We start from the raw sequence: 53352 nt of genomic DNA on the forward strand, positions 1-53352 counted from the left end.
TTCCGGAAGGCCCTGAGCGTCTGGTTTTTGGCGACCGTCGCTGGAACCGTGTGGCTCACCGCGTCGGTGAAGTGGCTTCTATGCTCGGTCCGAGATTCGGTCAACACAAAAAATGCAACAATTCGAACTTTCTTGCGATCCGCCGCAACTTTCCTGCTTTTGGGGCGTGCGATCCTCGATGGCCCGGATGCACGAAGGGGAGCGCAGTCGCCTGCACTCCCCCTCCTATCCCTTCTATAATCCTGCGCTTAGTCGAACAGGCTGGAAACCGAGCTTTCGTCCGCGATACGGCGGATGGCCTCGGCGAGCAGCGGGGCGATCGTCAGGTGACGGACCTTGGCGGACTGGGCGATCGTCTCATGGTTGCCGATCGAATCGGTGATGACGAGCTCGCTGAGTGCCGACCCATCGACACGCGCCACCGCGCCACCGGAGAGGACGCCGTGGGTCACATAGGCGACGACATCCTCTGCCCCGGCCGCCTTCAGTGCAGCGGCGGCGTTGCAGAGCGTGCCTGCCGAATCGACGATGTCGTCGATCAGGATGCAGAATCGCCCTTCGACCTCGCCGATGATGTTCATCACTTCCGATTCGCCGGCGCGCTCGCGGCGCTTATCGACGATGGCGAGCGGGGCGTTGTCGAGGCGCTTCGAGAGCGCGCGGGCACGGACGACGCCGCCGACGTCGGGCGACACCACCATCCAGTTCGCATCCGGATGCCGACTGCGGATATCGGCCGACATCACGGGCGCGGCGAACAGATTGTCGGTCGGGATGTCGAAGAAGCCCTGGATCTGCCCGGCGTGCAGATCGACGGACAGCACACGGTCGGCGCCTGCGGTGGTGATGAGGTTCGCGACCAGCTTGGCGGAAATGGGCGTACGCGGTCCAGGCTTCCGGTCCTGGCGGGCATAGCCGAAATAGGGGAGCACCGCGGTGATCCGCTTCGCCGACGCGCGCTTCAGCGCATCGATGATGATCAGCGTCTCCATGAGATTGTCGTTCGCCGGATAGGACGTCGACTGGAGGACGAAGACATCCTCGCCGCGGACGTTCTCGAGGATCTCGACGAAAATCTCCTCGTCGGCAAAGCGGCGGACGTTCGCCTTGGTCAGCGGTATCTCGCAATAGTCGGCGATCGCCTGGGCGAGAGGGGTGTTCGAATTGCCGGCGATCAGTTTCATGGATCAAGCGCTCCCCGCGTCAGATGCGCGCTCCCTTACTGTGACGGTCCCGTGACGGCTAGTCCCGACGCGCTCACGCGCGTAAACGCGCGCCCATGATCGTCACCCGTTTTGCCCCCTCGCCCACCGGCCATCTCCACGTCGGTAATCTGCGGACTGCGCTCCACAACTGGATGTGGGCGAAGAAGCATGGTGGGCGGTTCCTGCTGCGGATCGATGATACCGATGGCGAGCGTAGCGAAGAGCGGTTCGTCGATGCGGTCCGCGCCGACCTCGCCTGGCTGGGGCTGGAGCCCGATGGCGAGGAGCGTCAGTCTTCGCGATTCGCGCTCTACGAATCGCGGTTTGCCGAACTGGTCGCGAGCGGACGGGTATATCCCGCCTATGAGACGCCGCAGGAACTCGACCTCAAGCGCAAGATCCAGCTCGGACGCGGGCTGCCGCCGATCTATGACCGTGCCGCCCTTGCTCTGAGTGACGCGGATCGGGCGAAGTTGGAGGCGGATGGCGTCCGCCCGCACTGGCGCTTCCGCCTCTCGCCCGACCCAATCGCCTGGGACGATCTGATCCGCGGTCCCCAGCGGTTCGATTCGGCGACGATGAGCGATCCCGTCGTCCGCCGTGCCGATGGGTCGTGGCTCTATCTGTTGCCGAGTGTCATCGACGATATCGACATGGGCATCAGCCATGTCGTCCGCGGCGAGGACCATGTGTCGAACACCGCGGCACAGGTGCAGATGTTCGAGGCACTGGGGGCCGCTCCGCCTGCCTTTGCGCATGAGGCGCTGCTCACGGGAAGCGAGGGCAAGCTGTCGAAGCGACTCGGCTCGCTGGGCGTCGCGCATTTCCGCGACGAAGGCATCGAGCCACAGGCGATCGTCTCGTTGCTCGCGCGGATCGGGACCAGCGCGCCGGTCGAGCCGGTGGTCGATCCCGCCCCACTGATCGCCGCGTTCGACTTCGCGCACTTCGGCCGCGCCCCGGCGCGCTTCGACGAGGGGGAATTGGCCGGGGTCAATGCCAAGGTCATCCACCAACTGCCGTTCGCTCAGGTCGCCGACCGGGTGCCGGCGGGCATGGGTGAAGCAGCTTGGGACGCGATCCGCCCGAACCTGACACGTGTTGCCGAAGCGGCCGACTGGTGGCGGGTGATCGAAGGTCCGGTCGCGAGCGACACGGCTGAGGACGATCGCGCGTTTCTTGCGCAGGCGGCCGAAGTGGCGCGTGATATCGCCTGGAACTCCGACCCATGGCACGCGCTGACCGGTGCGCTAAAGGCGGCGAGCGAGCGCAAGGGCAAGCCACTGTTCCTGCCGTTGCGCCGGGCGCTGACGGGTCATGACCAGGGACCGGATATGGCTGCGCTGCTGCCCCTCATCGGTCGCGAGCGGACGATCGCGCGATTGGACGCCGCCGCGGCCTGATTTCCACACCGCTTGATAGCACGGTTCACCGCGCAGCGATTTCGCTTGAGCGCGTTTTGTTATGGTGTAACATCACGCAACAGCCGATGGTTCGGCCGGGAGAGTAGCCAAGGAGACGCGTGATGTATTCCAATAGGTACGAGCGTTCGAAACCCAACCCCGTCAGCCTGACCGCTGCGATCGGCATCAATGCTGTGCTGGTCGGCGCGCTGCTGTTCTCCGCGCCCGATATCGCGACGCATATCGAGAAGAGCTTTACCGGATACGACGTCCCGATCACGCCGCCGCCCGAACCGGTGAAGCCCGAACCGGTCAAGGAGATGAAGGCCACGACGAGCCCGCGCGAGCCGCTGATCGTCACTCCGATCCCCGAGGTGCCGACCCTGCCCCCGGTCAACCCGACCGTCGGCACCGTCGAGATTCCCAACGTGCCGCCCGTCGACCTGGGGTCGTCGTCCACCGGCGCCGGGACCGGACCGGTCGTCACCCCCGATCCGCCCAAGCCCGCTCCCATCGTGATCGGCGCCGAGCCCGATCCGCGCGCGACCTTCCAACCCGATTATCCGCCCGCCGAACGCCGGTTGGGCAATGAAGGCACGGTGACCGTTCGCGTGCTGGTCGGCACCGACGGCCGGGTGAAGGCGGTCGAGCGCGTCCGGGCCGAGAACGACGCCTTCTACGACGCGACCCGGCGCCAGGCGCTCAGCCGCTGGCGCTTCCGTCCCGCGACGCGCGACGGCGTGCCCTATGAGACGTGGCGCACGATGACGGTGCGCTTCGTGCTGCAGGACGGCTGATCACAGGGCGCGGGGGTGGTGCGACACCGCCCCCGCGCTTATGTATGGAAGCGCAATGCGATATCTCGCCCGCTTCTCGCCCTTCCGCGCCATCCAGGACCTGCGCCTGTATCTGGCGTCGCGCCAGAAATACGAGCTGGTTTTCCTGTTCGTGTCGATCGTGCTCACGACCCTGTTGATCGCCGGCTTCGTCAAGGATTCGCGGGTCGAGAAGGTGTACAAGCGCGACATCGTGTACGTCGAGAACTGGCGCGCCGACCGCAGCGATGCGGAGATCAAGGCCGGTCAGCTGCGCGACATGGCGACCCGCACCAAGCTCGACGCGATGCAGGAAAAGGCGATGGCCGACCGCAAGGCGAGCTTCAAGCGGGTCGACGACAAGCTTTCCTCGTGGGGCCTGTAAGCGCGGACGACGCCCGCTGGATGAGTGCCGCGATCGCTCTGTCGGAGCGGTCGCGCGGGCGGACGGCGCCCAATCCCAATGTCGGCTGTATAATAGTGCGCGCGGGCTGCGTGGTCGGGCGTGGCTGGACCCAGCCGGGCGGACGGCCGCATGCCGAGGCGATGGCGCTGGCCGAAGCGGGCGAGCGGGCGCGGGGCGCGACCGCCTATGTGACGCTGGAGCCCTGTGCACATCGCTCCGAACGCGGCCCGGCCTGTGCGCCATCGCTGGCCGAGGCCGGCATCGCGCGCGTCGTCGCGGCGCTGGTCGATCCCGACCCGCGGACGGCGGGGCGTGGGCTGGCTTTGTTGCGCGAGGCCGGGATTGCCGTAGCCGAAGGCATCGGCGCGGACGACGCGCGGCGGGCGATGGCCGGCTTCTTTATACGGCGGTCGGCGGGGCGGCCGTTCGTGACGCTGAAGCTCGCGACCTCGCTCGACGGGTGCATCGCGCTGGCGTCGGGCGAGAGCCGCTGGATCACGGGTCCGCAGGCACGGGCGCATGCGCATCTGGAGCGGGCGCGGCATGAGGCGATTCTTGTGGGGCGGGGTACGTGGGACGTCGATGCGCCGAAGTTGGACGTGCGGTTGGCGGGTCTGGAAGGGCGATCGCCGATGCGGGTGGTTCTGACATCTCGCCCTCACCCTTCCGGCGCTTCGCGCCTCCCTCCCTCTCCCGACGGGAGAGGGAAGAGGCCCGCTCGCGAAGCGAGTGGGAAGGGTGAGGGCGACGTCATCCGAATCGCCCGCCCCGAGGACATCGCCCAAATCCCCGCCGACCACCTCCTCATCGAAGGCGGCGCGCAGACCGCCACCGCCTTCCTCCGCGCGAACCTGGTCGACCGACTCCTCCTCTACCGCGCGCCGATCCTGATCGGCGGCGGCAAGCATGCCCTCGCCGACATCGGCCTCCCCGATCTCGCCACCGCCCATGCCCGGTGGTGCCGCATCGACACCCGCCGGCTTGGCAGCGATACGCTGGAGGTCTACGAGCGCGCCCCATGTTCACCGGAATAGTCAGCGACGTCGGCGAAATCGTCTCGATCGAGGATCGCGGCGACCTGCGCGTGCGCATCCGCACCGCCTATGACCCGGCGACGATCGATCTGGGCGCCTCGATCGCCTGTTCGGGCGTCTGCCTGACCGTCGTCGGCACGGGCGCCGACTGGTTCGACGTGGACGTCTCGGCCGAAAGCGTTCGCCGCACCGCTGCCGGGATGTGGGTCGCCGGTCGCCGCCTGAACCTGGAGCGCGCGCTGAAGCTCGGCGACGAATTGGGCGGCCATATCGTCACCGGCCATGTCGACGGCGTCGCGACCGTGATGGGCATCTGCCCCGAAGGCGACTCGCACCGGGTCGACTTCAGCGTCGATGCCGCCCTTGCCCCCTTTCTCGCGCCCAAGGGTTCCGTCACCGTCGATGGCGTGTCGCTGACCGTCAACGAGGTCACCGACCAAGCCGACGCCTCGACCCACTTCGCCATCAACATCATTCCGCATACGCAGAGCGTGACGACGCTGGGCGGCCTTGCCCCCGACCAGTCGGTCAATATCGAGATCGACGTGCTCGCCCGCTATCTGCAGCGCATGGAGGCCTATCGTGGCAAAACCCGCTGAACTCACCCGTCTCGCTCACGCCTTTCTCTCCAGCCCGGAAGAGATCATCGACGAGGCGCGTAACGGCCGGATGTTCATCCTGGTCGATGACGAGGATCGCGAGAATGAGGGCGACCTCGTCATTCCCGCCCAGATGGCGACGCCCGACGCGATCAACTTCATGGCGAAATACGGCCGTGGCCTGATCTGCCTCGCGCTGACCAAGGACCGCGTCGACCAGCTCGGCCTGGAATTGATGAGCCGCAACAACGGCACGCGGCACGAAACCGCCTTCACCGTCTCGATCGAGGCGCGCGAGGGCGTGACGACCGGCATCTCCGCCGCCGACCGCGCGCGCACCGTCGCGGTCGCGATCGACGCGTCGAAGGGCGCATCGGAGATCGTGACGCCGGGCCATGTCTTCCCGCTGGTCGCGCGCGACGGCGGCGTGCTGGTTCGCACCGGCCATACCGAAGCCGCAGTCGACGTTTCGCGCCTTGCCGGGCTCAACCCCTCTGGCGTGATCTGCGAGATCATGAACGAGGACGGCACGATGGCGCGGATGGACGACTTGGTCGCCTTTGCGCAGTACCACAATCTTAAGATCGGGACGATCCGCGACCTGATCGCCTATCGCCGCCGCTACGACCATCTGGTCGAGAAGAAGGCCGAGGTCCGCTTCCAGTCCGAATGGGGCGGCGAGTGGACCGCGCTGACCTATTGGAACAAGGCGACCGAAACCGAGCAGCTGGTGCTGACCAAGGGGCGTGTCTCGCCGGACAAGCCCACGCTGGTGCGCATGCACGCACTGTCGCCGTTCGAAGACCTGCTCGGCGAGACGACGAAGCGCGCGGGGCTGCTCCAGCGCTCGATGGAATTGATCGGGGCGGAGGGCGCGGGCGTCATCGTCGTGCTGACCCGCCCGCGCGCCGACGCCTTTACCGCCGCACTGCGCATCAAGTCGGGTGAAGCCCGCCCCGAGGACATGGAGGAACTGCGCGACTATGGTGTCGGCGCGACCATCCTGACCGAACTCGGCGTGCGCGACATGGTGCTGCTGACCAATACCCACCACACGCTCGTCGGCTTGGAAGGCTATGGCCTGAAGATCGTCGGCGAGCGCCCGATCCCCGAGGACCATTGATGGCCAAGTTCCTGATCGTCGAGGCACGCTTCTACGACCACCTCAACGACCTGCTGCTCGAAGGCGCGCGCGCCGCGATCGAGGAGGCCGGCCACACGCATGAGACGGTGACCGTCCCCGGCGCGCTAGAAATCCCCGGCGCTGTCGCGCTCGCTAGCGAGAGCGGCCGCTACGACGCCTATGTTGCGCTGGGCGTCGTCATTCGCGGCGAGACCTATCATTTCGAGATCGTCGCGGGCGAAAGCGCGCGCGGGCTGATGGCGCTCAGCATGGACGGGCTTGCCATCGGCAACGGCATCCTGACGACCGAGAACGAGGCGCAGGCCCTGACCCGCGCTAAGCGTTCCGAGAAAGACAAGGGCGGCGAGGCGGCGAAGGCGGCGATCGCGATGCTCAACTTGCGCGGGCGGTTCGGCTGAGCGGGCCGGTCCTTTTCACGCCGCGGCTGATGCTGCGGTTGCCCGAACCCGGCGACTTCGACGCCTGGGCGGATTTTTGCGCCGATGCCGACCAGATGCGCTTTCTGGGCGGTGCGATGCCGCGGTCGGTCGCCTGGCGTGACATGGCGATGCGCGCGGGCGCATGGGCGAGCCACGGCTTCTCGATGTTCTCGGTCATCGAACGCGCGACCGGCGCCTGGGTGGGGCGGATCGGGCCGTGGCAACCCGAAGGCTGGCCGGGCACCGAGGTCGGCTGGGGCGTCGCGCGCGCCTTTGCCGGGCGCGGCTATGCCTATGAGGCGGCAGCGGCGGCGATGGACTATGCGGTCGACGTGCTCGGCTGGCGCCAGGTCATCCATACGATCGATCCGGATAACGCGGCGTCGATCCGCCTCGCCGAACGCCTCGGGTCGACCAACCGCGGCCCCGTCAGCTTGCCCCCGCCGCTCGCCCACTTCCGCGTCGACGCCTGGGGCCAGAGCGCCGACCAGTGGCGCGCGCGCCGGGTCGCCGCCAAATGACCAGTCAGCCGCCGCCGTCCCGCTACCGCGTGGTCGAGGAAGGCCGGCGGCTGGTGGTGATCGACACGCGCACCGGCGAGTCGGCGACCCGCGGCCGTGACGCGCTTCCGGAACGAGTGCCGCTCGGGCCTGAACGCATCGCCTTCGACGGGCGCGCCGTGCTGGTCACGCGCCCGTTCTATGACGATAAAGGCCCGCGCCGTCTGGTGCTGGACGAAGGCACGGCGGCATGGCTGGAGAATGCGCGCAGCCTGGCGATCGGCGGTGTCGTGCTCGCGGTGGTGCTGACGATCTTCATACCGTCGCTCATGGCGCTGTTCGTGATCGGCGCGGTTGCGCTCGCCAACGGACGGACGCGGGCCACCCTTCGGTCCTATGCCACGTCCTGGCTTGACCGCTATGAGACGGACCCGACGTAGCCACTCCCCTTCAGGAGTTGCAGGTCGGTCAGGCCCCCGGCCCGACCTAAACGATGCGGGGCATCGTTTACCTGCGACTGGGTTGGGGTGGGGCGGTGCCGCATACCGATCGCCCGCGGACAGGCCCCACCCCCGGCCCCTCCCCTGAAGGGGAGGGGAGCCAAGGGCCGGTCACCCCGCCAGCGTCGGATAGTCCGTGTAACCCTCCGGACCTGGCGTATAAAACGTCCGCTTGTCCGGCGCATTCAGCGACGCACCCTTGCGCACCCGCTCGACCAGATCGGGGTTAGCGAGGAACGGCCGGCCGAAGCTGATCGCATCCGCCACGCCGCTATCCAGGTCAGCCTGCGCCTTCGCCGGATCATAATCCTGGTTCAGGATCAGCGGATTGGTGAACACCGCGCGGATCTTCGGGCTCAGCTTCGGCACGTCGGTCCGCGTGAAGGTGTCATCCGGCCCGGATTCGCGAAGTTCCAGAAACGCGATGCCGAGCGACTGAAGGTGCGCGGCAGCCGGAACGAACACCGCCTCCGGATTGGAATCGTCGCAACCCTGGACTTCGCCGTTAGGCGAGAAGCGGACGCCGACACGGTCCGCGCCGACTTCGGCGACCAGCCGCTCCATGACCTCGCGCAGCAGGCGCAGGCGGTTGTCGACCGACCCGCCATAGTCGTCGTCGCGGAAGTTCGTGCCGTCACGCATGAACTGGTCGATCAGATAGCCGTTGGCCGCGTGCAGCGCGACGCCGTCGAACCCGGCGCGCACCGCATTGCGCGCCGCGAGCGAATAATCGTCGAGCGTCCTTGCGATATCGTCGAGCGTCATCGCGCGCGCCTCGACATTGACGTTCTCCTCCGCCCCCGGCCGCGCCGGCGCGGTGGTCGCCGAAGACGAGAAGGGCGCGTCGCCCGTCACGTCCTTGCGCGCCAGCCGGCCCAGATGCCACAGCTGCGGCACGATCCGCCCGCCGGCTTCGTGTACCGCGGCGACGACCGGCTTCCACGCCTCGACCTGTTCGTCGGACCACAGGCCCGGCGCATTCGGCCAGCCCAGCCCCTCGCGGCTGATACCGGTCCCTTCAGTGACGATCAGCCCGGCGCTGCTGCGCTGGCGGTAATATTCGATCATCAGCGGCGTCGGAACATGCTCCGCGGTCGCGCGGCCACGGGTCAGCGGCGCCATGACGAAGCGGTTGGGCGCGGCGATCGCGCCATAGGTGATCGGATCGAACAGGGTGGGCATGAAGATTTTCTCTCGTCCAAAGATGGCGACGCGGCGCAGATAGGAAGTTAGACGGCCGCATGCATCGCACAGCCGACGAAACAATCGCTACGCCGCACCCAAGCAAGGCCTTACCGCTCGCGGCGCTGTTCGCGGCGAACCTCGCGCTCGCCTTTGGTCCGTGGTTCGTGCGGTTGACCGATGTCGGCCCGGTCGCGGCGGGCTTCTGGCGGATCGCGCTGGCAACCCCGGTGCTGCTCGCCGCCGCGACGATGCTCGGCCAGCGACCGTTCGCCCAGGCGCGCGGCCTGTGGGGTGCGCTGACGCTCGGCGGCCTTGCCTTCGCCGCCGATCTGGCAAGCTGGCATGCCGGCATTCACCATACCGTGCTCGCCAATGCGACGCTGTTCGGCAATGCCGCGACGCTGATCTTTCCGATCTATGGCTTCATCGTCGCGCGGACGTGGCCGACGCGGGTGCAGGGGCTGGCGCTCGGCATGGCGGCGGTCGGTGCGGCGCTGCTGATGGGACGCTCGGCCCAGCTCAGTCCGCAGAACCTGGTCGGCGACCTCCTGTGCCTGACCGCGGGCGTGCTCTATGCCGTCTATTTCGTGACGATGGCCCGCGCGCGCGAAACGATGCAGCCGCTGCCCGCGCTCGCGCTCGTCTCGCTGCTCGGCACCCTGCCGCTGCTGGTCGCGGCGCTGCTGCTGGGGGAGCGGGTCTTACCCGGCGACTGGACGCCGCTCATCGCGCTGGCGGTCGTCAGCCAGCTCGTGGGCCAGGGATTGATGATCTACGCGCTCGGCCACCTCAGTCCGCTCGTCGTCGGCGTCGCGCTGCTGACCCAGCCGGTCGTCGCCGGCGCGATCGGCTGGATCGCCTATGATGAGCGGCTCGGCCTGCCCGACTTTGCGGGTGCGCTACTGGTCGGCCTAGCCCTGGTCCTGGTGCGAAAGGGTGGCCCGCAGGCGTCGTCGACGCTTGAACCCGGCGCCCATGAGGACCACAAAGACCAGTGATGGCTTACGAAGACGCGACCCTCGACGAAATCCGCGACGCCCTGGCCCCGGAGGTCGCCGCCAATGCCGCCTTCGACGGCTGGACACCGCGCGCGGTCGAGGCCGCTGCGTCGGCCTTGGGCATCGATGCCGATGTCGCCCGCCTGGCCTTTCCCGGCGGCGCGGTCGACATGATCGATGCCTGGTTCGCGCACGTCGATGCCGAGGTGCGCGCGCGCCTGCCCGACGACCGGCTGGCCGCGATGAAGATTCGCGAGCGCATCACGACTTTGGTCGAAACCCGGCTGGAGATTGTCGCCCCCAACCGCGAGGCGCTGCGCCGCGCGCTCGCGATCCTGGCGCTGCCGCAGAATGTCGTGCGCGCCGCCAAGCTCGGCTGGCGTTCCGCCGACGTGATGTGGCGCGCTGCCGGCGACACCGCGACTGACTACAACCACTATACCAAGCGCATGACGCTCGGCGCCGTCTATGCCGCGACGATCGCGGTGTTCCTCGACGACGAGAGCGAAGACTTCGCCAACACCCGCGCCTTCCTCGCCCGGCGGATCGAGAACATCATGCAGATCGAAAAGGCGAAGGCAGGGATGCTCGGCCGCGGCGATCGGATGCCGAGTCTGAGCCGCTTCATCGGCCGGCTGCGCTATCCGGCGGTGTAAGCCTCTACGAAAAACGACCGTTCGTGCTGAGCTTGTCGAAGCACCGTACTTCGATACGCTCGCATTGACTGCGCGGCACGAAGTACGGTGCTTCGACAAGCTCAGCACGAACGGATTAGGGCGTCAGACGGCCGCCCCGATACACCTCAGCTTACCCCTCGATCCCCTGCGAGAAGCTGAGGCTCAGCATCTTCGAATTCGCCGGCACGTCGGTCCGCCCGCTAGCAAAGCCGATCGAAGCGTTCGGCCCCAGCGTCCGCTGCTTGGGCGTCACCGTCCAGTTGTAGACGACCCGCCCCTGCGCATCGAGCAGCGCGACGCGCACGTCCGGCACGCGCTGTGCAGCGCCGGTCGGGTTCACGATCGTACCGCTGACCGCAAACAGCTCGCTGCCCGTGCCCATGTCGCGGCGCTCGATCGACTCGCCGGTGAACTTCAGCGGCGTCTCCGCCGATCCGACCGGGAGGCCGAGCTGCGCGGCGATGCCCGGCGCGCCCGAATAGAGGATCGCACCGACACCCAGCAGCATCGAGCAGCCCGCGACCAGCGCCGCGGCAGTCCAGCGGCGCGCCGGATTAACACGCGGCCGGAACGGCGGGCGGTGGGCGAACGCATCATATTGCGGCCGCGGCTCGGTCAGCGTGTCGTCGAAACTGCGGGTCACCGGGCGCGGCGTGGGCGTCGCTTCCATCGGCTCGGCCACGGGCTGTGCGGCCGGAGCCACCTGCGGCGCGACCGGCACGGACTGCGCTGCCACCGGCGCGGGCTGCGGCGCGACGGGCGCGACCGCGGCGCGCGCGGCCGACATGTCCATCAGTGCGGGCGGCTGGAACCAGCTGTGCCGGCAGTTGGCGCAACGCACGGTCCGCCCATCGGCGCCGATCGCGGTGTCCGGCACCAGATACCGCGAACCGCACTGGGTGCATTCGAGGATCATGCAGCGAGGTCCCTTATTCTCCAGGCCTTGCAGAAAGCGCCCTGCCCGATTGATCGAATCTAAAGCATTTCCACGAGTCGCGGGCAAGAGCTGCGAGTCGCCTTATCCACAGCTTGAGCCGGCCCGGTCGCTGTGCGATGGCATTGCCCTCAGTTATTCCACGGGGAATCCGGCCGCCGGCATGGCGAACATCGTCCAGTTCGAGAATGTCGGCCTGCGCTACGGAACCGGCCCCGAGACGCTGGTCGACGTCAGCTTCGCGCTGACCGCGGGCGGTTTCTATTTCCTGACCGGCGCCAGCGGTGCGGGCAAGACCTCGCTGTTGAAGCTGCTCTATCTCGCCCAGCGTCCGACGCGCGGCATCATTCGGCTGTTCGGCGAGGATGCGGTGACGCTGCCGCGCGCGCGCCTGCCGGGCTTTCGTCGCCGCATCGGCGTCGTGCTTCAGGACTTTCGCCTCATTCCGCACCTGTCGGCAGCCGACAATATCGCGCTTCCGCTCCGCGTGTCCGGCGTGCCGGAAGCGGACATCGAGACGCCGGTGCGCGAGATGCTCGCCTGGGTCGGCCTGGCCGATCGCGCCAATTCGCGGCCGGCGACCCTGTCGGGCGGGGAGCAGCAGCGCGTCGCCATCGCCCGCGCGGTGATCGGCCGCCCCGAGGTGCTGGTCGCCGACGAACCGACCGGGAACGTCGACCCGACGATGGCCGCGCGGCTGATCCACCTGTTCGACGGCCTCAACCGGCTGGGCACGACCGTTGTCGTCGCCACCCACGACATGGGGTTGTTGAGCGGCGTGGACGGGGCGCATCTGATGCGGATCGAGGGCGGGCGCGTGCTGGACCCGACCGGATCGCTGCGCCACCCGCCGGGGCGATTGGCATGATATCGGCCCGCACGAGCCGCAGCGCCATCCTCGACCATAGCGGTCAGACTCGGGCGATGCGCTGGGTGATGGCGGTCATGCTGTTCCTGACGGTGCTGGCCGCAGCCCTTGGCCTCGGTACGTGGAGCGCGGCGGCGGGGCTCGACCGCCAGCTCGCCGGGCGGCTGACCGTCCAGCTGATCGGCCCGGATGCGGCGCGCGCCGATGCTGTCGCCGATGCGCTGAAAGGTCAGGCGAATATCCGATCGGTTACGGTCGTTCCGCGCGCGCAGCTTGTCGAGCTCGTTCGTCCTTGGCTGGGCGATGCGGGATTGGATGCCGACCTGCCGATGCCAGCGATGATCGACGTGACGCTCGCCGACGGCAGCACAGCGACCGCCGACGCTGCCGCGGCGGCCGTCGCCCGTATCGCACCGGCCGCGCACGTCGACCGAGCCGCGCGGTGGCTGGCGCCGGTGCGCAGTTTCATCGCCAGCCTGGCATGGCTCGCGGCAGGCATCGTCCTGCTGATGGCGCTCGCGACATCGGCGATCGTCCTGCTCGCCGCACGCGCGGGGCTCGACACCCACCGCGATACGATCGATGTCCTGCACATGCTGGGTTCGACCGACGTGCAGGTTTCGCGCCTCTTCCAGCGCCGCATCGCGCTCGACACGCTGGCGGGCGGTGCGCTCGGCACCGTGGCTGCGATGGTCGCCGTGCTGCTGATCGGACGCCGGATCGCCGCGATCGACTCCGTGCTCGTCGGCGGCGTCACGCTCGTCCTGCGCGACTGGATCTGCCTCGGCCTCCTGCCCCTCGTCTTTGCCGGACTCGCGACCGTCGCCGCGCGGATCGGCGTCCTGCGCACGCTGAGGCGACAGTTGTGAGGATCACCCGCCTGATCGCACTCGTCGCGCTCGCCTATCTGATGGGCTTCGTCGTCTTCATGCTGTCGCTCGGCAAGCCCGCCGGCTCCGAGAGAACCGATGCCATCGTCGTCCTGACCGGCGGCGCCGGCCGCGTCGCGCGCGGGCTGAGCCTGATGGAGGCGGGCGCGGCGAAACGGATGCTCGTGTCCGGCGCGGATTCCAGCGTCCGCCCGAACGAACTGGCGCACGAATATCGCGTTTCCCGTCGCCTGTTCGCTTGCTGTATCGACCTCGGCTACGAAGCGGTCGACACACGGTCCAACGCGGAGGAGACCGCCGCCTGGCTCGCCGATCGCAACTTCAAGAGCGTGCGGCTGGTGACGACCGAGTGGCACATGCCCCGCGCGCGGATGGAACTGGCGCACGCGCTGACCACCGATGTCGAGGTGTTGGGCGACGCGATCCCCAGCGACCCGCCGTTCGGAATGCTGGTGCGCGAGTATAACAAATACCTCGTGCGCAGCGTGGCACTGTGGATGGGATATTAGATGACGGCACGGCTGCGCACCTGGGCGTTCAACATCGTCTTCTTCAGCGGCTCGGTCCCCTATGTGCTCGCGACCCCGCTGATGGCGGCGTTAGGGCCGCGCGTGCTGCGGGCCTGGGTGCGGTCGTGGACGCGGTACAACCGGCATTGCGCGCGACTGTGCCTCAACATCCGCATCGCGCAGAGCGGTCGCATCCCGGACGGCCCCGCCCTCTATCCGGCCAAGCATCAGGCGATGTTCGAGACGTTCGAACTGGTCGCGATGCTCGATTCACCAGTGATCGTCATGAAGCAGGAACTCGCCCGCATCCCGCTATGGGGCTGGGCGGCGCAACGCTACGGCATGATCACCGTCGACCGTAGCGGATCGGCGGCGGCGCTGCGCACGATGATGCGCGCGGCCGAGGCGGCGAAGGCGGAAGGCCGCTCTGTCGTCATCTTCCCCGAAGGCACCCGCGTGAAACCCGGCGAGACGCCGCCCATGAAGCCCGGATTCTCCGGCCTCTACCGCGCGCTCGGCCTGCCGGTCGTGCCGATCGCGATCGATAGCGGAGTGGCGTGGCCGAAGACGGGGCCGAAGGTGCCGAACGGCGTGATCCACTTCGCCTTCCAGGACGAGATCCCGACCGGGCTGCCGCGTCGCGAGATCGAGGCGAGGGTGCATGCGGCGATCAATGCGTTGGAGGCGCCAGCCGATCCACCCCATCCCGTTCGTGTCGAGTAGCGCGCAGCGCGTATCGAGACAGCTTTCTCGATACGCCGTCTCGACTGCGCTCGACGGCTACTCGAAACGAACGGCTCGGAACCGGCTAGACCGAAGGATCAGTGATCCGACCGCCCGAAATCCGGTCGCGCATCGTCCTGCCCCTGTTCGATGATCGACCGCCGCACGGCCCGCGTCCGGGTGAACGTCTCGAACAGCTGATCTCCCTTCCCCCAACGGATCGCGCGCTGCAGCTCCGACAGATCTTCCGAAAACCGCTGGAGCATGTCGAGCACCGCGTCCTTGTTCGCCAGGAACACGTCGCGCCACATCGTCGGGTCGGACGCGGCGATGCGGGTGAAGTCGCGGAAGCCGCCGGCCGAATATTTGATGACTTCGCTTGAGGTCACCTCTTCCAGATCGCTGGCGGTGCCGACGATCGTATAGGCGATCAGGTGCGGCAAGTGGCTGGTGACGGCAAGCACGCGATCGTGGTGCTCCGGCTCCATGATTTCGACGTCTGCACCCAGCCGGCGCCAGAATTCGCTGACCCGCTCGACCGCGACCTGCGGCGCGTCGGGGGCCGGCGTCACGATGCACCAACGCTTGTGGAACAGCGCGGCGAAGCCCGCCTCCGGCCCGCTGTTTTCGGTTCCCGCGACCGGATGCGCCGGCACGATCGTCGCGCCGGGCAACGCCGCGGTCAGCGCCTCGACCACGCTCGCCTTGCACGAGCCCACGTCGCTGACGATCGCTTCGGCGGGCAGATCGTCGGCAAACTCCGCCGCCAGCCCGCCCATCGCACCCACCGGCACACACAGGATGACGAGGTCCGCGTCGATCACCGCTGCGCCGGCCGTATCGGCGACGTCGTCGACCAGGTCGATCGCCCGCGCCGTCTCGCGCACCTGTGGGTCGGCGTCATAGCCCGAAAGCGCGACACTCGGCATGCTTGCGCGCACGCCGCGGGCGACCGACGATCCGATCAGCCCCAGCCCCAGGATGGCGACGCGCGCGAACGGCAGCATCAGGCGCCCGCCAGTTCCCTGAGCGCCGCCATCACGCCGCGCGTCTCGTCCTCGGTTCCGATGGTGATGCGCAGGCCGTGCGGCAGGCCCTGCCCCGGCAGCCAGCGGACGATATAGCCCGCATTCATCAGCCCCTTGTACGCGGCTTCTGCGGTCAGCTTGCCCTCGAACAGCACCAGCACGAAGTTCGCCTGGCTCGGCACTGCGCGCAGACCGGCATTGCCCAGCTTGCCCACCTCTTCGGAGAACCAGGCCCGCCACCGCGCATTATGCTCGCGCGTGTGCTCGACGAACGCCCGGTCGTTCAGCGCCGCGATCGCCGCCGCGGTGCCGGCGATGGTGATCGAGAACGGCAGGCGGATGCGGTGCATCGCCTCGATGATCGGCGCCGCGGCATAGCCCCAGCCGATCCGCTCGGCAGCGAGACCGTACATCTTGGAAAAGGTACGGGTAACGAGAACGTTCGACGCGCGCGCGGCGAGCGCCATGCCGCCATCCTCGGCATCGCCCTCGATATATTCGGCATAGGCATGGTCGAGGACGAGCAATATGTCCTCGCGCAGGCCGGCATGCAGCCGCGCGATTTCCTCGCGGGTCGAATAGGTGCCGGTCGGATTGTTCGGATTGGCCACGAAGACGACCTTCGTCCGCTCGGTTACCGCGGCCAGGATGGCATCGACGTCAGTCGCATAGTCCTTGTCCGGCGCGATCACCGGCGTCGCGCCCACGCGGCGCGTCGCGATCTCGTACACCGCGAAGCCGTAGCGGACATAGATCACCTCGTCGCCCGGCCCGGCGAAGGCACCGGCGGCCAGATGGAGCACTTCGTCCGACCCGTTGCCATAGATGATGCGTGCCGGGTCCAGCTCGTGACGCTCCGCCAGCGCCTCGCGCAATTCGGTCGCGCTCGCGTCGGGATAGCGCTCCAGCCGTCCCGCGGCGCTCGTGAACGCTTCGCGCCCAGCCGGGCTGGTGCCGAGCGGGTTCTCGTTCGACGACAGTTTCGCGACCTTGCGGCCATCGTCGGTCGTGCTGCGGCCGGGGATGTACGGCGCGATGCCCATGATCCAGGGCTTGGGAGCGGGTGCGGTCATAGGCCGAGCGCTATCGCCGCCCCCCGCCGCCTTGGCAAGCGCGGGCGCGCCGTTGCCTGTGCCCACCACTTCCGCCCCTCGACGATCCATGCCATTGGCGCGCGCATGACCGACCCCCGACATGGCCTGGACCGCAAAGCCGCGCTCGGCGGGCTCGCGCTCGACGGCGGGGGACGGCTGGACGCGGTGGAGGTCGCCTATGAGACTTACGGCACGCTGAATCCGCAGGCGTCGAATGCGATCCTGGTCTGCCATGCGCTGACCGGCGACCAGCATCTCGCCTCCGCCCACCCGCGCACCGGCAAGCCCGGCTGGTGGGTGCGGATGGTCGGCCCCGGCAAGCCGATCGACACCGATCGCTGGTTCGTCATCTGCTCGAACGTGATCGGCAGTTGCCTCGGTTCGTCCGGCCCGGCCAGCATCGATCCGGCGACGGGCCGGCCCTATGGTATGAATTTTCCGGTCATCACCATCCGCGACATGGTCCGCGCGCAGGCGATGCTGCTCGACCATCTCGGTATCGAGACGCTGACGGCGGTGGTCGGCGGATCGATGGGCGGCATGCAGGCGCTCAGCTGGGCGGCGACCTTCCCCGACCGCCTGCGCGCCTGCGTCGTGCTGGCCAGTGCCGCACGGCATTCGGCGCAGAACATCGCGTTCCACGAAGTCGGCCGTCAGGCGATCATGGCCGATCCCAACTGGGCGAACGGCGCCTATTACGATGGCACGCCGCCGACCGCGGGGCTGGCGGTCGCGCGGATGGCGGCGCACATCACCTATCTGTCCGAGGCTGGCCTCACCGCCAAGTTCGGCCGCTCGCTCCAGAACCGCACTGCCAAGACCTTCGGCTTCGACGCCGACTTCCAGGTCGAGAGCTATCTGCGCCACCAGGGCCTGTCGTTCACCGACCGGTTCGACGCCAACAGCTACCTCTACATTACCCGCGCGCTCGATTATTTCGATCTGGCCGAGGAACATGGCGGGCATCTGGCAAACGCGTTCCGGGCGTCGAAGGCACGCTTCTGCGTCGTCAGTTTCGACACCGACTGGCTGTATCCGACGCCCGAATCGCGCAGCATCGTCCACGCGCTGAACGCAGCGGGCGCGCCGGCCAGCTTCGTCGAACTGTCTTCGCCGTTCGGCCACGACGCCTTCCTGCTGGAAAATCCCGCGCTCGACCGGGTGATTGCTGGGTTCCTGGGAGCAGCGGCATGACCATCGAACTGTCCGACGACCGCGCGCGGCTCGACATCGCGCGCATCCACGGCTGGCTCTCGTCGAGCTATTGGTCGCCCGGGATCGCGCGCGATCTGGTCGAGCGCGCCATCGCCGGGTCGCATCCGCTCGGCGCGTATCGGGACGGCGTGCCGGTCGGCTTTGCCCGCGCGATCACCGACCATGCGACGTTCGCCTGGATCGCCGACGTGTTCGTCGATGACAGCGTCCGCGGACAGGGGATCGGCCGCGCGATGGTCGGCTGGTTCGTCGATCACCCGCAGCTTGCCGGTATCCGCCGCATCGGTCTGGTCACCGCCGATGCGCACGGGGTGTATGAAAAGCTCGGCGTCCACGGGCTGCTGCGGCCCGATCGCTATATGGAGCGGCTGTCGCCCGAGGCTGCGGCGATGCTGAAGGCGCTGCCATGACCCTGCGCCCCGATCTCGCCATCATCGCGGCGAATGTCGCGCCGGGATCGCGCATCCTCGACGTCGGCTGCGGTGACGGGGCGCTAATGGCGGCGCTGCGGGACGAGCGCGGCTGCGACGCGCGCGGGCTGGAGCTGAACGCCGACGACGTCGCGACCGCACTGGAGCGGGGACTGTCGGTGATGCAGGGCGACGCGGATACCGACCTCGCCGACTATCCCGATGCGGCATTCGACTATGCGATCCTCAGCCAGACGCTGCAGACGACGATGCGCCCGCATGTCGTGCTGGAACAGTTGCTGCGGATCGGGACGCGGGCATTCGTCTCCTTCCCGAACTTCGCGCACTGGCGGGTGCGGGCGTCCTTGCTGTGGGGCGGGCGAATGCCGGTGACCAAGCTTCTGCCGCTGGAGTGGTACGAGACGCCGAACATCCACCATGTGACGATCGACGACTTCCGCGCGTTCGTGAAGGCGCGGGGAATCGTGGTCGAAGGAGCGTGGTTCCTGAACCGTGGTTCTAGGACGACGGCTGCCGCTGCAAACTTCCGGGCAGAGCACGCGGTTTTTCTCTTGCGACGCTAACCCCTACCGTTCGGGCTGAGCTTGTCGAAGCCCTGTCCTTCTTGCTCGCGGAAGAAAGGCAACCCTTCGACAGGCTCAGGGCGAACGGGGATAGGGGCGGGCACAAAAAAAGGCGTGGGCGAAGCCCACGCCGTCGGCCGGGTTGCACCCGCCGGCCGTGCTCGTGCGAGTCGGCGCGCAATATGCGCGCCGCCGCACCGCGCAAAAAAGGCGTGGGCGAAGCCCACGCCGTCGGCCGGGGCTAGGCGCCCCGCCGGCCGATCTTGTGCGAGTCGGCGCGCAATATGCGCGCCGCCGCACTGCGATCAGAACGGCACGTCGTCATCCAGGTCGTCGCCGTAGCCGCCACCGAAGTCGTTCTTCGCCGCGCCCGAGCTCTTCTGCGCACCCGAATTGAAGTTGCCGCCGCCGCGCGACGAATTGCCGGCGAAGTCGTCCCCGCCTCCCCATTCGTCACCGCCGCCGCGCTGGCCGCCGCCGTAGCCACCGCCCGCGCCACCGCCGCCGCCACCCTGACCGGGCGCGCCGTCGAGCATCGTCAGGACGCTGTTGAAGCCCTGCAACGTGATCTCGGTCGAATAGCGGTCGTTACCCTGCTGGTCCTGCCACTTGCGGGTCGTCAGCGCGCCTTCGATATAAACCTTGCTGCCCTTGCGCAGATAGCGCTCGGCGACATTGGCCAGACCTTCGTTGAAGACCTTGACCGTGTGCCACTCGGTCTTTTCCTTGCGCTCGCCCGAGTTGCGGTCCTTCCAGCTTTCCGAGGTCGCGATCCGCAGCTCGACCACCTTGCCGCCGTTCTGGAAGGTGCGGCTCTCCGGGTCGCGCCCGAGGTTGCCCACCAGAATCACCTTATTGACGCTGCCCGCCATGTCCGCTCCAAATGTTCGAAAATCGAACACCATCTAGGCCCAAAAACGCATGGCGGAAATCGTAAATCTCAACCGCTTCCGCAAAGCCAAGGCACGGACCGATGCGGCAACACAGGCCGAGGCCAATCGCGTGAAGTTCGGGCGCACGAAGGCCGAAAGGGACGCCGCTACCTTGGCCGAAGCGCAGCGGATCCGCCTGCTCGATGGCGCGAAGCGCGATCAAGGAAAAGAAGAAGAATGATTCACGCGAAGGCGCGAAGGCGCGAAGACAAAAAGGATTCTTTGCGCCTTCGCACCTTTGCGTGAATCACACTTTCTTCTTCGCTTCGCGAAAGGCTCAGCGCAGCCCCGCCCAGACCGCGATCCAGTAGGTCGCGCCCGCCGCGATATAGGCCAGCGCGAAGAGGTAGGCGATCATGAACGCCGGCCACTTCCACCCGTTGGTCTCGCGCCGCACGACCGCGATCGTCGACAGGCATTGCGGCGCGAAGACGAACCAGGCGAGGAAGGCGAGCGCGGTCGCGAGGCTCCACCGCCCGGCCAGCCGCGTGCCCAGTTCCTGCGCGCCCTGATCCTCATCCGCCGCATCGATCGCATAGACGGTCTGGAGCGCCGACACCGCGACTTCGCGCGCCGCCATTGCCGGGATGACCGCAAGGCTCATCTCGTGGTTGAAGCCGATCGGCCTGAGCCCGACCTCCAGCACGCTGGCGATCCGTCCCGCGACCGAATATTCGCTCTGCTTCACGCCTTCGGGCGCCACCGGATAGCTGGCGAGCAACCACAGGGCGATCGTCACGCCCATGATCATCGTGCCGGCGCGGCGCAGGAACACCCAGGCGCGCTGGAACAGCCCGATCGCGACGTCGCGCACGCTCGGCCATTGATAGCGCGGCATTTCCAGCAGGAAGCCGCCGCCGACACCCTTCGTCGCCGTCCGGCGGATCAGCACCGCCGCCAGCATCGCGCTGACGATCCCCGCCAGGTACAGCGCCAGCAGCACCAGCCCCTGCAAGCCGACCCCCGGCACCACCTGTCGCGCCGGAATGAACGCGCCGATGATCACGGCATAGACCGGCAGCCGCGCCGAACAGGTCATCAGCGGCGCGACCAGGATCGTCGTCAGCCGCTCGCGCGGGTCGCTGATCGACCGCGTCGCCATGATGCCGGGGATCGCACAGGCGAAGCTCGACAGCAGCGGGATGAACGCCCGCCCCGACAGCCCGACGCCCGCCATCAGCCGGTCCATCAGCATCGCCGCCCGGACCATGTAGCCCGATGCCTCGAGCGTCAAAATGAACAGGAAAAGAATGACGATCTGCGGCAGGAAGACGATCACCGATCCGACGCCGCCGATGATGCCCTGGACCAGCAGGTCGCGCAGGAACCCCGGCGGCAGCGATGCGGAGGCGGTGTCGCTCAGCCAGCCCTGCGCGCCTTCGATCCAGCCGATCGGCGCTTCCGACCAGCTGAACACCGCCTGGAACATCACGAACAGCAGCGCGAGAAGAATGATCGGGCCGAGCACCGGGTGCAGCGCGAACCGGTCGAGCGAGCGCGTCACGCTGCGCGCCCGCGACGTCTCGGTACTGGCGACCCGCGCGATACGACGCGCCTCGCGCTGGAAATGGCGGATGTCGGCGTCGATCGAATCGACCGCGACCTGCGGTATCGCGCGCGTGCGGATCGCCTCGCCCAGCGCCTCGCGCAGCGGATCGAGCCCGCGGCGGCGCACCGCGACCGTCTCGATCACCGGCACGCCCAGCTCGCCCGACAGCGCCGCGGCATCGATCGCCAGCCCATCGCGCGCCGCCATGTCGACCATGTTCAGCGCCAGCACCATCGGCAGCCCCAGCTGCTTAAGCTGCAGGACGAAGCGCAGATGGTTGTCGAGGTTGGTCGCATCGGCCACCACCACGATCGCGTCCGGCCGCCGCTCGCCCGCCTGACGGCCGAAGACGACGTCGCGGGTCACTTCCTCGTCGGGGCTGGAAGGGTCGAGACTGTAGGTGCCGGGCAGGTCGACCAGTTCGACCGGGCGCCCGTCGTTCAGCGACAGGCGGCCGGTATGCCGCTCCACGGTGACGCCGGGATAATTGCCGACCTTCTGCCGCGCGCCGGTCAGGGCGTTGAACAGCGCGGATTTGCCGGCGTTGGGATTGCCGACCAGCGCGACCAGCGGGATGTCAGTCATCGCGTCAGAGATTTACGTGGATCGCCCGCGCGATATGGCTGCGGAAGGTGATCGTCATCCGCCCGATCCGGCAGGCGAGCGGCCCGCCGCCCAGCGTCGCGCCGTGCAGCAGCTCGATCTCGACGCCCTCGTCCAGCCCGAACTCGCGCAGCCGGCGCGCCTCGCCATCGCTCAGCACCTCCCAATCGATCGCCGCAACCGTCGCACGCCGGTTGCGCGGCAACGACTTCAGCGTGACGGGAATCGGAATCGAGGCGGCGATCGTCATTTCTGCGACTGATTATCAATAGTGCGCAGCGATTACCAGCCCCTAGATCGACCCTTGGATAAAAACGCCCATTGCCACGCCCAACACGCCTTGCTAGAGGCGCCCTCCTTGCCAGCCTTCCGGTCCAACCGGTTGGGGTTTCACGTGCGGTCGTGGCGGAACTGGTAGACGCGCAACGTTGAGGTCGTTGTGGGCGAAAGCCCGTGGAAGTTCGAGTCTTCTCGACCGCACCAGAAATGAAACCCCGGTAGGCGCCCCTCAGCGCCGCTTCTCGGCAATATAGCGATCCACCTGCTCTTCCAGCACGTCCAGCGGCAACGAGCCCTGGCGCAGCACGGTTTCGTGGAAGTCGCGGATGTCGAATTTCGGCCCCAGCGCCTTCTCGGCACGCGTGCGCAGCTCGGCGATCTTCAGCTGGCCGACCATGTAGCTGGTCGCCTGCCCCGGCCAGTTGAAATAGCGGTCGACCTCGCGCGCGATGTCGGTGTCGGACACCGAACTGTTCGCCTTGAAATAGGCGATCGACTGTTCGCGGGTCCAGCGCTTCGAATGGATCCCCGTGTCGAGCACCAGGCGAATCGCGCGCCAAGCTTGGGCCGACAGCATGCCGAACCGCTCATAGGGCGTCTTGTAGATGCCCATTTCGTCCGCCAGCCGTTCGGAATAAAGCCCCCAGCCCTCCGCATAGGCGCCGTAACCGCCGAAGCGGCGGAACTTTGGGATGCCGGTCAGTTCCTGCTGCCGAGCGATCTGGAAATGATGCCCAGGTGCCCCTTCGTGCGCGGCGATGCCGGGGACCTGCACCTTTTGCGTTTGCATCATGTCGACTAGGTTGACGTAATAGATGCCCGGTCGCGATCCATCCGCCGACGGCTGGTTGTAGAAGGCGGTGGCGGCCGTCGCCTCGCGCCATTTCTCCACCGCGCGGACCTCCAGCTTTGCCTTGGGCAGGACGCGGAAATATTGCGGCGACTTGGCCATGACCGATGCGATGACGGCACGGGCGTCGGCCAGATATTGTTCGCGCCCGGCGTCGGTGTTGGGATATTTGAACTGGGGACCGGTGCGGATGTAGTCGAAAAACTGCTCCAGCGTACCGGTGAAGCCGACCTGGCGCTTGATCGCCTCCATCTCCGCCCGGATCGCCGCGACCTGGCGTAGACCGATCGTGTGAATCTCGTCCGCGGTCAGATTGGTCGTCGTCGATTGTCTCAGCCGGTCGGCATAATAAGCGGCGCCGTCGGGCAATGCCCATACGCCGAAATTGCCCTTCGACTGCGGCTCGACCGCATCGATCGCCGCGATCAGCGTCGTATAGCCACGCTTGAACGGGCCGGTCAGCGCCGCTCGCGCATCGGCGAGCAGCCGCGTCTTGGTCGCCACCGGGGCCTTGAGCGCCGATACCTTCTTGCGGAAATCGGCCATCAGCGTCGAATCGGCGCCGCTATCGAACGGCGCGCCGACCAGCACTTTCTGCGCATCGCTGCGGGCCGGACCGAAATTGACCTTGTTCGGAACGATGCCCGCCGCGGCTTGCGTCCGCATCGTGGCCGCGACGTCGCGCATGACGCGCTCGGTATCGCGCAGGCGGGCGACATAGGCCTGCGCGTCGGCGACGCTGTCGATCCTATGGTTGTTGATCAGCAGCGCGGGGATCGATCCCGCCGGGCTGCCCGACTTGGACACCGGAAACGACAGCCGGCGGAAGCGGAAGCTGTCAGCGGCGCGGGCATTCTCATATTCGAACAGCCGATAGCTGACCCGCGCATTCTCGCTTAGCCGGTCGGGCTTGAAGCGCGCCTGCATCGCCTTGGTTTGCGCCGCAACCAGCGCGCGGGCGCGGACGGCCGCCGCGTCGGTGTAGTCGTCGAGCCGGTCGTAATTGGTCTTCAGCCCCAGGTCGGTCTGAGTTTCCGGGCTGAGCGCGACCTGTTCGTCATAGGCGCGGTCGAGGAAGGCGAGCAGCGCGGCATCCTGGGTCTGCGCAGGGGCCGCGGCCGACAACACCGGCACCGCCGACACCAACAGCCCTATAATCGCCTTGCCCATCGTCATCCTCCCAAACCGTGACCCCGACCGTGGCACGGCAGGGATCACGATGGAAGCGATCAGCGCAGATCACTCCGCGAACAACAGCACCGGCGTTTCCAGCAGCTTGCGGACGGCCTGGACATAGCTCGCCGCATCCCAGCCATCGACGACGCGGTGGTCGCAGCTGATCGACAGGTTCATCAGCTTGGCGCGCACGATATCGTCGCCGCGGAAAACAGGGCGCTCGACGATCTTGTTCGGGCCGATGATCGCGACTTCGGGGCGGTTGATGACCGGGGTGGTCGCGATGCCACCGAGCGGCCCCAGTGACGTGACGGTCAACGTCGAACCCGACAGTTCCTCCGACTTCGCCTTGCCCGTGCGGGCGGCTTCGGCAAGGCGGCCGATCTCGCTCGCCAGTTGCCAGACGTTCTTGTCCTGCGCGTCGCGGATGACGGGGACCATCAATCCCGCATCGGTCTGCGTCGCCATGCCCAGATGCACGCGGCCGTGGCGCGTCACCACGCCCGCTTCGTCGTCATAGCGCGCGTTAAGCATCGGGAAGTCGGGGATCGTGCGGCAGATCGCGACGATCAGGAACGGCAGCATCGTCAGCTTCGGCCGGTTGCCGCGATTGGCGTTCAGTTGCCCACGCATCTCCTCCAGCGCGGTCACGTCGATTTCGTCGACATAGGTGAAATGCGGAATCTGCCGCTTCGACGCCGCCATGTTCTCCGCGATGCGGCGGCGCATGCCGATGACCTTGACCCGCTGGTCCTCGCGCGCGCGGCTGGCGTGGGGGGAGTGATAGCCCTGGCCGGCGGAGTAGCGGAGGTAGGCGTCGAGATCGGCGTGGCGGATGTGCTGGCCGTCGTGCTGGACCGAGGCGAGGTCGATGCCGAGATCCTTGGCGCGTGCGCGGACGGCGGGTGAGGCGAGGACCTTATGCTCCTCCCCAGAATGGGGAGGGGGACCGCTCGCCGCAGGCGAGGGGTGGAGGGGGCTCTCCACGGGCGACGTCGCCTGTGACGCTCCCCCTCCACCAGCCTTCGGCTGGTCCCCCTCCCCTTGCTGGGGAGGATTTGCAACCTCCTCCACACCCGGATTTTCAGCCTCGATCTGCGCTTCAACCGCGTCCGACACCTGCGCGGCCTCCGGCTCGGCGGCGGCCTCGCCTTCCGTCTCGATCACCACCAAAGTCGACCCGATCGGCACCTGGTCGCCGACCTCGCCCGCCAGTGCGATGACGGTGCCCGACACCGGTGATTCCATCTCGACCGTCGCCTTGTCGGTCATCATGTCGGCCAGGCCCTGATCCTCCTCGACACGGTCGCCGACGGCCACGTGCCAGGCGACGATCTCGGCCTCGGCGATGCCTTCGCCGATGTCGGGCAGGCGGAATTCGAAGCGGGCCATCAGATGCCTCCGTTCGTGCCGATCGCAGTCGCGGCACGGGGGGTTGAAACGCGGGTGGTGAAGCGATGCGACGATGCCATGCGCATCAGTCCTTCATGATCTTGGCGAGCGCCTGTCCGATGCGGACGGGGCCGGGGAAATAGGCCCATTCCAGGCTGTGCGGGTACGGCGTGTCGAAGCCGGTGACGCGCTCGATCGGCGCCTCCAGATGGTGGAAGCAGCGTTCCTGCACCAGCGCCGACAGTTCCGCGCCGAACCCGCCGGTGCGCGTCGCCTCATGGACGATCATGCAGCGGCCGGTCTTCTTCACCGACGCCTCGATCGTCTCGATATCGAGCGGCACCAGCGTGCGCAGGTCGATCACTTCGGCATCGACGCCGGCTTCTTCGACGCTCGCCAGCGCGACATGGACCATCGTGCCATAGGCGAGGATCGTCAGGTCATTGCCCGGCCGCACGATATTCGCCTTGCCCAGATCGACGCGGTAATATCCGGTCGGCACCTCGCCCGCCGGATGCGCCGACCAGTTCGACGCCGGTCGGTCCCAATGGCCGTTGAACGGGCCGTTGTAGATGCGCTTGGGTTCGAGGAAGAGGACGGGGTCGTTGTCCTCGATCGCCGCGATCAGCAGGCCCTTCGCATCATAAGGCGTCGACGGAATGACCGTCTTGATGCCCGAGACGTGGGTGAAGATGCCTTCGGGCGACTGCGAGTGGGTCTGGCCGCCGAAGATGCCGCCGCCGTACGGGCTGCGCACCGTGATCGGCGCGGTGAATTCGCCCGCCGAGCGATAGCGCAGGCGCGCCGCCTCGCTGACCAGCTGGTCGAGCGCGGGGTAGATGTAATCGGCGAACTGGATTTCCGGGACCGGACGCAGGCCATAGGCGCCCATGCCGATCGACACGCCGACGATGCCGATTTCGGTGATCGGCGTGTCGAACACCCGGGTCTTGCCGTATTTCGCCTGAAGCCCCGCGGTCGCGCGGAACACGCCGCCGAAATAGCCCACGTCCTCGCCCATCACGACGATGTCGGGGTCGCGGTCCATCAGCACGTCCATCGCGCTGTTGATCGCCTGGATCATGTTCATGCGGGTCGTCGCGCCGGTGTCGGCGGCGCCCGCCGGGGTGTCGATCACGTCGGTCATGCTGCTTTCACCACGAAGCGGTCGCCGTCCGGCGCCGTCCAATCCTTGAGCTGTGCGGCGGCCTTCGCGTCGCCTCTGCCATAGGCCGCTAGGAACAGGTCGACCGCCGGGGCCAGGCGCGCCATCGCCGCGCCGTCGGCGACGAGTTCATGCCCGCCATCCTTCGCGACGATCGTATAGGCTGATTTACCCGCGGTCTGGCCGACGAACAGATGGTCGGCCGGATTCTTGACGAAGCCTGGCACGGTGTCGGCCGTTCCCGTCACGATCATCGCCGGCACCGCGAGCGACGTATAGGCGCTCGGCTGGATCAGCCCCGGGATCTTGCCCGGCGTCGAGAACCCCAGCACCGCCTTGACCGCCGGCGCGCGGAACGGCGCAATATAGGACAGCGCCCCACCCAGGCAGAGCGACGTCAGCGTGCCGAAGCTGTGTCCGACCGCGATCACCGGCAGGCCCGGATAGTCCTTCGCCGCGACCGCCGCCGCTGCGCCCATGTCCGCCATCCGCTCGCCGAAGCTTGCCTGCATCGTGAACGTCGCGCGATCCGGGTGGCGCATCGAATCGACGTGCAGGGGGCTGAGCACCACCCAGCCCTGCTCGGCCAGATGACGCGTCAGCAGCGCATATTTCTCCGGCCATGAGCCATGGCCGGTCGAGAACAGCGCGACACCGCGCGGCTTCGCCGGCCGCGTACGGAACAGCCGCGTCTCGCGCGTGCCGACCGTCAAGGCCACGTCGTCGCTGGCGATCGCGTCCCGCGCGAACAGCGGACCGCCTGCCAGCACCGCGCCGGCACCGGCGATCCCGCCGATCAGGGTGCGCCGGTCCATCACTTGCGCGCCCATGGGCGGCCGGAGGCTTCTTCCTCGGCGAGCATCTGCGCCTGCTGTTCGCGCAAATGCCACGGCATCTCCTCGAACACGCCATCGAACAGCGAATCGAGTGGTTGATGCAGGCCGTGGCCGAGGATGCCGTTCTTCTCGGCCTCCTTCTGCGCCGCCTTCACCTGTTCGGCGACCTCGCGGTCCATCGCGTCGTGGCGCTCCTCGTCCCACTCGCCGATCGTGATCAGATGCGCCTTCAGCCGCTTGATCGGATCACCCAGCGGCCAGGCATTGGGCTCGCCTTCGGAGCGATACTGGCCCGGATCGTCCGAGGTCGAATGCCCCTCGGCGCGATAGGTGAAATGCTCGATCAGCGTCGGCCCGGCGTTGGTCCGCGCCCGCTCCGCCGCCCAGAGCGTCGCGGCATAGACCGCCAGCACGTCGTTGCCGTCGACCCGTATCCCCGCGATGCCATAGCCGATCGCGCGCGCGGCGAACGTCGTCGCCTCGGCACCCGCGAACCCCGAGAAACTCGAAATCGCCCACTGGTTGTTGACGACGTTGAAGATGACCGGCGCACGGTACACGCTGGCGAAGGTGCAGGCGGAATGGAAGTCGCCTTCCGCCGTCGACCCCTCGCCGCACCAGGTCGCCGCGATCCGCGTATCGCCCTTCGCCGCGCTCGCCATCGCCCAACCGACCGCCTGCGGATACTGCGTCGTCAAATTGCCGGAGATCGAAAAGAAGCTGTACCCCTTCTCCGAATACATGATCGGCAGCTGCTTGCCCTGCAGCTTGTCGCCGCGGTTCGAATAAATCTGGTTCATCATGTCCGTCAGCGGACATCCGCGCGAAATCAGGATGCCCTGCTGGCGGTACGACGGGAACACCATGTCGTCCGACGCTAGCGCGGCGGCGGCCCCCACCGACACCGCCTCCTCGCCCAGCGATTTCATGTAGAAACTGGTCTTGCCCTGCCGCTGCGCGCGGAACATGCGCTCGTCGAAGGCGCGAGTCAGCGCCATGTTGCGCAACATCTGCCGCTTCAGGTCCGGCGAGATGCGCGGATCCCACTGGCCGCCGGCCGTACCGTCCATATCGAGCACGCGGACAAGACCGAAGGCCAGCTCATGGAAACCGTGCGCCGCATCGGCGGTATCGGGCCGCCGCGCTGCATCGACCGGCGGCACCGCGACCTGCGCGAAGTCCACCGTATCGCCGGGACGGAATTTCGGCTCGGGCACATGCAGCGCAAGCGGCGGCAGATTCGATCGACGGGACGCGTCGGACATGGTCTCTCCTCAGGCGGCGCGGTTCGCCGTTGCCCGACAGAAGCTTAGCGGCGGTTGTAATAAAATTTCAAGAGGCTCTGCGCCGGTCCGAATGTGTCCCGTGCCGAAAGCCTGTGCGCCGTCATCACATGGGGACTGGCGCGATCCCGCCGCCACTGCTAGGCACCCTTCCCACGCACCGGCACCCGTAGCTCAGCTGGATAGAGCGCTGCCCTCCGAAGGCAGAGGCCACAGGTTCGAATCCTGTCGGGTGCGCCAACATTCTCAATGCCTTAGCCGCCATTTTGGCCAGCTGCGATAGCGGCGCGGGTCAGTTATGTGTTCGCTACGCGTGTGAATGCGGTTCGGTACGATGACGCCGGCACAAAACATTACGCGGCATTTCGGAGGCGACTGGAACGGATCGCAGGGGGCGTTTCCGTCGCCGGGGCATAGCAAATCCGATCGCGGGATGACCGTGAAAGACGCCAATGGCGGCGACGTTGTGTTCTACAGCCACAACGGCGGCGACTGGCAGGCAGTGAAGGATGAGTGCCGCCGTCTCGGACTTCTGCCCGAACGCCAGCGCCGGCCAAATGGCGAAGTCTGGCGCGAAACCGGGCGGTACGAGTACGTAGATGCTGATGGCACCGTTGCCTATCGCACTGTTCGTCTGGAGAAGGCGGGGGAGCGGAAGCGTTTCACCGCGCAGCGTCCCGACGGTCGAGGCGGATGGGTCAACAAGCTCGATCCGAACGCGCCTCGCATCCTGTATCGCCTCCCCGACATTATCGCGGCCGATCGCGCGAGCGTCGTCTATCTGACCGAAGGCGAGCGGAAGGCCGACAAGTTGGCGGGCTGGGGCTTCGTTGCCACGGCGATCGCCTTCGGTGCCAAAGGCTGGCGTGACACCTATGCGAAAGCGCTTGCGGATCGCACCGTCATCATTCTGCCTGACAATGACGATGAGGGGCGGGCATTTGCCGATCACGCGAGCAAGAGCATCAACCAGGCCGGCGGGAAAGCGTTCGTGCTGCCGCTTCCCGATCTGCCGCCCAAGGGCGACATAATCGACTGGGCTGGCACGCCCGAAGAGCTTCGTTCTCTCGCGGACGCGATCCTGCATCCCCCGGTGCCGATGCTGCCCATGCTCGACCCCGGCGCGTGGCAGGATCAGCCGGCGCCTGCGCGCACATGGGCGCTGCACGAATGGATTCCGACACGGCAGGCCACCTATCTCACCGGGGCGGGCAGTGCGGGCAAATCGCTCCTGTCACAACAACTGGCGACCTGCGTTGCACTCGGACGCTCATTTCTGGGCGTGGAGACGCGTCAGTCGGTCGCGATCTACCTGACGTGCGAGGATGACGCGGACGAGCTGCATCGCCGCCAGCTGGCGATCTGCGCGGCGCTGAACGTGTCCGCGCGCGAGCTGTCTGGAAAGCTTCACCTAATCACGCTGGCGGGCGGCATCGGGAACGAGCTGGCGACGTTCGATCCGCAAGGCCGCATGGCGACGACTGAAGCCTGGGCTACCCTACACGCGACCGTCATGCAGACCGGCGCCGGCTTCGTTGCGCTCGACAACGTGGCGCATCTGTTCGCCGGCAACGAGAACATCCGCAACCAGGTCGCGGCGTTCTGCGGACTGCTGAACGGGCTTGCTGCGGACGCGGACGCCTCGATCCTGTTCCTAGGCCATCCGAATAAGGCCGGTGACAGCTTTTCCGGCTCGACGGCCTGGGAGAACCAGGTGCGCTCCCGCCTGTTCCTCGATCAGCCGCGCGACTCGAATGGCGAGGCGCTAGACCCTGACGCGCGCCAGCTGGCCCGCGCGAAGGCCAACTATGCACGGAATGGCGAGACGATTGCTTTCCGGTGGCATCAGTGGGCGTTCGTCAACGAGGCAGAGCTTCCTCCGCGCATTCATGCGGAAATGGCTGCCAACGCCCAAGCAGGTGCTGACAACACCATTTTCCTTGCGTGCCTTGATGAGCGCAATCGACAGGGACGGGCGGTGTCCGAGAGCAAGGCGAGCCGAACCTACGCCCCGAAAGAGTTCGTGGCGATGGCCGAGAGCAAGGGGATTGGGCGCGGCCGTCTGGAGGCAGCGATGGATCGGCTGTTCCGAACGAGGGCGATCGAGCGGGGGGTGGTCGGGCGTCACCAGGGGGAAGGTAAGGACATGATCGGCCTGCGCCGAGTCCCCGATGACCTACCCGATGACGTGCCGATGGCACCTTCCGATGACGTGCCGATGACCCCCCGATCACGTCCGAAAGCACACACCCCTTATCTTACAGATAAGGGGGCGGGCTGGCCGCCCGCCGCGCCTCTTGTTGAAGACGACCTCGACTGGGGGGATGGACTATGACCCCATCCACTCGTCTCACGGCCATCACCCGACAGGTGGGACGCCTGCGCCCGGACTGGCGCAACCACGAACGCTACTTCGAGGAGAGGAGCGAAATCGAACGCGCGCTGCGCGCGCTGATCCATGAGTTGAAGGAAGGGGAGCGCCGTGGCTGACTGGCCCTACAACACGACGACGTGGAAGCGGCTGCGGCTCGCCCACCTGTCGCTGTCGCCGCTGTGTGTCGGGTGCGAGGCGATGGGCGTGATGACCCTCGCCAACACCGTCGATCATGTCGTGGCGATCAGCGATGGTGGGCCTGCGTTCCCCGACCATGATGGCCTGACCAGCTACTGCGGACCATGCCATGGTGCGAAGACGGCGCGGGGTAGCGAGGCCGGCGCGGTGCGTACTCGAAAGCCTCGTCGCGGCTGCAACCCTGATGGGACGCCCCTCGACCCTGCGCATCCATGGCACGGAAAATCGCTCAGGGCTGACGGGACTGGACCGACATCCGACCTTTTTCCTCAATTAGTTTCGGGAGTTAGGCGCGGTGGGTAAGCGGGGACCAGGCGCTGGAAAGCTGCGCGCAGCCGCCGCCGGGGCACCGCTGGAAGCGCCAACGTGGGAGGGGACGATGTTCGCCCCCCTCGAACCCGCTCGCCCTCTCATGGCCGTGTCGCACCCCTGGGAGAAGGACGGGATGCCGCCGGCAGAGCGCGTGCTGGCGTTCCTCCGCGATCTGCCGATCGTGTCGGGCCTGCGGGCGGGCGAGAAGATGGAGCTGCTGGGTTTCCAGGAGCAATTCGTGCGCGGCGTGTATGAGCCGACGAACGCCAAGGGCGACCGCCTCGTTCGCCTCGCGGCGCTGAGCGTGGCGCGCGGCAACGGCAAGTCCGCTGTCCTCGCGGGCCTGTCGCTGGCGCACCTGCTGGGGCCGATGCACGAACCCTATGGCGAGTGCTACGCCGCCGCGATCGATCGCGAACAGGCGGGCGTCCTTTACAACATGACGCGGGCGTACATCGAGGCCGTGCCGTGGATGGCGGCGCGGGTGAACATCCGGGATTGGCACAAGGAAATCATCGACGAGCGGACCAACTCGCGATGGCGCGCGCTGACGTCCGACGCACGCAAGGCGCACGGCCTGGCGCCGTCGTTCTGGGTCGCGGACGAGGTCGCGCAGTGGCGTTCGCGCGAGCTGTGGGACAACCTCAAGACGGGTATGGCGAAGCGCCGCAGCGCGCTGGGGGTAACGATCAGCACGCAGGCGGCGGACGACCTGCATTTCTGGTCTGAAATTCTCGACGCGGAGCCGGCGCCGACATTCTACGTCCAGCTGCACGCCGCGCCCGAAGGCTGCGCCCTCGACGATCGCAGCGCCTGGGCGGCGGCGAACCCGGCGCTGGGCGAGTTCCTGAACGCGGACGAGTTCGCCGATGCCGCAGCGATGGCAGCGCGATCGCCGTCGTTCGAACCTGCCTTCCGCCTGCTAAACCTAAACCAGAGGATCGATGCGGAGTCGCGGTTCATCAATCCGGCGGACTGGGAGGCGAATGGCGCGCCCTTCGATCCGGCCGAGCTGGAAGGCGAGCGCTGTTACGGTGGGCTGGACCTGTCCAGCACGCGCGACCTGACGGCGCTGGCGCTATGGTTTCCCGACGCCGGCAAGGCACTGGTCTGGCATTTCGTGCCGGCCGATACGATCGGCGAACGCGTCGAGCGCGACCGCGTGCCCTACGACCGCTGGGCGGCGGACGGATGGATCGAGACGACGGTGGGGCGGGCAACCGATCGCAGCGCGATCGTGCAGCGCCTGGCGGACATTCGGCAGCTCTACGACGTTCAGGGCATCGCGTTCGACCGCTGGCGCTACGAGGATCTGGTAAAGCTGCTTTCGGACGAGGGGATCGAGCTGCCGATGGTCGAATTCGTTCCCGGCTTCCGATCCTACGCGGCGGCGGTCGACGCCTTCGAGCGGGCGGTGCTCGACCGCCGGATGCAGCACAACAATTCGCCGATCCTGAAATGGCAGGCCGGAAACGTTGTCATCGAAACCGATCCCGCCGGCAACCGCAAGCCGACCAAGGCGAAGAGCCTCGATCGGATCGACGGGATTGTGTCGGCCATCATGGCCTGCGGCTTGGCCGCTACCGACGAGGGGCCGCAGGTGTATCGCGGCGCTGGACTGGCTTGGGTGTAGGTCTTGGGCACGGGAAAGCGGTCGACATCGCTGTCCCGATCAAAAACGGCGCCGGCTGATTGCGGGTCGCGGGGTTTCTCGCGATGTAGTCGATCGCAATATCGCGCAACTGGTCTAGTGTAATCGAAGTGTCCGGCGGCAGGCAAAAAGGAGGATTATCAATAAAAACCCGCCATTGGTTCAATGCGTCGACTGCGCCACTTATGTAACTTCGGCAGGAAATCCGGAAAAACTGATTTTCGCTGTTGCACTGCTCGTACAGCTGATTGCCTGTCATTAAGTTTATCGAAGCAGGGCTATACCTTCGGATTTCTTGTGCTGTAGCCGGTGGCGCAAATAGGATCGCAAAGGCCAGCATTCGCTTCATGCGAGCTTCTCCCGCAAAATAAGCCGAATCGCTTCTGGGCGCGACAGCGGAGAAGGCTGCTCTGCAATCCAGGCATCCAGACGCGCCATGTCCGGTGGGGTGAGGGTAAGGTGGACGGACTTAGCATCAGTCCTAGGACGCCCTCTTTTTTCCGTACGGACTATTGCGCTCGCCATTTATAGTCCGTACGTAAAAAACGAGCCGAGGGGAAGGTGAGATTTCCCGCCCGGCTCTGACCACAAACGTTCCTGGAGAACGATCATGGCTATTCACGCCCCTATCATGGGCGCGCCCTCTCGCGCGACCATGTTTCATCCAAACCGGCCGATCCGCGTGCGGCGGCTCATGTCCGCCCTTTCCCCCGACGAAATTGGCGACGCGATCGAAGCGCTGATCGCGCGACTCGACGCGCTCGACGGCGACCTCGACTACGAAGTGACCGGCGCCGAAGACGATTTCATGGATCATGGTGCTGATGGACCTGGGTGCCCAGTCGCCGACACGGACCACTGCGACGCGGGCGACGATAACCCGTACCGGCTGTACGGCGACGACGGGGCCGGCGACCCCGACGACGCCGAGGAAGACGACGTTGCCGAGGATGATGATCCGGGCGGTACTGAGATCGATTATGCCGAGGGTGTCGGCCATCTCGGGCAGGGCCTTCATTCTGCGCGCCCCCGCTACGGTATCGATCAGCGGCGCCCCCCGCTCAACTACGGTGGGGTCGAGCGCGAATACCGTGCCGCCCTCGCCGGCCTGACGAAAACGGCGGACGGACGTTGGTCGCTCGCGTCGGCGAGCCCACGCTAAGTGGAGCTAAAACCGCTACACTCCCACAGCTACAAACGTGGGGTATTGCCACGATTTGTAAACCGTGGCATACCACCACGCATGGACCATATCTTGACTGTTTCCCAGTTCACGCCGGCCGAGGTCGAGAAGATCACGGGCGTGTCGACAATGACACAGCGCGACTGGCGCCGGCGGGGTTTCTTGGAGAAGCGCGGAGAGGGCCACGCGCGATACGATCTGTTCGACCTTGGTCATCTACTGGCGCTGAAGCTGCTATCTGATCGCGGCGTGCCTCTCGATGCTGCGGCCGACGTCGCCAATTTTTGCGGCATGGGGATCGGTTATCGCGTCCTTCAGTGGGTCGACGCTTACGAGGGCGACCACCTGCGGACCAACGAAGCGCGCGGTCTCCCCGAAACCTTCCCGACGCAAAATATGATCGACATGGCGCACCGGTTTGTCGCCGAACGCGGAAACGAATTGCCTGCGGACTTCGGCACCCGCCCGCAGTGGGGCGAGAAAGGCGAGTGGCTCGCGCGCCAAGTTTACCGGCAGCGGTTCGAGACCGGGGTGGTGCCGGCACCGCTCTTTATATGGTGGGCCGACGGCCAGCACGTCTTCCACGACAGCTTCGACAAAGCGCGGTCGGAAATGACCAGTGGCGATGCAAGGCTTGCTGGGCCGGCTCTCGTTCTCGACTTCGCAAGTCTGGCGAGCGTCATCACCGACCGCGCCGGCCGCGCTTTCGTACACGTCGAGTTTCCTGATTTGCCCCCCGAGGGTGAACCCAATGTCAACGCCGTGAGGCAGTCGACTGTCACAGAGCCGGGGGCTTCGGCCCCCGGCCAGCATGAGGACGAAGCATGAAAACGAGTGAATTGATCGAACAGCGGGCGGCGATCGTCGCTCGCATGAACGATGCCCACGGCAAGGACGACCAGGCCGCGTTCGACACCGCCGCAACCGAGCTGCGCGCGCACGACGCCAAGCTGGAGCGCGCCCGCGCGATTGACGCGGCCGACCGCTCCGAACAGGGCCGCACGATCCACGGCGATGCGGTCGACCCCGAAATCCGCAGCCAGTCGGTGATCGAGACGATTCGCTACAAGATGGGCGAGCCGTGCGACCGCGCGAAGGTCGAGCGCGAACAGGCGTTCCTCGAGGAGCGCGCCGGCAAGAAGGCCGATGGCATCTTCATCGCCACCGAGCTGTTCGAGATGCGCGCGACGCAGACCACCGGCACCAGCGCGGCGATCGTGCCGACCAGCTTCCGGCCGGACCTGTTCACGTCGGCGCTGACCAACCAGACCGTGATGCAGGCGCTGGGTGCGACCGTGCTGACCGGCCTCACCGGCAATGTCGTCATCCCGCGCGAGACGGGTTCGCCCAACGTGGGCTGGGTGGCGGAGGACCAGGCGCTGCCGACCGGCAATGCGACTTTCGACAGCCTCACGCTGTCGCCGCATCACGTCGGCGCCATCACCGAGCTTTCGCGCCAGCTCATTATGCAATCCAGCCCTGCGGCCGACGCGATCGTCCGCCAGATGCTGTCGCGGAACATCGCGCTGGAGATCGACCGCGCCGCGATCAACGGCACGGGCGCCGACGCGCAGCCGACTGGCATCCTCAACGCCGCCGGCATCCCAACCGAGGCTTTCGCCACCGACCTGTTCACGACGACCGCGAACATGATCGGCAAGGCGGACATCGCCAACGTCGGCAGCTCGCGCGGCTTCGTCACGACGAACGGCGTGAAGGGCATGGCGGCGAAGACGAAGGACGGCGACGGCTACCCGCTGGGTATTTCGACCATCTTCCACGGCGAGCCAGTCCAGTTCTCCAATCAGGTGCCCAACAACCTGAACCCGACCGCGAACAAGCACGGTCTGGTCTATGGCGACTGGGCGGACTTCCTGATCGGCATCTGGTCGCAGCTGGATATTCTCGTGAACCCGTATGCCGAGTCGGCGTACAGCAAGGGCAACATCCTGATCCGCGCGATGGCGACGGTGGACTTCGGCGTGCGCCGGCCGGCATCGTTCGTCAAGGCAACCGGCGTGGCGGTGGCGTGATGGACGCGGCACCCTCCACCGTCGAGCGACGGGCATTCACCGAGGTTCGCACCAGCGGTCGACGGTTGGAGGGCTATGCCGCCACCTTCGGCGCGGAGGCGCAGCTGGGGACGTTCGTCGAGACGATCGAACCCGGTGCGTTCCGTTCGGCCATCACCGGTGACGTACTGGCGCTGCTGGATCACGACGCGGGCAAGGTGCTGGGGCGAACGCGCTCCGGCACCCTGCGCCTGTCGGAAGACAGCCGGGGCCTCGCCTTCTCGCTCGACATTCCCGACACCGCCGCCGGCCGCGACGTGCTGACCCTCGCCGATCGCGGCGACCTGGGTGGCATGTCGTTCGGCTTCAACGTGCCGAAGGGTGGCGAGCATTGGTCCGGCAACCGCCGATCGCTGCGTACGATCGGCTTGCGCGAAATCAGCGTCGTGTCGGCGTGGCCCGCCTATCCCGATACCGAGCTGGCCTTGCGCGCGATCCGAAGCGGCAACGACGCGCTCCGCCGGCTGCGCATCCTCACGCTGGCGAGGGCCGGACAATGGGCCTGATCGACCGCACCCTCTCCCGAATGGGCTTCGAGCGCCGCAGCGACGCCGCCGACCCGTCGTGGGGCGCCATCGCCCCCGGCATCGGCTATCCGGCGGGCCTGTCCGCTCGCGCGCATGAGAACCTGTCTACGGTCCTCGCCTGCACCACCGCTATCAGCTCCGCGCTCGCCTACGTGCCGGCGCTGGTCTATCGCCTCGAAGGCGGCGCACGGGTCGAGGCCTTGGCGCATCCGATCCGCCGCATCACGCGGACGGGCGCCAGTGAGCATATGAGCTGGCCGGACTTCCTGGAGCATCTGGTCGCGTCGGCGCTGCTGACCGGCAACGGCCTGGCGACGATCGACCGTGGCGACAATGGCGCGCTGACCGGCTTCACCTGGATTCCGTGGGGCATGGTGACGGTCCAGCATCTGCGCAGCGGCCGGCTCGCCTATGACGTGTCGGACGGGCGGGGCGGAATGCGCCGCTATCTGGAAGGCGAAGTCATCCACCTTCGCGACCGCACCGACGACGGCTTGCTGGGCCGATCGCGCCTCTCTCGCGCCGCCGATGCGGTCGCGGGTGTCGTCGCATCAAACGCTTTCGCCCGATCCTTCCTCGATCGCGGCGCCGCGCCATCGGGCGTGATCGAGCTTCCTGGCACGTTCAAAGCCGAACAGCGCGAGGCACTGCGCAAGCAGTTTCAGGAGCGGCACGGCGGCGCTGCAAACTCCGGGTCGACGCTGATCCTCGACGGCGGGATGACGTGGAAGGCGGCGTCGATCAGCCCGGAGGACGCGGAGCTGCTGGAAAGCCGCAAGTTCGGCGTCATCGAAATCTGCCGGCTTTTCCAGGTGCCGCCGCCGATCATCCAGGCCTACGAGAACAACACCTTCACCAACGCCGCGCAGGCGGGTCTGTGGTTCGCACAATTCACCCTCGCGCCCTGGGCGCGCAAGATCGAGGCGGAGTTCGCGCGCAGCGTCCTGACAGCCGGATATGAGATCGAGCTGGACTTGTCCGGCTTCCTTCGCGGCGATCCGACAACGCGCTGGGCGAACCACAAGATCGCGATCGACGCGGGCGTCCTCGATGCCGACGAGGTTCGACAGGTCGAGGGCTGGAACCCGCGCGCCAAGCCGGCGGAGGTGACGCCATGACGATCGCCGAAATGCGCGCCCTGCTCGGGCTGGGCGATGACGTGAGCGACGCGGCGGTGGTGGAGGCTTATGTCGTGCATCTGTCGGGCGCCCCCGTCGCGACAAGCACTGTTGCCGCGGTGACGTTGGCCGAAGCCAAGCTGTTCTGCCGCGTCGATCATGACGCGGACGACGGCTTCTTCCAGATCGCGATCGACGCCGCGACGGACGCTGCACGCGACGTAGCGGATGGCTGGGACGGTTCGGAACCGGTGCCGGCTCGCGTCAAGCTGGCCGTCCTGCACCACATCGTCACCGCCTATGACGGGCGTGGCGATAGCGCGGATATTCCGGCCGGCTCCGTGCGCCTCCTGCAACCACTGCGCAGGCTCGAAATCTGATGGCGCGCCTGATGACAGCGGAGCAACTAGCGGACGAAATCGGCCTGCCTTCTGCTCGGACTGTGCGGACGATGCGCGCCCAAGGGCTTCCGGCCGTCCGCTTGGGCAAAGCCTATCTCTACGATCCCGATGACGCGCTTGCCTTCGTGGCAGCCCGCAAGGAGGTGAAATGCCCAGACCCAACCGGGGCGCCTATCTCAAGTTCATTCGAGCGCGCGGCGCCTACTACATTCAATGGAGCGAGGCAGGCTCTACCCGAAAGCGCAGCACTGGCACGGCAGACCGCGCAACGGCTGAAGCGGCGCTCGCCGAGTTCATCCGCGAGCGATACCGTCGCCAGCGACCCGCCGGCCCGCGTGATCCGAGCGAGTTTCCCATCGCGGACGCGCTAGACCTTTACGGCTCGCTGCACGCCCCAACGACAGAGGCGCCAGAACGCATCGGCCATGCCATCGAGGCTCTATTGCCATTCTGGGGCGCAAACATGGTGGGCGATGTGTCTGACGAAACTTGCCGCGCCTATGGCGAGTGGCGCGGAAGATCTGACGGAACGATCCGGCGGGAGCTGGGCACCCTGCGCGCGGCTATCAACTTCGCGCATCGCAAGGGACGCCTGACGCACGCGCCCGCCGTATGGCTTCCCGACAGGCCGGAGGGACGCGAGCGGTTCCTGACACGCAGCGACGCGGCTGCGTTGCTCAATGCGGCTCGCACGACGCGCGCTGACACCCGTCTGTACCTTCCGCTATTCATCGTACTGGCGCTCTATACCGGCGCCCGCAAGGATGCGATCCTGTCGCTTCGATGGACGCAGGTCGACCTCGATCGCCGCCGCATCAACTTCAACCCTCCGGGCCGGAAGCGCACCGGGAAGGGCCGCGCACACATCCCTATCCCTGATCGGCTGCTTACGTTTCTTCGGCTCGCCCATCGTCGGGGGAGTGACCTGGGCTACGTAGTTCACAACAGCGGCAGGCGAATAAAGGACATTGGTGGAGCCTGGGATGGCGCACCCGACCGAGGCGGTGACGGCAGCTTTGGACGGGCGTGCAAACGCGCCGGCATCGCAGACGTCACGCCCCATACGCTTCGACATACCTGCGGCACTTGGCTCGCCCAGCGTGGCGTTGATCTGTGGGAGATTGCCGGGTGGCTGGGGCATAGCCACGAGCATACGGTGACGCTCTACGCACACCATCATCCCGACTTCCTCGACAACGCGCGCCGCGCGGCCGATCGCCGGTGACGGACGTGTCAGTTATGTGCACGCTACAAGCGTCTATTCACGACCTGTTCCGCGAAAAACGGCATGAACGCAGGGAGAACGATGGCGGAAATGCGTGGTGGCGCAATCCTCCGAAGGCAGAGGCCACAGGTTCGAATCCTGTCGGGTGCGCCAATCTCAATCCACCAAGAGGTTGAGAACGCTACACAAAAGCGCAGTTCGAGCCGCGCCGTTCCCCACCCCGCTCCCACATTTGGTCGCGATCATGGGCGAACAACGGCGAACACGACCCGTTCCGGAGCCGTCCGCATAAGCGGTTCTTCACCTTTACCGTTCACTTGATCCCGACGTCTTTTCAACGATCGGAGATCCACCTTGAGCGCATTCCGCCCGCTGACGCCGAAAGAGGCTATCGAGCTGGTTGAGGCTGCTGAGGTGGGTGATGCCGCTCGGCTAATCCAGGATTTTGCCGCGGCAGGCGTCGTGAAGTCCTACGCGATGGTGCGCGAGACGATCGAACCCGGCGGTGGTCGGCGGATCGTCCGGGACGGGGCGCTTCCGAAGGACGACTGGGAAAGGATCGTCCGGGACGGTGTCGCCGGCGACGTGTGGTCCGGCGGAACGGTTCGCCTCGAGGGCGGGGAGCTCATCGGCAGCGAGCCGCTCGTGATGGTGACGGGCGTGTCGTTCAATCCGGGCGACCTGAAGAAGCTGATCGACCGCTTTCTCGGCCAGCGCAAGCCGGCGACGCCCGCCCGGCGTCCCGCAGAAAATGCATGCGCGACGTCGCTTCAGGCGCCCTCAAAGCCAGTCGAGACGGTTAGGGGCCGTCGTCCCGATCTGTCGGTCCTGAATACGGACGCGCTGTTGATGACGATCGCAGACGCCGGCCGCACGCTCGGCTTCGGCCGAACCAAGATCAACGGCCTGATGAAATCAGGGCGGTTGGAGCGGAAGGAAATCGACGGTGGCGTCCGGATCACGGTCGCGAGCGTAAGGGCATTGGCGGGCTTCACGAGCTAGTCGCCGCTTCAATCGGTTCGGCCTCGGCGTTCCCTGCCACAGTATGATGGATTTCTATTTTAGCGTGTACTAACAGTCGCCGGAAAGAGGAGGCGTATGGACGAAGAGGACATGGGCGCCGAGCCGGTTTACGAACTGCCGAGCGACCAAGATTGGCTGCTAACGCAATTGGTCCAATGGGCGGAGCTTGGCGTGAACACGGGGGTCACGCTTTTCGTGAACGGAAACGTCGTGTCTGGTATGCTGAGCAGTGAAGGCGTATATATCCGTCGACTTCGAAGGGAGTTCGCTGACGGACTTGGTGATGGCGCGGTGGCCGCCCCGATTGATAGGGCATTTGCTTCAATACTCGAAGGCGTCGATGCCCTGCGGCAAGAAGAAGGCCCGATCCCATATCCGCGATATGCACATTTGACGGACGCCCAGGTATTTGCCCCGGGCAGCGACCCATTACCGTCTAAGCAGGCAATTTCACTGCGAATAAAAATCGCGTCCGTCGACAGCTTCAGCTTGGGCAAGATGGCACAGGCGAAGTGACAGACTTGCCTATTTCCGCGCGTGTTCTTTGACGACAACCGTCTACCTGCCTCGGCGGTTCGAAACCGACGCTATCTACACGTTCCTCAACTTTCTTGTGGACCGTGATGGCAACCCGATTGACGATCACATAATCTTTGACTTTCGGTATCTGAGCTTCATCGAGGGGACGGGTTTCACCGCCTTGTTTAACACGCTGGAGTGGCTCGGTCGCCGAGGCGTCCGGCGGCAGTTCGCTCGGCCGTCGACCGGCTCATCGGCCATCTCCTATCTCGACGACTGCGGTTTTTTTCGCCAGTTTCTCGGGAGGCCGCTCTCAAATCGGGCCGCCGCCCGCCGGTCCACGCTACCATGCTCGAAAGTTGCTCATACAGATGGTCACGGCTGGTTAGAATTCACCCTCTCCCCTTGGCTTTCGAGCGTGCTCCGCGTACCGCCGGGGGCAATCGCCAGCGTAAAAACATGCGTGAAGGAAATTTTCAACAACATCGCGGACCATTCGTCAGAGCAGATTGGCTGCGTTCATGCTCAGCATTATCCCCAGCTAAGCCAGGTGCGACTGACTGTTTCAGATTTCGGGCGTGGAATCCCCGATACGATCAAAACCATCCGGCCGGGGCTGGATGACGGGCAAGCCATCTTGACCGCGTCTCGAGAAGGTGTGACAGCAAAGAGCAATCCCCAAAACCGGGGCATCGGTCTGGATTTTCTGATCACCCACGTGACGGCCAATCATGGTCGGGTATCGATATATTCACATTCCGGGTCGTTAATATGCGATCCAGGTCGCAGCGTCGACGAACCGGTGCGGAGGCCTGCGGTCATGCCGGGGCTTTATCCCGGTACGATGGTGGATATAATGCTGCCTACAGATCGTTTTGTGGGCGATGAACTCGGGACGGAGGACTTAGAATGGTGATCACCGCTCTCGACCACGTGCCGCAGTGCTACACGTCGGCGGATGGTTTGATAATCGGGAGCATTCTGCGCCGATCGTTGCGTAGCGGCCGGACCACGCTGTCATTCGCTGGGGTGGATGACGTGCCGTCCTCCTTTGTAAACTCCGCCATTGTTTCGCTGCTTGACGAGTTCAGTGCGGCGCGAATTCGCTCAGATTTGTCCATCGTAGATAGCAATCGGCAGATTAACGAGATGATCCGCCGATGCATGAACAGCGCGGTACGGGTCCCCGAATTTGCTTAACCGAGCCAGCCTGACCCAGTCAGCTTACAAACATTTCCTCTACGATCGCATGCATCCTAACGCATGATCTAGGCGGCTCGCGCTAAGCTCCAACCGCTCGGCCCTCGTTCGATGAGACCCACACGGGCACCCGCTGCCAACACCCGTTCGACCGTAACTCGAACTGGCTTGCCGCCCTTGAAGCTAGCGGCCAACGCTTCTGTGGTCACGGGAACGGGGCGAGCGGCAAGAGCCGCGATTACTGCGGCAACACGGCCATCGCGATCACGGGGCAACGCAGGTCGGACATTTCGTTCGACGTTGGCAGGTAGTGCAAAGCTAGGCTCGCTATCGGCTGAACCGATCGCAACAACCCCAGCCCGAGCTAGCTGATAATCTGGACGAAGCCATTCAACTCGGCCAGCCCGCTCCTCAGCGCTACGTTCGGTGTTCAACGCTACCAGTCGCGAAAGTAATTCGTCGGCGGAGATGTCGTCACTCCAGCCATATGCCGCCGAAACCGCACGATCTATCTGTTCATGCAGCTCAGCGAGAATCGCCACGCGGCCCCGGGTGTGAATGTCTTGCTCAACAAGATCGAGCTGCTCGCCCACAGCGTGCTTAGCTCGCACATTGTATAGCATTGTCATCGACCACTCTGGATGCTCAGCGCGAACCGCCTTTCTAGTAGCGTCCAACTCCTCCGCGAGCGCCGCAATATGGAGCCTCATCGACTCGCTTGCTTTTGGGAAAGGAAAAGGATCGAGCACAAGCGATTTTGAATAACGCGGGTCATTACCGACCCCGAGCCAGCCGCCAGCCCTCAAGGCCCATTCAGTGTGCACCCGGGATGATAGTACGCCAAGATGAAACGCAGCGTCTGAGCCTATCGCGACCACCATGTTGTCAGGTAGAATTGACCCGTCCAAGAACTCGAAAATACGATGACGCGCGGTTTCGACCGTCGCAATGTAGCGGCGTAAGCCTATCAATGCCGGGCGTAATTCGCGACGCGGTTCGCCAAAAATCCACCAGTTATTGCGGTAGGTGTCCCGCCGATTTGCATCCCTTTCAGGTTTCACGGTGGCGTGGAGATGCGACCAAACCTCGGGGAATCGCTGACGCACGTCCGGTTCCGACAATCCAAAAAGATCGATCACTAGTGCCCCGCGTGGGCGCCCAAGGAGGTCACGACCATTTCGGTAAGGGCGGATGTGCCGTTCCAAGCCTTCCCGACGACTGAGCCCTAGATATTCAGCTTCCGCGGGTGTGACGATAAATCCCGCCCCGTGAAGGGATACGCCGCGCGATGATAGGCCGAGATTAGCTCGTAGGGGCTTCGCCGAACCCAGGTCGGCACCCACAGTTAGGTCGGCGTTGATTCGGCCTACACGCTCCGAAAACGTCACGCGCGGCTCGTCGGTATCAAGAGCCAACTCGTTCACTACCTCACGTAAGGTTCCCTCAGCACTCCCCCGCTCCACAACAGTCATTGCGATCCTAACCGCAGCGGCGTCACGTGTCGCCTTCGTCCACGGATGATCGGGAATGGCTGAGACAATTGCCAGGGGAACGCGCCCGCCCGTGCGTGCCTCGATAACTCGTCGAGAAAACGCCTGAGTTATGGAGTTAGTAGTGACGAAGCCGAACCGCCGTAAACGTGAACCCTTAATCTGCAGGACATCAGCGGCACGGTCCCACCAATACATCACAAGGTCGGCGGCACGTGGCACCTTTGGGTGAGCGCGCCAAAGCGCCTCTGCGTAGTCACTGCCTAAGCGTTCCCGAATATCCTTTCCTCCAATGAACGGCGGGTTGCCTACTATGAAGTCGGCGTCTGGCCATGTGGGACGCCTAGGGTTCTCGATGTCAGCAGCACCGCTAGGTAGTTGAGCAAGCACAGCGTCAAATCCGCCATGTTCGCTCCCATTTATATTCCCGAATGACCGAAGGATCGGTTCAGCCGGCTCACTGCTGTGATTGGCAAAATGCCATTGAAGGTATCCGATCCATAATACCAACTCCGCAATAGCCGCAGCCCGAGGGTTCAATTCCAGGCCTAAAAAGTTGTGTGGATCGATTGTTTCGCCTGCAGCGATCGCGAAGTCCTCACCTCCCCGAAGGTCGAGAATGGTTTCCCGCACTTCTGCTTCAAGGCGCTTCATCAGCAGCATGGCAACGTACAAGAAGTTTCCAGTGCCGCAGGCAGGATCGAGCACACGCAGCGAGGTAAGCTCTCCTAGGAATGCACGAGCAGCTGCTAAAGCACCCTCGTCGTCGTTCTCGCTTCGCGCCAGCTCGATTGCTCCATGCACACGCTCCCAACGGGCACGCAGCGGCTCCATAATCGTCGCATTTACAAGGCTCTCGACATACGCACGCGGTGTGTAATGTGCGCCTAGCTTTGCGCGATCCTCGCTATCGAGCGCCTGCTCCAGCAGAGTTCCGAAGATGGCAGGCTCAACGGTCCGCCAGTCGGCTTCCGCTGCGGCTATGAGTTCGCCTATCTCCTCGGGTTCTAAGCGGAACACTCGTGCATTCTCGAAAAGGCCGCCATTAAAGTGTTTCACGGCCGCGCCGATCGCTAAGCTAAACCGTTCAGGCCCCCCAGCCATTTTGCTCCACAGTTCGGGAAGGTAGCGGCCCAGGTGGTCGGGATCTGCTTGGCACCGTCTGAGAAGATCGCGCACAGAATTGTTTGGAAGCAGCCCCACGTCCTCCGCGAACATTGAGAAGATTAATCGCATCAGGAACAGCGCAATATCTTCTGCTAAGATGCCGCGCTCAGGCTGCGGAAGGGGGCTCACGCCCTCGCGGCTTTCTAGGGCTCGCGCTACATGAGCGAGCCGTCGCGCAATCGCTCGCGTTACCTCTGCCGCTTTGCGCGTTGGATCCAGTGAATGCGGTTCCTCCCACACCGCACGTAGCAAGGCCCGTGTTTCTTCGTTGCGAAGGTCTTCGAGGAAGATGCGGTATCGCTTACGATCTGGGAACAGTTCGTAGTGACGGCCAGTGCCGCTAAAATCGGCATAAAGCTCGAAGCAGCGCCCGATGTCGCAAACAATGAGGAAGGGCGGGGCGATATGGCCCTTTGGAAGTGCGCGAACATATCGAGCAGCCTGATACCGGGCGGCCTTCATCAAGGCGTCCCAGCCTGCATCAGCGCGCCCGACCGGCCGCAGTTGCGGCGCGATTCCCTCAAAAGCTAGCTGGTCTGCTAGTCCTTGGTCTAATTTGCCTCCGTCCAGTCGGCGGGATTGCTTACATTCGCAGACGAAGGTCCCTCTTTTGTAGAGATCGATCCTTCCGCTTCCGGCTGGCCCGTCCACTTCAGAGAACGCGACTCTGCGCTCGAACACATAATCGTTTCGTTCGTGATTCAGGCCGGCCTGTTCTGGACGGCGAACTCCGAGCACATCGCACAGCTCAAGCAGGAACATAGCGTAGTTTGCGCGCTCTTGGCCGCCAGCTCCGTAGCGCCACCGTGCAATAAAGTCGTCGACGTTCACCCAATATCCCCCCTGGCAGACAGAAGGCGGCGGAAGCCGTTAGCAAAACAAGACTTCGCGTAGCATCAGCGCTCTTTTTTTGTGTGCGTTGTTCGTTCCCCACAGCGATCAGGACACGAACATCGCCTCGACGATCGCCTGCATTAACACGCCGCGCGGCACTGGCACGCTGACCGTAGTATAGCTCGCGTTCTGCGCACGCCGCTGGCCGTATAGCCCGATCCACTGCCGACCGTGCTGGCGCCAGGCGCGCTGGAGCGACGGCACCGGCAGCAGGACACACGTCGCGACTGGCGCATGGGCATAGGCGATGAAGTCGGCGGCGAGAGGCTTCTGCACCCAGCCGGGCGACTGGCGCGCCTCGTCCGACCACCGCTCCAGCAGGACGTCGGGCCAATCCTCCATTCTGATCTTCTCGTCGACCGTGAAGGTGCGACCGCAGCCCAGGGTCAACAGCCGGTCGATTCCGCCGCGCTGCGCCCAGCCGTCATGCTCGACCGCCACCGCGGACTTCAGCGTCGGGAAGGCGCGACGGTAGATGGGCAGCCACCAGTCGGGACCATACTGCTCGGACAGCGCTAAGCTGTCATGGAAGCGATGGACACGCGGCAAGCCCGCCGGCCGCGAGGTGCGGGCGATGGGCTGACGAAGCGGAGCCAGCGGCAGGGCCGGTTCCCATGATGCGGTGTTAAGCGTGATCGTGGTCCTCTTCATAATCGGAGTCGCCGTCATCGTCGTCCAAGTGCTCGATCGCGCGGTCGACGAGGCGGGCGAGCGCCGGGCGGGGAAGGCTCGGGAGAGCCGACAGCAGCAGGTCGACCGGAAGCGCGCGGGCGCCGCCGGTGCTGATGAACAGCGTGCTCACGCGATCCGCTCGCCGGCTTGGCGACGTTCGATCGTTTGACGCACGGCTTCCTGACGGTCGGGATGCCCGACCAGCTTGGCCATGAGCGGATACAGCGCTTCGGCCGGTACCTGGTCAACGACCAACCACAACTTCCGCCCGCTGGCCAACGCATAGCCGCCGCCCGCCTCGGTCAGCTCGCTAAGCCAATCCCATGGGTCGAACGGCGGGGGAGCCAGCTTTGCGGGGTGCGTGCCGAGCATCATGCACGCGCGCCCTTGCTAGGCTGGCCCGCATGCGTGGCCCGAAGCTGATGGGTGACATAGCCCCACCGATCGATCTGACGATCGCACCGGGTGCGCTGGATCCGCTTGATATGCGGCATCCGCAGGCGGCGGTCTTCCAGGTCGCCCTCGTCATCGTCATCGCTGGAGAACTGGACGCCGACGCAGCCTAGATCGGATTCGGGCAGCGTGCCAGCCTCGCCCACGTCTTCGACGTTGCCGCCGGCGTGGTCGTCTTCCTCCAGATCGGGGTCGCCGCCTAAGGCGTCCAGCCGAGCGATCAGCGCATCGATCGCATCGCTGACTTCTTTCGGGCTGAGGGTGGCGAGCAGGCGATGCCAGCGGTCGGCACGCGCGGGGTGGAATACGGCGAGCTTCATGCCACCGCCTCCACCGCACCCGTGCGCATCCGGCGTCGTTCCGTCACAATCGCCACCGCGGTCGTGAACTGCCGGCCGATCGTGTCATGGTCCGCGGTGATCGTGCTCGCCATGAAGTCCAGCAGCGTGTCGACTGCAGCGTCTAGGGCGTCCTTGTCCGCTTCCACCGGCTTGTCCGAATTTACGACTAGATCCTGCGCGATCCGAATGTGGTGATGCAGGATCAGGGCGTCGGTCCAGTTGGTCGGCAACTGATAGAGGATGGCCTGCCGAAGCGCGTCGCTTTCGCGCTCGATCGCCCTCATCGCCCGATCGCAGGCGCACTGCATCGGCAGGGTGGCGTTGTCCTTCCGGTTCAGCCGCGTCGCAGCCCGGTCGACCACGTTGTATTCGTCGAACGTCGCCTCATACCGAGCGTGCAGAACGGCGATGAAGGAGTGTGCCTCGCTGGCAGATGTAGGCGCGCTCATGCCATCGCCCCCGCTGCCAGCCGCTTAACGTCAGCGGCCAGGGCTGCAAACTCGTACCCGCCGGTCTCATCATCGTGCTTCTCGATGAACGCCACCTTCGCAGCCATGTCGGCTACGCCTTGCGATGGGGTGGCAAGAACCGCGCGCCATAGGTTGACCGAACGATCGGCGAGGCAGCCGGCGCGGGCTTCCAGCTTCGCAAGCTGGTGTCGCTTTCTCGCCGCCGAGCGATATGCAGCCAATCGCGCTTTCTGCTCGGCGATCACCCCGTCACGACGCTGATGGAGGGCGTGAAGTTCGCGGAAGGCTTGGCGCCAATTTTCGTTGCCCATGTCCGCCCAGGTCGAATCATTGACGACCCGGTCGGCCGAGGCACGCGAGCCAACGCTGTTCGTCGACAGCCGTATCTCCTTCTCGTCCCAGTTGACGAAGGTGGTCGCGACCTGTTCGTGGGTCGGCTCCGGCTCGTGAGGGTATGCCGCCAGGTCAGCCGCGAATGCTTGGCTGGCCGGGGAATGTACCTCGACGTCGAACCGCTCGCATTCCAGGGCGGCCCGCGTGTGCAAGGCCATCGCGCGGCGAAGCCGGGGGTTCGCGGATGAATTCGGCCCCGCGTCATCGGTTAAGTGTGAAGCCGGGACAGCGGCCAGTGCGGCTGGTGCAGTAAGCGCGACCGGCAACGCAGCGATTGCACAGATCGCCGCACGCCGGGTAGGCGTGTTCATAGCCATAATCGTCTCCTCTAAAGACGGTTTGGTGAGGCCGGGCGAGGAGGGCTCAATCTCCACGTCCGGCCGAACTGATACTTTTGGTAGCAGTGTTCGCGGCGGTTCGCAATAGTCCGTGGTCGTTCGCGCTATGCCCGTGCTACGCGGACACCGATGGCTCTCTCCGTTGCCCAATGTCGCGCCGCGCGGGCGCTCCTTGGTTGGTCGATGGCTGATCTCGCGGATGCTGCCGGGACGAGTGTCATCACCGTCAAGCGTTTCGAAGGGGGCGAGCCGCTGCGCCCGACATCCGTCGAACGGCTATCAGATGCGCTAATTAATGCCGGGATCGACTTCATCGCCGCCGGGGAGTCGTCCCCGGACGGCGGCGAAGGTGTTCGGCTCACATCGCCTTCTTTCGGGGCGTGAGCACCATCTTGAGCGGCCGGTGCACCGCGATGTGGCACGGCACGCAAAGCGCCTTCATGTGACGCCAGTCATACCGATCAGGATGCCCCTTCGGCCGTTCGTGATGGGCTTCGGCTGAGGGCCGCTTTCCGCACCGGTGGCAGACTGGGTGTGCATCAAGGTAGAGCTTGTTGCGCTTCTGACGGCTGTTGGGGGTCGTGGTCCGCCCGCGGCCACGCCAGTTTCGTGGGTTCGACATTTCATTTTTCTCCTCTGTCCACCATGGACACAGGCACCGCGCCCGCGGTGATGTCGGCAGCAGCCAGCCGTCCGCGAATCAGCGAAGCGTCGACCGTCCGTTTCGTGTTCTGAACCGAAACGGCGATCTCGTTCCAAGCCCGCAACGCGGGCGCCCGAGGGTTGCGACAGTCAACCCGATCCGAGCGCCTACAAGGCGCGACCGCTGCCATGGGGGCAGCGGAACTCGCCTTTCTCTGAACGGGAACGCGAAAAGCGTTCCGCATGCTGATGTGGTGCCCCGCACCGGATCAGCGGTATTGCGCCTGATCTTCAGCCCCTGTTTTCGAACGTCTCGCCGCAGGTCGAGGTCGTTCGACATACCCACCTGGGGCCGAGAGCGAGGCGCAGGGGCGCCGCGGCTTTTCCATCCCCTCGTGAAAAAAGTGGTTCTTCAGAACCGACGACGTGCATAAAAGGAGGGTCGAGCTTCGCACGGGAGGAAGATATGCTCGACAGGTTGTTTGCGGCCGCACAGGCCAGACTGAAGGTTCACATCAGCGCCGTGGAGGCGCAACGAGAACAGGTTGAGCGGGAACGCGCAGGCGACGCCGCGAGGGACCATGCCGGTCGCATTCTCGAAAGCCCCGAGGGCTATTCCACCCCGCCGCCGAAGGCTCTGCAGAACGCGCAGAAGGCTTATGCGCGCGCACGACGTGAGTTCGAGGAACACGCGCCCGCGGCGCTCACGTCGTACACGACCATGATGCTCGCGAAGGAACGGCTGGACGAAGCGGTACGGTATAATCGAGACCACGAGGCGACCGAAGCCGATCGCATCCAGACCCGCATCCATCCGGAGATTAGGGCGTGTTTCGCCTCGATGTTCGGTCACGGCGTCGAGCCGCGCCACCTGGTCAACGTCCGCAGCGAGACGATCGCGATACTCTCCGACATCGTGAAATGGGACGGTCACGATCCCGATATGGCCGATCCGGCGTCGCCGATGCCGGCGATCTTCGACCTGTATCAGTCGCGGCTGATCCTGAAGCCGGGTCAGTTCGGTGATAAGTCGAGATCGCGGCCGGGCGTGCCGGTGCCGAAACAGCGGCATGGTGACCCAGATTATTACCAGTTCGACGAGCTAGTGCCGTCCGGTTGCGTCGCCAATGACGAGGGCGCCGATGATACGACGGACCAGCCGGGCGCACTCGCGCCGGCTGGCGAGCACGGCGTTCGCGTCCATGGGCCAGTGCCGGACGCGGTGGTGCCTGTTGAGGCCGCCACGCCTTCGCCGCAGCCTCCGCTCGCAGGTCAGGCGGACGCAACCAGCGGAGCGATCTCGTCCGAACTCGCCCAAGCCATTGCGGAGACCGTCTTCGATGCGAACCGGTTCAGGATCGAAATTTACTGGCCGAAGGACGGTTATCCGGTGGGCGACTACGAACCCTCGCGCTTGATCCCCGCGCTTGAGAAGGCAATCGAAGCTGACCCGTGGGTAGGGTGGAAAGGCTTCCTGGCAGCGGCCCGCGACGGTCAGGCGCAAGAGTTCATTGCAGCTAAGCGTCAGACCGGAATTGCCCGCCTTGCCGAAGATCTGCAACGGGGCGACGAGCGGGCTCTGAAGGACGCTCGGTCGGCAGGATTCGACGTGTGAGCCTGGCGGACGCGTCGGCGACGGGTTGCCCGATGTTCCGCAATTGTTCTATTTGAGGTGCTCCGCTGATTCGCGGTGATCAACATCGATGGAGCCTGGCATGGAGCACGATCTCCGGCTGCGTGCGGCTGCGCGCGCGATCTACGACGCCTGCTACCCGAGCGAGGAATTGGCGCCGGTCGGCTTCGACGAGGCCGAACGGTGCCGCACCATCCACTACCGCCAGGCTGTTGGCGCCGCCCAAAAGGCGAGAGCCGTGCTGGCGTCGCAGGGCGAGCAGCTTCCGCTTCCCGTCTTGGCCTGATCTGCGGATGTGGTCGGCGATCCGAAGACCCTTCACGACCTGTATCGCATCGAAGCGCAGGTCCGGGTCACATGCCGCAGCTGCAAGGCGACCGAGGTTTGGGAACTTGGCGCGCTGATCGACGAGGTGCGGTCGAATGGCGGCAATCCCGACTGGCGCGCGGCTCGGTCGGCGATCAAGTGTCCGCATCGGTGCGCGTCGCCAATGATCCACTTGCTGCCAATCCCATACGGAAAGCAGCGAGCGCGTCGCCGGGCGCACCGTCATGCCCTTATCAACTTGGCCTTGCAGATCCTGCGCGATGCCGCGCACCGGTCGGCGGATATGCCGGTCGGGACCATCGAGGTCCGGCTGGCCCTGCACGTCCTACGCCCATTCGTCCGCGAGAAGGCGCTGCTCACTGATTATTGGAAGGCCGCCACGCTGGAGCCCCGGCACCCGTGGAGCAGCTGCCACAAGCCCTATCGAGCGATCGTCGAGCGGCTGGTCGCGATGAAGGTGGATGTCGAATCCGGCAACCTGCCGTGATGTTGAATGCCGGCTATTGGGTGGAAGCGGAACGATATCTATGCGACGCGATGTTCGATCGTTTCACCCGCTCCTGGTCAGTAGGCGGTTCGGTCGGCCAGTATTTGATCGGTGAGCTGCGGCATGATCTCGTAAAATACGCCTGCGACTTGTACCGCAATCTCGCTCTTCAGAAGCGGCATCGCCTTGGCCAGTGTCTGCGAAAGCTGCAGCGTGAAGGCGGCGTCGATCTCGTCGCGAAAGTGCGTCGCAACCGTCACGTCATCATGATAGAAACTCACCTGCTTCGATCGATCCAGCTCGATCGCCGCGACGCGTTCGAAAAATCGTCGCTCGTCCGAATTCATAAAGGCGGTTGCCAGCTCAACCATCATCACCGGCTGGCTGACTTCACCCGCGAAGAACCTTAGGTAGAAGGGTAGCACTTTCTCGGCAATTAGCAGGCACGCGACCGCCATCTGCTTCTGAATATGAGCCGATCGCTTCTGCCTCGTGGTGGCCACGCCGAGCTGTGTCCAACGGACCTGGATGGCCTTGCCAAGTTCCTCCAAGGCGAGGACGTTCAGCGCAAATGCGCGCGGATATCGTTCCGCCTTTGCCAGCAGAATCGCGTCGTCGATCAGGCCGCCGCAGTTCTTGATAATCGGCTGTATTGCCTTCAGATCGTCGTCTGTCATCGATTAAGCCCTGTTTATAGATGACATGACGAAGATACCCTCTGCCGTGGTAATGCTTTCCCGCCGGATACACTAGCCATCCTACCCGCACCGATTGAGCCGATACCCGCGGTGAATGTCCGCTATTGGGGCGAAAGCGGACATTGACCGGTTAGCCCGGCGTGTCACGATACCGGGATGTGCAACCGTTATCGAATGTCCGCCAGCCAAGCCGATCTCGCGCGGCGATATGGGATCGAGATGCCGTATCCAGAGGACGAGAGCTACCCGCCGGGCGAGCTGTTTCCCGACAAACCAGCATGGGTCGTGCGCGAGGAAGAAAGCCGGCGCATCCTCGACGTCATGTCATGGGGTGTTCCG

General features: G+C 65.6%; 61 protein-coding genes and 2 tRNA genes (1 of these 63 only partly in view). 41 read left to right on the top strand and 22 right to left on the bottom strand.

Annotated features, from left to right (window positions below):
* Positions 1-248: 248 nt before the first annotated feature.
* On the bottom strand, positions 249-1184 hold the full coding sequence (locus tag ACFSC3_RS19030) for a ribose-phosphate pyrophosphokinase (RefSeq protein WP_380941742.1): 936 nt from the start codon (positions 1182-1184) through the stop codon (positions 249-251).
* A 95-nt stretch (positions 1185-1279) separates the two neighbouring features.
* Between ACFSC3_RS19030 and gltX the strand changes: the two genes are divergently transcribed.
* The 9 genes from gltX to ACFSC3_RS19075 all read left to right on the top strand — a co-directional run bounded on the left by gltX (position 1280) and on the right by ACFSC3_RS19075 (position 7965).
* Positions 1280-2608 carry a glutamate--tRNA ligase gene (gene gltX, locus ACFSC3_RS19035; RefSeq protein WP_380941744.1) on the top strand — a complete coding sequence of 443 codons (1329 nt, stop codon included), beginning with the start codon at positions 1280-1282 and terminating at the stop codon, positions 2606-2608.
* Between the two features lie 122 nt (positions 2609-2730).
* Complete coding sequence (locus tag ACFSC3_RS19040) at positions 2731-3405, top strand: energy transducer TonB (protein ID WP_380941746.1); 675 nt, start codon at positions 2731-2733, stop codon at positions 3403-3405.
* Between the two features lie 55 nt (positions 3406-3460).
* Entirely contained in the window at positions 3461-3808 is a 348-nt protein-coding gene (locus tag ACFSC3_RS19045) for a hypothetical protein (protein WP_380941748.1), read from the top strand.
* 20 nt (positions 3809-3828) lie between these two features.
* Positions 3829-4863, top strand: coding sequence for a bifunctional diaminohydroxyphosphoribosylaminopyrimidine deaminase/5-amino-6-(5-phosphoribosylamino)uracil reductase RibD (gene ribD, locus ACFSC3_RS19050; protein WP_380941750.1), 1035 nt, complete (start codon positions 3829-3831; stop codon positions 4861-4863).
* Positions 4848-5462 (top strand): riboflavin synthase, encoded by a 615-nt coding sequence (locus tag ACFSC3_RS19055; protein WP_380941752.1) that lies wholly within the window; start codon positions 4848-4850, stop codon positions 5460-5462. The genes ribD and ACFSC3_RS19055 overlap by 16 nt, the downstream gene beginning before the upstream one ends.
* The gene (gene ribB, locus ACFSC3_RS19060; RefSeq protein ID WP_380941754.1) at positions 5446-6585 is read left to right on the top strand and encodes a 3,4-dihydroxy-2-butanone-4-phosphate synthase; all 1140 of its coding nucleotides are present in this window, start codon (positions 5446-5448) and stop codon (positions 6583-6585) included. The genes ACFSC3_RS19055 and ribB overlap by 17 nt, the downstream gene beginning before the upstream one ends.
* On the top strand, positions 6585-7004 hold the full coding sequence (ribH, locus tag ACFSC3_RS19065) for a 6,7-dimethyl-8-ribityllumazine synthase (RefSeq protein ID WP_380941756.1): 420 nt from the start codon (positions 6585-6587) through the stop codon (positions 7002-7004). Before ribB ends, ribH begins: the two co-directional genes overlap by 1 nt.
* A 29-nt stretch (positions 7005-7033) precedes the next feature.
* Positions 7034-7546: a GNAT family N-acetyltransferase gene (locus ACFSC3_RS19070; RefSeq protein WP_380941758.1), complete on the top strand. Its 513-nt coding sequence runs from the start codon at positions 7034-7036 to the stop codon at positions 7544-7546.
* Positions 7543-7965 (top strand): hypothetical protein, encoded by a 423-nt coding sequence (locus ACFSC3_RS19075; protein WP_380941760.1) that lies wholly within the window; start codon positions 7543-7545, stop codon positions 7963-7965. The genes ACFSC3_RS19070 and ACFSC3_RS19075 overlap by 4 nt, the downstream gene beginning before the upstream one ends.
* Before the next feature lie 171 nt (positions 7966-8136).
* Here the strand turns inward: ACFSC3_RS19075 and ACFSC3_RS19080 are convergent, their stop codons facing one another.
* Entirely contained in the window at positions 8137-9207 is a 1071-nt protein-coding gene (locus tag ACFSC3_RS19080) for an alkene reductase (RefSeq protein WP_380941762.1), read from the bottom strand.
* A gap of 59 nt (positions 9208-9266) precedes the next feature.
* Between ACFSC3_RS19080 and ACFSC3_RS19085 the strand changes: the two genes are divergently transcribed.
* Both ACFSC3_RS19085 and ACFSC3_RS19090 read left to right on the top strand, forming a co-directional pair.
* Positions 9267-10208: a DMT family transporter gene (locus ACFSC3_RS19085; RefSeq protein ID WP_380941764.1), complete on the top strand. Its 942-nt coding sequence runs from the start codon at positions 9267-9269 to the stop codon at positions 10206-10208.
* Complete coding sequence (locus ACFSC3_RS19090; protein WP_380941766.1) at positions 10208-10864, top strand: COQ9 family protein; 657 nt, start codon at positions 10208-10210, stop codon at positions 10862-10864. Before ACFSC3_RS19085 ends, ACFSC3_RS19090 begins: the two co-directional genes overlap by 1 nt.
* Before the next feature lie 151 nt (positions 10865-11015).
* Here ACFSC3_RS19090 and ACFSC3_RS19095 read toward each other — a convergent pair whose 3' ends face one another.
* Complete coding sequence (locus tag ACFSC3_RS19095) at positions 11016-11801, bottom strand: zinc-ribbon domain-containing protein (protein WP_380941768.1); 786 nt, start codon at positions 11799-11801, stop codon at positions 11016-11018.
* Between the two features lie 181 nt (positions 11802-11982).
* Between ACFSC3_RS19095 and ftsE the strand changes: the two genes are divergently transcribed.
* From ftsE to ACFSC3_RS19115, 4 genes are read left to right on the top strand one after another with little or no spacing between them, the layout of a single operon-like run.
* Complete coding sequence (gene ftsE / locus ACFSC3_RS19100; RefSeq protein WP_380941770.1) at positions 11983-12687, top strand: cell division ATP-binding protein FtsE; 705 nt, start codon at positions 11983-11985, stop codon at positions 12685-12687.
* Entirely contained in the window at positions 12684-13556 is an 873-nt protein-coding gene (locus ACFSC3_RS19105) for a cell division protein FtsX (protein ID WP_380941772.1), read from the top strand. The genes ftsE and ACFSC3_RS19105 overlap by 4 nt, the downstream gene beginning before the upstream one ends.
* A gap of 41 nt (positions 13557-13597) precedes the next feature.
* A complete protein-coding gene (locus tag ACFSC3_RS19110; RefSeq protein WP_380941871.1) occupies positions 13598-14086 on the top strand; it encodes a YdcF family protein in 489 nt (162 codons plus the stop codon).
* The gene (locus ACFSC3_RS19115) at positions 14087-14809 is read left to right on the top strand and encodes a lysophospholipid acyltransferase family protein (protein WP_380941774.1); all 723 of its coding nucleotides are present in this window, start codon (positions 14087-14089) and stop codon (positions 14807-14809) included.
* Between the two features lie 98 nt (positions 14810-14907).
* Here ACFSC3_RS19115 and ACFSC3_RS19120 read toward each other — a convergent pair whose 3' ends face one another.
* Together ACFSC3_RS19120 and hisC are read right to left on the bottom strand one after the other, a co-directional pair.
* On the bottom strand, positions 14908-15816 hold the full coding sequence (locus ACFSC3_RS19120) for a prephenate/arogenate dehydrogenase family protein (protein WP_380941776.1): 909 nt from the start codon (positions 15814-15816) through the stop codon (positions 14908-14910).
* Positions 15816-16910, bottom strand: a complete 1095-nt coding sequence (gene hisC / locus ACFSC3_RS19125; RefSeq protein ID WP_380941777.1) for a histidinol-phosphate transaminase — start codon at positions 16908-16910, stop codon at positions 15816-15818. Before hisC ends, ACFSC3_RS19120 begins: the two co-directional genes overlap by 1 nt.
* A gap of 105 nt (positions 16911-17015) precedes the next feature.
* On the opposite strand from hisC, the gene metX reads away from it, so the two are divergent.
* From metX to metW, 3 genes are read left to right on the top strand one after another with little or no spacing between them, the layout of a single operon-like run.
* Entirely contained in the window at positions 17016-18125 is a 1110-nt protein-coding gene (gene metX, locus ACFSC3_RS19130; RefSeq protein ID WP_380941779.1) for a homoserine O-acetyltransferase MetX, read from the top strand.
* Positions 18122-18556 (top strand): GNAT family N-acetyltransferase, encoded by a 435-nt coding sequence (locus tag ACFSC3_RS19135; protein WP_380941781.1) that lies wholly within the window; start codon positions 18122-18124, stop codon positions 18554-18556. Before metX ends, ACFSC3_RS19135 begins: the two co-directional genes overlap by 4 nt.
* The gene (metW, locus tag ACFSC3_RS19140; RefSeq protein ID WP_380941783.1) at positions 18553-19140 is read left to right on the top strand and encodes a methionine biosynthesis protein MetW; all 588 of its coding nucleotides are present in this window, start codon (positions 18553-18555) and stop codon (positions 19138-19140) included. The genes ACFSC3_RS19135 and metW overlap by 4 nt, the downstream gene beginning before the upstream one ends.
* A gap of 305 nt (positions 19141-19445) precedes the next feature.
* Here metW and ssb read toward each other — a convergent pair whose 3' ends face one another.
* On the bottom strand, positions 19446-20012 hold the full coding sequence (gene ssb, locus ACFSC3_RS19145; protein ID WP_380941785.1) for a single-stranded DNA-binding protein: 567 nt from the start codon (positions 20010-20012) through the stop codon (positions 19446-19448).
* 49 nt (positions 20013-20061) lie between these two features.
* On the opposite strand from ssb, the gene ACFSC3_RS19150 reads away from it, so the two are divergent.
* Positions 20062-20253 carry a DUF4169 family protein gene (locus ACFSC3_RS19150; RefSeq protein WP_380941787.1) on the top strand — a complete coding sequence of 64 codons (192 nt, stop codon included), beginning with the start codon at positions 20062-20064 and terminating at the stop codon, positions 20251-20253.
* 96 nt (positions 20254-20349) lie between these two features.
* On the opposite strand, the gene feoB is transcribed toward ACFSC3_RS19150, so the two are convergent.
* Together feoB and ACFSC3_RS19160 are read right to left on the bottom strand one after the other, a co-directional pair.
* Entirely contained in the window at positions 20350-22206 is a 1857-nt protein-coding gene (gene feoB, locus ACFSC3_RS19155; RefSeq protein WP_380941789.1) for a ferrous iron transporter B, read from the bottom strand.
* 4 nt (positions 22207-22210) lie between these two features.
* Positions 22211-22474, bottom strand: coding sequence for a FeoA family protein (locus tag ACFSC3_RS19160; protein ID WP_380941791.1), 264 nt, complete (start codon positions 22472-22474; stop codon positions 22211-22213).
* A 146-nt stretch (positions 22475-22620) separates the two neighbouring features.
* On the opposite strand from ACFSC3_RS19160, the gene ACFSC3_RS19165 reads away from it, so the two are divergent.
* Positions 22621-22707 (top strand) — tRNA-Leu (locus ACFSC3_RS19165).
* 25 nt (positions 22708-22732) lie between these two features.
* Here ACFSC3_RS19165 and ACFSC3_RS19170 read toward each other — a convergent pair.
* From ACFSC3_RS19170 to ACFSC3_RS19190, 5 genes are all read right to left on the bottom strand, one after another.
* Positions 22733-24529 (bottom strand): DUF885 domain-containing protein, encoded by a 1797-nt coding sequence (locus tag ACFSC3_RS19170; protein WP_380941793.1) that lies wholly within the window; start codon positions 24527-24529, stop codon positions 22733-22735.
* A gap of 63 nt (positions 24530-24592) precedes the next feature.
* Positions 24593-25921, bottom strand: coding sequence for a dihydrolipoamide acetyltransferase family protein (locus tag ACFSC3_RS19175; RefSeq protein ID WP_380941795.1), 1329 nt, complete (start codon positions 25919-25921; stop codon positions 24593-24595).
* Between the two features lie 85 nt (positions 25922-26006).
* Complete coding sequence (locus tag ACFSC3_RS19180; RefSeq protein WP_380941873.1) at positions 26007-27011, bottom strand: alpha-ketoacid dehydrogenase subunit beta; 1005 nt, start codon at positions 27009-27011, stop codon at positions 26007-26009.
* Between the two features lie 53 nt (positions 27012-27064).
* Entirely contained in the window at positions 27065-27901 is an 837-nt protein-coding gene (locus ACFSC3_RS19185) for an alpha/beta hydrolase (RefSeq protein WP_380941797.1), read from the bottom strand.
* Positions 27901-29187 carry a thiamine pyrophosphate-dependent enzyme gene (locus tag ACFSC3_RS19190; protein WP_380941798.1) on the bottom strand — a complete coding sequence of 429 codons (1287 nt, stop codon included), beginning with the start codon at positions 29185-29187 and terminating at the stop codon, positions 27901-27903. The genes ACFSC3_RS19185 and ACFSC3_RS19190 overlap by 1 nt, the downstream gene beginning before the upstream one ends.
* A 181-nt stretch (positions 29188-29368) precedes the next feature.
* Between ACFSC3_RS19190 and ACFSC3_RS19195 the strand changes: the two genes are divergently transcribed.
* The 5 genes from ACFSC3_RS19195 (at position 29369) to ACFSC3_RS19215 (ending at position 33722) form a co-directional block, all read left to right on the top strand.
* A tRNA-Arg gene (locus ACFSC3_RS19195) sits at positions 29369-29445 on the top strand.
* Between the two features lie 193 nt (positions 29446-29638).
* Positions 29639-31540: an AAA family ATPase gene (locus tag ACFSC3_RS19200; RefSeq protein WP_380941800.1), complete on the top strand. Its 1902-nt coding sequence runs from the start codon at positions 29639-29641 to the stop codon at positions 31538-31540.
* On the top strand, positions 31537-31695 hold the full coding sequence (locus ACFSC3_RS19205) for a hypothetical protein (RefSeq protein ID WP_380941802.1): 159 nt from the start codon (positions 31537-31539) through the stop codon (positions 31693-31695). Before ACFSC3_RS19200 ends, ACFSC3_RS19205 begins: the two co-directional genes overlap by 4 nt.
* Positions 31688-32080 carry an HNH endonuclease gene (locus ACFSC3_RS19210; RefSeq protein ID WP_380941804.1) on the top strand — a complete coding sequence of 131 codons (393 nt, stop codon included), beginning with the start codon at positions 31688-31690 and terminating at the stop codon, positions 32078-32080. The genes ACFSC3_RS19205 and ACFSC3_RS19210 overlap by 8 nt, the downstream gene beginning before the upstream one ends.
* A gap of 76 nt (positions 32081-32156) precedes the next feature.
* Positions 32157-33722 (top strand): terminase large subunit, encoded by a 1566-nt coding sequence (locus tag ACFSC3_RS19215; RefSeq protein WP_380941806.1) that lies wholly within the window; start codon positions 32157-32159, stop codon positions 33720-33722.
* On the opposite strand, the gene ACFSC3_RS19220 is transcribed toward ACFSC3_RS19215, so the two are convergent.
* Entirely contained in the window at positions 33670-34089 is a 420-nt protein-coding gene (locus ACFSC3_RS19220; protein WP_380941808.1) for a Rap1a/Tai family immunity protein, read from the bottom strand. The genes ACFSC3_RS19215 and ACFSC3_RS19220 overlap by 53 nt on opposite strands.
* Positions 34090-34371: 282 nt before the next feature.
* Between ACFSC3_RS19220 and ACFSC3_RS19225 the strand changes: the two genes are divergently transcribed.
* From ACFSC3_RS19225 to ACFSC3_RS19275, 11 genes are all read left to right on the top strand, one after another.
* A complete protein-coding gene (locus ACFSC3_RS19225) occupies positions 34372-34902 on the top strand; it encodes a hypothetical protein (protein ID WP_380941810.1) in 531 nt (176 codons plus the stop codon).
* An 81-nt stretch (positions 34903-34983) separates the two neighbouring features.
* A complete protein-coding gene (locus ACFSC3_RS19230) occupies positions 34984-35751 on the top strand; it encodes a MerR family transcriptional regulator (RefSeq protein ID WP_380941812.1) in 768 nt (255 codons plus the stop codon).
* Positions 35748-36956 (top strand): phage major capsid protein, encoded by a 1209-nt coding sequence (locus tag ACFSC3_RS19235; protein WP_380941814.1) that lies wholly within the window; start codon positions 35748-35750, stop codon positions 36954-36956. Before ACFSC3_RS19230 ends, ACFSC3_RS19235 begins: the two co-directional genes overlap by 4 nt.
* Positions 36956-37501, top strand: coding sequence for an HK97 family phage prohead protease (locus ACFSC3_RS19240; protein WP_380941816.1), 546 nt, complete (start codon positions 36956-36958; stop codon positions 37499-37501). The genes ACFSC3_RS19235 and ACFSC3_RS19240 overlap by 1 nt, the downstream gene beginning before the upstream one ends.
* Complete coding sequence (locus tag ACFSC3_RS19245; protein WP_380941818.1) at positions 37492-38640, top strand: phage portal protein; 1149 nt, start codon at positions 37492-37494, stop codon at positions 38638-38640. The genes ACFSC3_RS19240 and ACFSC3_RS19245 overlap by 10 nt, the downstream gene beginning before the upstream one ends.
* A complete protein-coding gene (locus tag ACFSC3_RS19250; RefSeq protein ID WP_380941820.1) occupies positions 38637-39020 on the top strand; it encodes a head-tail connector protein in 384 nt (127 codons plus the stop codon). The genes ACFSC3_RS19245 and ACFSC3_RS19250 overlap by 4 nt, the downstream gene beginning before the upstream one ends.
* A gap of 169 nt (positions 39021-39189) precedes the next feature.
* A complete protein-coding gene (locus ACFSC3_RS19255) occupies positions 39190-40266 on the top strand; it encodes a tyrosine-type recombinase/integrase (RefSeq protein WP_380941822.1) in 1077 nt (358 codons plus the stop codon).
* A gap of 354 nt (positions 40267-40620) precedes the next feature.
* Positions 40621-41268, top strand: a complete 648-nt coding sequence (locus ACFSC3_RS19260; protein WP_380941824.1) for a hypothetical protein — start codon at positions 40621-40623, stop codon at positions 41266-41268.
* 96 nt (positions 41269-41364) lie between these two features.
* Positions 41365-41805 (top strand): hypothetical protein, encoded by a 441-nt coding sequence (locus tag ACFSC3_RS19265; RefSeq protein ID WP_380941826.1) that lies wholly within the window; start codon positions 41365-41367, stop codon positions 41803-41805.
* A 28-nt stretch (positions 41806-41833) separates the two neighbouring features.
* A complete protein-coding gene (locus ACFSC3_RS19270; RefSeq protein WP_380941828.1) occupies positions 41834-42724 on the top strand; it encodes a hypothetical protein in 891 nt (296 codons plus the stop codon).
* Complete coding sequence (locus ACFSC3_RS19275; RefSeq protein WP_380941830.1) at positions 42718-43008, top strand: STAS-like domain-containing protein; 291 nt, start codon at positions 42718-42720, stop codon at positions 43006-43008. The genes ACFSC3_RS19270 and ACFSC3_RS19275 overlap by 7 nt, the downstream gene beginning before the upstream one ends.
* Positions 43009-43076: 68 nt before the next feature.
* Here ACFSC3_RS19275 and ACFSC3_RS19280 read toward each other — a convergent pair whose 3' ends face one another.
* From ACFSC3_RS19280 to ACFSC3_RS19310, 7 genes are all read right to left on the bottom strand, one after another.
* Positions 43077-46496, bottom strand: a complete 3420-nt coding sequence (locus ACFSC3_RS19280; protein ID WP_380941831.1) for a class I SAM-dependent DNA methyltransferase — start codon at positions 46494-46496, stop codon at positions 43077-43079.
* A gap of 108 nt (positions 46497-46604) precedes the next feature.
* Positions 46605-47210 carry a hypothetical protein gene (locus ACFSC3_RS19285; protein WP_380941833.1) on the bottom strand — a complete coding sequence of 202 codons (606 nt, stop codon included), beginning with the start codon at positions 47208-47210 and terminating at the stop codon, positions 46605-46607.
* The gene (locus ACFSC3_RS19290) at positions 47185-47361 is read right to left on the bottom strand and encodes a hypothetical protein (RefSeq protein ID WP_380941835.1); all 177 of its coding nucleotides are present in this window, start codon (positions 47359-47361) and stop codon (positions 47185-47187) included. Before ACFSC3_RS19290 ends, ACFSC3_RS19285 begins: the two co-directional genes overlap by 26 nt.
* Positions 47358-47606, bottom strand: coding sequence for a hypothetical protein (locus ACFSC3_RS19295; RefSeq protein WP_380941837.1), 249 nt, complete (start codon positions 47604-47606; stop codon positions 47358-47360). Before ACFSC3_RS19295 ends, ACFSC3_RS19290 begins: the two co-directional genes overlap by 4 nt.
* A complete protein-coding gene (locus tag ACFSC3_RS19300) occupies positions 47603-48004 on the bottom strand; it encodes a hypothetical protein (protein ID WP_380941839.1) in 402 nt (133 codons plus the stop codon). The genes ACFSC3_RS19295 and ACFSC3_RS19300 overlap by 4 nt, the downstream gene beginning before the upstream one ends.
* Entirely contained in the window at positions 48001-48474 is a 474-nt protein-coding gene (locus ACFSC3_RS19305; protein WP_380941841.1) for a hypothetical protein, read from the bottom strand. Before ACFSC3_RS19305 ends, ACFSC3_RS19300 begins: the two co-directional genes overlap by 4 nt.
* On the bottom strand, positions 48471-49205 hold the full coding sequence (locus ACFSC3_RS19310; protein WP_380941843.1) for a hypothetical protein: 735 nt from the start codon (positions 49203-49205) through the stop codon (positions 48471-48473). Before ACFSC3_RS19310 ends, ACFSC3_RS19305 begins: the two co-directional genes overlap by 4 nt.
* Positions 49206-49355: 150 nt before the next feature.
* Here ACFSC3_RS19310 and ACFSC3_RS19315 point away from each other — a divergent pair, with 150 nt between their 5' ends.
* The 4 genes from ACFSC3_RS19315 to ACFSC3_RS19330 all read left to right on the top strand — a co-directional run bounded on the left by ACFSC3_RS19315 (position 49356) and on the right by ACFSC3_RS19330 (position 52315).
* A complete protein-coding gene (locus ACFSC3_RS19315) occupies positions 49356-49610 on the top strand; it encodes a helix-turn-helix domain-containing protein (protein WP_380941845.1) in 255 nt (84 codons plus the stop codon).
* Positions 49611-50334: 724 nt separating this feature from the next.
* Entirely contained in the window at positions 50335-51483 is a 1149-nt protein-coding gene (locus ACFSC3_RS19320; protein ID WP_380941846.1) for a hypothetical protein, read from the top strand.
* 100 nt (positions 51484-51583) lie between these two features.
* The gene (locus ACFSC3_RS19325; RefSeq protein WP_380941848.1) at positions 51584-51787 is read left to right on the top strand and encodes a hypothetical protein; all 204 of its coding nucleotides are present in this window, start codon (positions 51584-51586) and stop codon (positions 51785-51787) included.
* A 285-nt stretch (positions 51788-52072) separates the two neighbouring features.
* A complete protein-coding gene (locus tag ACFSC3_RS19330; protein WP_380941850.1) occupies positions 52073-52315 on the top strand; it encodes a hypothetical protein in 243 nt (80 codons plus the stop codon).
* Positions 52316-52392: 77 nt separating this feature from the next.
* Here ACFSC3_RS19330 and ACFSC3_RS19335 read toward each other — a convergent pair whose 3' ends face one another.
* The gene (locus tag ACFSC3_RS19335) at positions 52393-52992 is read right to left on the bottom strand and encodes an AbiV family abortive infection protein (protein WP_380941852.1); all 600 of its coding nucleotides are present in this window, start codon (positions 52990-52992) and stop codon (positions 52393-52395) included.
* Positions 52993-53169: 177 nt separating this feature from the next.
* Between ACFSC3_RS19335 and ACFSC3_RS19340 the strand changes: the two genes are divergently transcribed.
* A protein-coding gene (locus tag ACFSC3_RS19340; RefSeq protein ID WP_380941854.1) for an SOS response-associated peptidase crosses the window boundary here: on the top strand, positions 53170-53352 show its 5' end (the start). Its footprint extends 435 nt past the window's final position; only the first 183 of its 618 coding nucleotides appear in the window; its start codon is at positions 53170-53172; its stop codon lies beyond the right edge, outside the window.

This window comes from Sphingomonas floccifaciens, from assembly GCF_042681125.1.
Taxonomy (GTDB): domain Bacteria; phylum Pseudomonadota; class Alphaproteobacteria; order Sphingomonadales; family Sphingomonadaceae; genus Sphingomonas; species Sphingomonas floccifaciens.

Bases quoted from the DNA above. Each gene is read 5' to 3' on its own strand.
- ACFSC3_RS19030 (WP_380941742.1), bottom strand. From the start codon at position 1,184: ATGAAACTGATCGCCGGCAATTCGAACACCCCTCTCGCCCAGGCGATC.
- gltX (WP_380941744.1), top strand. From the start codon at position 1,280: ATGATCGTCACCCGTTTTGCCCCCTCGCCCACCGGCCATCTCCACGTC.
- ACFSC3_RS19040 (WP_380941746.1), top strand. From the start codon at position 2,731: ATGTATTCCAATAGGTACGAGCGTTCGAAACCCAACCCCGTCAGCCTG.
- ACFSC3_RS19045 (WP_380941748.1), top strand. From the start codon at position 3,461: ATGCGATATCTCGCCCGCTTCTCGCCCTTCCGCGCCATCCAGGACCTG.
- ribD (WP_380941750.1), top strand. From the start codon at position 3,829: ATGAGTGCCGCGATCGCTCTGTCGGAGCGGTCGCGCGGGCGGACGGCG.
- ACFSC3_RS19055 (WP_380941752.1), top strand. From the start codon at position 4,848: ATGTTCACCGGAATAGTCAGCGACGTCGGCGAAATCGTCTCGATCGAG.
- ribH (WP_380941756.1), top strand. From the start codon at position 6,585: ATGGCCAAGTTCCTGATCGTCGAGGCACGCTTCTACGACCACCTCAAC.
- ACFSC3_RS19070 (WP_380941758.1), top strand. From the start codon at position 7,034: ATGCTGCGGTTGCCCGAACCCGGCGACTTCGACGCCTGGGCGGATTTT.
- ACFSC3_RS19075 (WP_380941760.1), top strand. From the start codon at position 7,543: ATGACCAGTCAGCCGCCGCCGTCCCGCTACCGCGTGGTCGAGGAAGGC.
- ACFSC3_RS19080 (WP_380941762.1), bottom strand. From the start codon at position 9,207: ATGCCCACCCTGTTCGATCCGATCACCTATGGCGCGATCGCCGCGCCC.
- ACFSC3_RS19085 (WP_380941764.1), top strand. From the start codon at position 9,267: ATGCATCGCACAGCCGACGAAACAATCGCTACGCCGCACCCAAGCAAG.
- ACFSC3_RS19090 (WP_380941766.1), top strand. From the start codon at position 10,208: ATGGCTTACGAAGACGCGACCCTCGACGAAATCCGCGACGCCCTGGCC.
- ACFSC3_RS19095 (WP_380941768.1), bottom strand. From the start codon at position 11,801: ATGATCCTCGAATGCACCCAGTGCGGTTCGCGGTATCTGGTGCCGGAC.
- ftsE (WP_380941770.1), top strand. From the start codon at position 11,983: ATGGCGAACATCGTCCAGTTCGAGAATGTCGGCCTGCGCTACGGAACC.
- ACFSC3_RS19105 (WP_380941772.1), top strand. From the start codon at position 12,684: ATGATATCGGCCCGCACGAGCCGCAGCGCCATCCTCGACCATAGCGGT.
- ACFSC3_RS19110 (WP_380941871.1), top strand. From the start codon at position 13,598: ATGGGCTTCGTCGTCTTCATGCTGTCGCTCGGCAAGCCCGCCGGCTCC.
- ACFSC3_RS19115 (WP_380941774.1), top strand. From the start codon at position 14,087: ATGACGGCACGGCTGCGCACCTGGGCGTTCAACATCGTCTTCTTCAGC.
- ACFSC3_RS19120 (WP_380941776.1), bottom strand. From the start codon at position 15,816: ATGCTGCCGTTCGCGCGCGTCGCCATCCTGGGGCTGGGGCTGATCGGA.
- hisC (WP_380941777.1), bottom strand. From the start codon at position 16,910: ATGACCGCACCCGCTCCCAAGCCCTGGATCATGGGCATCGCGCCGTAC.
- metX (WP_380941779.1), top strand. From the start codon at position 17,016: ATGACCGACCCCCGACATGGCCTGGACCGCAAAGCCGCGCTCGGCGGG.
- ACFSC3_RS19135 (WP_380941781.1), top strand. From the start codon at position 18,122: ATGACCATCGAACTGTCCGACGACCGCGCGCGGCTCGACATCGCGCGC.
- metW (WP_380941783.1), top strand. From the start codon at position 18,553: ATGACCCTGCGCCCCGATCTCGCCATCATCGCGGCGAATGTCGCGCCG.
- ssb (WP_380941785.1), bottom strand. From the start codon at position 20,012: ATGGCGGGCAGCGTCAATAAGGTGATTCTGGTGGGCAACCTCGGGCGC.
- ACFSC3_RS19150 (WP_380941787.1), top strand. From the start codon at position 20,062: ATGGCGGAAATCGTAAATCTCAACCGCTTCCGCAAAGCCAAGGCACGG.
- feoB (WP_380941789.1), bottom strand. From the start codon at position 22,206: ATGACTGACATCCCGCTGGTCGCGCTGGTCGGCAATCCCAACGCCGGC.
- ACFSC3_RS19160 (WP_380941791.1), bottom strand. From the start codon at position 22,474: ATGACGATCGCCGCCTCGATTCCGATTCCCGTCACGCTGAAGTCGTTG.
- ACFSC3_RS19170 (WP_380941793.1), bottom strand. From the start codon at position 24,529: ATGACGATGGGCAAGGCGATTATAGGGCTGTTGGTGTCGGCGGTGCCG.
- ACFSC3_RS19175 (WP_380941795.1), bottom strand. From the start codon at position 25,921: ATGGCCCGCTTCGAATTCCGCCTGCCCGACATCGGCGAAGGCATCGCC.
- ACFSC3_RS19180 (WP_380941873.1), bottom strand. From the start codon at position 27,011: ATGAACATGATCCAGGCGATCAACAGCGCGATGGACGTGCTGATGGAC.
- ACFSC3_RS19185 (WP_380941797.1), bottom strand. From the start codon at position 27,901: ATGGACCGGCGCACCCTGATCGGCGGGATCGCCGGTGCCGGCGCGGTG.
- ACFSC3_RS19190 (WP_380941798.1), bottom strand. From the start codon at position 29,187: ATGTCCGACGCGTCCCGTCGATCGAATCTGCCGCCGCTTGCGCTGCAT.
- ACFSC3_RS19200 (WP_380941800.1), top strand. From the start codon at position 29,639: ATGACCGTGAAAGACGCCAATGGCGGCGACGTTGTGTTCTACAGCCAC.
- ACFSC3_RS19205 (WP_380941802.1), top strand. From the start codon at position 31,537: ATGACCCCATCCACTCGTCTCACGGCCATCACCCGACAGGTGGGACGC.
- ACFSC3_RS19215 (WP_380941806.1), top strand. From the start codon at position 32,157: ATGTTCGCCCCCCTCGAACCCGCTCGCCCTCTCATGGCCGTGTCGCAC.
- ACFSC3_RS19220 (WP_380941808.1), bottom strand. From the start codon at position 34,089: ATGAAGCGAATGCTGGCCTTTGCGATCCTATTTGCGCCACCGGCTACA.
- ACFSC3_RS19225 (WP_380941810.1), top strand. From the start codon at position 34,372: ATGGGCGCGCCCTCTCGCGCGACCATGTTTCATCCAAACCGGCCGATC.
- ACFSC3_RS19230 (WP_380941812.1), top strand. From the start codon at position 34,984: ATGGACCATATCTTGACTGTTTCCCAGTTCACGCCGGCCGAGGTCGAG.
- ACFSC3_RS19235 (WP_380941814.1), top strand. From the start codon at position 35,748: ATGAAAACGAGTGAATTGATCGAACAGCGGGCGGCGATCGTCGCTCGC.
- ACFSC3_RS19240 (WP_380941816.1), top strand. From the start codon at position 36,956: ATGGACGCGGCACCCTCCACCGTCGAGCGACGGGCATTCACCGAGGTT.
- ACFSC3_RS19245 (WP_380941818.1), top strand. From the start codon at position 37,492: ATGGGCCTGATCGACCGCACCCTCTCCCGAATGGGCTTCGAGCGCCGC.
- ACFSC3_RS19250 (WP_380941820.1), top strand. From the start codon at position 38,637: ATGACGATCGCCGAAATGCGCGCCCTGCTCGGGCTGGGCGATGACGTG.
- ACFSC3_RS19255 (WP_380941822.1), top strand. From the start codon at position 39,190: ATGCCCAGACCCAACCGGGGCGCCTATCTCAAGTTCATTCGAGCGCGC.
- ACFSC3_RS19265 (WP_380941826.1), top strand. From the start codon at position 41,365: ATGGACGAAGAGGACATGGGCGCCGAGCCGGTTTACGAACTGCCGAGC.
- ACFSC3_RS19275 (WP_380941830.1), top strand. From the start codon at position 42,718: ATGGTGATCACCGCTCTCGACCACGTGCCGCAGTGCTACACGTCGGCG.
- ACFSC3_RS19285 (WP_380941833.1), bottom strand. From the start codon at position 47,210: ATGAAGAGGACCACGATCACGCTTAACACCGCATCATGGGAACCGGCC.
- ACFSC3_RS19295 (WP_380941837.1), bottom strand. From the start codon at position 47,606: ATGATGCTCGGCACGCACCCCGCAAAGCTGGCTCCCCCGCCGTTCGAC.
- ACFSC3_RS19300 (WP_380941839.1), bottom strand. From the start codon at position 48,004: ATGAAGCTCGCCGTATTCCACCCCGCGCGTGCCGACCGCTGGCATCGC.
- ACFSC3_RS19305 (WP_380941841.1), bottom strand. From the start codon at position 48,474: ATGAGCGCGCCTACATCTGCCAGCGAGGCACACTCCTTCATCGCCGTT.
- ACFSC3_RS19310 (WP_380941843.1), bottom strand. From the start codon at position 49,205: ATGGCTATGAACACGCCTACCCGGCGTGCGGCGATCTGTGCAATCGCT.
- ACFSC3_RS19315 (WP_380941845.1), top strand. From the start codon at position 49,356: ATGGCTCTCTCCGTTGCCCAATGTCGCGCCGCGCGGGCGCTCCTTGGT.
- ACFSC3_RS19320 (WP_380941846.1), top strand. From the start codon at position 50,335: ATGCTCGACAGGTTGTTTGCGGCCGCACAGGCCAGACTGAAGGTTCAC.
- ACFSC3_RS19325 (WP_380941848.1), top strand. From the start codon at position 51,584: ATGGAGCACGATCTCCGGCTGCGTGCGGCTGCGCGCGCGATCTACGAC.
- ACFSC3_RS19335 (WP_380941852.1), bottom strand. From the start codon at position 52,992: ATGACAGACGACGATCTGAAGGCAATACAGCCGATTATCAAGAACTGC.